General features: G+C 66.7%; 35 protein-coding genes and 1 pseudogene. 12 read left to right on the top strand and 24 right to left on the bottom strand.

The features are described from left to right. From H7F49_RS14800 to H7F49_RS14785, 4 genes are all read right to left on the bottom strand, one after another. A partial coding sequence (locus H7F49_RS14800) for a sugar-binding domain-containing protein (RefSeq protein WP_235982202.1) occupies window positions 1–901 on the bottom strand: 901 nt, incomplete at its 3' end. Window positions 902–1038: 137 nt separating this feature from the next. Continuing rightward, window positions 1039–2322: an ABC transporter permease gene (locus tag H7F49_RS14795; protein WP_185684348.1), complete on the bottom strand. Its 1284-nt coding sequence runs from the start codon at window positions 2320–2322 to the stop codon at window positions 1039–1041. Further along, window positions 2322–3767: an ABC transporter permease gene (locus tag H7F49_RS14790; protein WP_185684347.1), complete on the bottom strand. Its 1446-nt coding sequence runs from the start codon at window positions 3765–3767 to the stop codon at window positions 2322–2324. The genes H7F49_RS14795 and H7F49_RS14790 overlap by 1 nt, the downstream gene beginning before the upstream one ends. Continuing rightward, complete coding sequence (locus tag H7F49_RS14785) at window positions 3764–4507, bottom strand: ABC transporter ATP-binding protein (RefSeq protein ID WP_235982201.1); 744 nt, start codon at window positions 4505–4507, stop codon at window positions 3764–3766. The genes H7F49_RS14790 and H7F49_RS14785 overlap by 4 nt, the downstream gene beginning before the upstream one ends. A gap of 139 nt (window positions 4508–4646) precedes the next feature. On the opposite strand from H7F49_RS14785, the gene H7F49_RS14780 reads away from it, so the two are divergent. Together H7F49_RS14780 and H7F49_RS14775 are read left to right on the top strand one after the other, a co-directional pair. Continuing rightward, a complete protein-coding gene (locus H7F49_RS14780) occupies window positions 4647–6797 on the top strand; it encodes a TonB-dependent siderophore receptor (protein ID WP_185684346.1) in 2151 nt (716 codons plus the stop codon). Between the two features lie 283 nt (window positions 6798–7080). Beyond that, window positions 7081–8022 (top strand): DUF808 domain-containing protein, encoded by a 942-nt coding sequence (locus H7F49_RS14775; protein WP_185684345.1) that lies wholly within the window; start codon window positions 7081–7083, stop codon window positions 8020–8022. Window positions 8023–8086: 64 nt separating this feature from the next. Here H7F49_RS14775 and H7F49_RS14770 read toward each other — a convergent pair whose 3' ends face one another. The 15 genes from H7F49_RS14770 to H7F49_RS14700 all read right to left on the bottom strand — a co-directional run bounded on the left by H7F49_RS14770 (window position 8087) and on the right by H7F49_RS14700 (window position 25190). Further along, entirely contained in the window at window positions 8087–9244 is a 1158-nt protein-coding gene (locus tag H7F49_RS14770) for a sterol desaturase family protein (protein WP_235982200.1), read from the bottom strand. A gap of 142 nt (window positions 9245–9386) precedes the next feature. Then, a complete protein-coding gene (locus H7F49_RS14765; RefSeq protein ID WP_185684343.1) occupies window positions 9387–10232 on the bottom strand; it encodes a 23S rRNA (adenine(2030)-N(6))-methyltransferase RlmJ in 846 nt (281 codons plus the stop codon). 248 nt (window positions 10233–10480) lie between these two features. Beyond that, window positions 10481–11311: an alpha/beta hydrolase gene (locus H7F49_RS14760; protein WP_185684342.1), complete on the bottom strand. Its 831-nt coding sequence runs from the start codon at window positions 11309–11311 to the stop codon at window positions 10481–10483. A 218-nt stretch (window positions 11312–11529) separates the two neighbouring features. Further along, a complete protein-coding gene (locus tag H7F49_RS14755) occupies window positions 11530–12399 on the bottom strand; it encodes an MBL fold metallo-hydrolase (RefSeq protein ID WP_185684341.1) in 870 nt (289 codons plus the stop codon). Window positions 12400–12522: 123 nt separating this feature from the next. Then, window positions 12523–13356 (bottom strand): fumarylacetoacetate hydrolase family protein, encoded by an 834-nt coding sequence (locus H7F49_RS14750; RefSeq protein WP_185684340.1) that lies wholly within the window; start codon window positions 13354–13356, stop codon window positions 12523–12525. 85 nt (window positions 13357–13441) lie between these two features. Beyond that, window positions 13442–14347, bottom strand: coding sequence for a VOC family protein (locus tag H7F49_RS14745; RefSeq protein WP_185684339.1), 906 nt, complete (start codon window positions 14345–14347; stop codon window positions 13442–13444). Continuing rightward, on the bottom strand, window positions 14344–14787 hold the full coding sequence (locus tag H7F49_RS14740; protein WP_185684338.1) for a GlcG/HbpS family heme-binding protein: 444 nt from the start codon (window positions 14785–14787) through the stop codon (window positions 14344–14346). Before H7F49_RS14740 ends, H7F49_RS14745 begins: the two co-directional genes overlap by 4 nt. Further along, the gene (locus H7F49_RS14735) at window positions 14784–16304 is read right to left on the bottom strand and encodes a bifunctional 3-(3-hydroxy-phenyl)propionate/3-hydroxycinnamic acid hydroxylase (RefSeq protein WP_185684337.1); all 1521 of its coding nucleotides are present in this window, start codon (window positions 16302–16304) and stop codon (window positions 14784–14786) included. Before H7F49_RS14735 ends, H7F49_RS14740 begins: the two co-directional genes overlap by 4 nt. A 2-nt stretch (window positions 16305–16306) precedes the next feature. Next, on the bottom strand, window positions 16307–17536 hold the full coding sequence (locus H7F49_RS14730; RefSeq protein ID WP_185684336.1) for an amidohydrolase family protein: 1230 nt from the start codon (window positions 17534–17536) through the stop codon (window positions 16307–16309). A 91-nt stretch (window positions 17537–17627) separates the two neighbouring features. Then, window positions 17628–18551: a LysR family transcriptional regulator gene (locus tag H7F49_RS14725; RefSeq protein ID WP_185684335.1), complete on the bottom strand. Its 924-nt coding sequence runs from the start codon at window positions 18549–18551 to the stop codon at window positions 17628–17630. 184 nt (window positions 18552–18735) lie between these two features. Next, entirely contained in the window at window positions 18736–19464 is a 729-nt protein-coding gene (locus H7F49_RS14720) for a FadR/GntR family transcriptional regulator (protein WP_235982197.1), read from the bottom strand. Between the two features lie 200 nt (window positions 19465–19664). Continuing rightward, window positions 19665–20642 (bottom strand): AraD1 family protein, encoded by a 978-nt coding sequence (gene araD1, locus H7F49_RS14715; protein WP_185684334.1) that lies wholly within the window; start codon window positions 20640–20642, stop codon window positions 19665–19667. Further along, the gene (locus H7F49_RS14710; protein ID WP_185684333.1) at window positions 20639–22213 is read right to left on the bottom strand and encodes an aldehyde dehydrogenase (NADP(+)); all 1575 of its coding nucleotides are present in this window, start codon (window positions 22211–22213) and stop codon (window positions 20639–20641) included. The genes araD1 and H7F49_RS14710 overlap by 4 nt, the downstream gene beginning before the upstream one ends. Before the next feature lie 14 nt (window positions 22214–22227). Next, on the bottom strand, window positions 22228–24027 hold the full coding sequence (locus H7F49_RS14705; protein WP_185684332.1) for an IlvD/Edd family dehydratase: 1800 nt from the start codon (window positions 24025–24027) through the stop codon (window positions 22228–22230). A gap of 11 nt (window positions 24028–24038) precedes the next feature. Continuing rightward, the gene (locus tag H7F49_RS14700) at window positions 24039–25190 is read right to left on the bottom strand and encodes an aldose epimerase family protein (RefSeq protein WP_185684331.1); all 1152 of its coding nucleotides are present in this window, start codon (window positions 25188–25190) and stop codon (window positions 24039–24041) included. 83 nt (window positions 25191–25273) lie between these two features. Between H7F49_RS14700 and H7F49_RS14695 the strand changes: the two genes are divergently transcribed. The 3 genes and pseudogenes from H7F49_RS14695 to H7F49_RS14685 form a co-directional block, all read left to right on the top strand. Continuing rightward, on the top strand, window positions 25274–26578 hold the full coding sequence (locus H7F49_RS14695) for a sugar MFS transporter (RefSeq protein ID WP_328806779.1): 1305 nt from the start codon (window positions 25274–25276) through the stop codon (window positions 26576–26578). A 275-nt stretch (window positions 26579–26853) separates the two neighbouring features. Continuing rightward, window positions 26854–27318: a nuclear transport factor 2 family protein gene (locus H7F49_RS14690; protein ID WP_185684330.1), complete on the top strand. Its 465-nt coding sequence runs from the start codon at window positions 26854–26856 to the stop codon at window positions 27316–27318. Between the two features lie 480 nt (window positions 27319–27798). Beyond that, window positions 27799–28334: pseudogene (locus H7F49_RS14685) on the top strand (IS66 family transposase); the annotation flags it as partial. Here the strand turns inward: H7F49_RS14685 and H7F49_RS14680 are convergent. Next, a complete protein-coding gene (locus H7F49_RS14680; protein ID WP_185684329.1) occupies window positions 28331–29179 on the bottom strand; it encodes a 3-keto-disaccharide hydrolase in 849 nt (282 codons plus the stop codon). The pseudogene H7F49_RS14685 and the gene H7F49_RS14680 overlap by 4 nt on opposite strands. A 214-nt stretch (window positions 29180–29393) precedes the next feature. Between H7F49_RS14680 and H7F49_RS14675 the strand changes: the two genes are divergently transcribed. From H7F49_RS14675 to H7F49_RS14660, 4 genes are all read left to right on the top strand, one after another. Further along, complete coding sequence (locus H7F49_RS14675) at window positions 29394–29975, top strand: transketolase (protein ID WP_235982203.1); 582 nt, start codon at window positions 29394–29396, stop codon at window positions 29973–29975. Next, window positions 29972–30931: a transketolase family protein gene (locus H7F49_RS19930; RefSeq protein WP_185684328.1), complete on the top strand. Its 960-nt coding sequence runs from the start codon at window positions 29972–29974 to the stop codon at window positions 30929–30931. The genes H7F49_RS14675 and H7F49_RS19930 overlap by 4 nt, the downstream gene beginning before the upstream one ends. 4 nt (window positions 30932–30935) lie before the next feature. Continuing rightward, the gene (locus H7F49_RS14665; protein WP_185684327.1) at window positions 30936–32438 is read left to right on the top strand and encodes an FGGY family carbohydrate kinase; all 1503 of its coding nucleotides are present in this window, start codon (window positions 30936–30938) and stop codon (window positions 32436–32438) included. A 217-nt stretch (window positions 32439–32655) separates the two neighbouring features. Beyond that, complete coding sequence (locus tag H7F49_RS14660; RefSeq protein ID WP_185684326.1) at window positions 32656–33678, top strand: nucleoside hydrolase; 1023 nt, start codon at window positions 32656–32658, stop codon at window positions 33676–33678. A 25-nt stretch (window positions 33679–33703) separates the two neighbouring features. Here the strand turns inward: H7F49_RS14660 and H7F49_RS14655 are convergent, their stop codons facing one another. From H7F49_RS14655 to H7F49_RS14640, 4 genes are all read right to left on the bottom strand, one after another. Further along, on the bottom strand, window positions 33704–34630 hold the full coding sequence (locus tag H7F49_RS14655) for an alpha/beta hydrolase (RefSeq protein WP_235982195.1): 927 nt from the start codon (window positions 34628–34630) through the stop codon (window positions 33704–33706). Between the two features lie 91 nt (window positions 34631–34721). Beyond that, entirely contained in the window at window positions 34722–37109 is a 2388-nt protein-coding gene (locus tag H7F49_RS14650) for a TonB-dependent receptor (RefSeq protein WP_185684325.1), read from the bottom strand. Between the two features lie 77 nt (window positions 37110–37186). Beyond that, on the bottom strand, window positions 37187–37591 hold the full coding sequence (locus H7F49_RS14645) for a C-glycoside deglycosidase beta subunit domain-containing protein (protein WP_185684324.1): 405 nt from the start codon (window positions 37589–37591) through the stop codon (window positions 37187–37189). Then, window positions 37584–38501: a sugar phosphate isomerase/epimerase family protein gene (locus tag H7F49_RS14640; protein WP_185684323.1), complete on the bottom strand. Its 918-nt coding sequence runs from the start codon at window positions 38499–38501 to the stop codon at window positions 37584–37586. Before H7F49_RS14640 ends, H7F49_RS14645 begins: the two co-directional genes overlap by 8 nt. 150 nt (window positions 38502–38651) lie before the next feature. On the opposite strand from H7F49_RS14640, the gene H7F49_RS14635 reads away from it, so the two are divergent. The 3 genes from H7F49_RS14635 (at window position 38652) to H7F49_RS14625 (ending at window position 41546) form a co-directional block, all read left to right on the top strand. Continuing rightward, window positions 38652–39272 (top strand): TetR/AcrR family transcriptional regulator, encoded by a 621-nt coding sequence (locus tag H7F49_RS14635; RefSeq protein WP_185684322.1) that lies wholly within the window; start codon window positions 38652–38654, stop codon window positions 39270–39272. A gap of 107 nt (window positions 39273–39379) precedes the next feature. Next, complete coding sequence (locus H7F49_RS14630; protein WP_185684321.1) at window positions 39380–40102, top strand: IS6 family transposase; 723 nt, start codon at window positions 39380–39382, stop codon at window positions 40100–40102. A gap of 265 nt (window positions 40103–40367) precedes the next feature. Next, complete coding sequence (locus tag H7F49_RS14625; protein ID WP_185684320.1) at window positions 40368–41546, top strand: CapA family protein; 1179 nt, start codon at window positions 40368–40370, stop codon at window positions 41544–41546. Window positions 41547–41628 lie beyond the last annotated feature (82 nt).

The raw sequence follows: 41628 nt of genomic DNA, 5'->3' as shown, positions 1-41628 counted from the left end.
CGACTGTGCCAGCCCACAAGCGCGGGCGGGCGATGGTCAGGGTCTGCTCAGCCTGCCCGCTGCCGGCCGTGGCGAGGGGCACGGTCGTGGTCGCGGTGGCCGCAGTGCGGCCCAGATGATCGACCAGCCGGGTGGTGACCGTGACGGGGGTGGCCCCCGCCCCGTCATTGCGCAGGCGCGTGGTCACGCGCACCACGGCCCGGCCGGGGCCGATCGCCTCGGTGGTCGCAGCGATCCCGCTACCGCCATGGTCGAGCATGTCGACATGGACGGCATCGGTGGCGACCAGCCGGACCGGGCGATACAGCCCGCCATGGACGAAGAAATCGCCCGCCAGCGGCAGGGCGTCGGCCGTGGCGGCGCCGGGCGCGGGCTTGCTGTTGTCGACCCGCACGGCGAGCACATTGGGCTGCCCCGGCCGGAACGCCGCGGTCGCATCGAAGCGGAAGCGCGAGAAGCCGCCCATGTGCGAGCCCAGCCGGACGCCATTGAGCCAGACCTCGGCCAGCCGGCTTGCCGCGTCGAATTCCAGCCACAGGCGCTTGCCGGTGAAGGCACCGGTCGGAGTAAAGGTCAGGCGGTACCAGCCGACCCCCATGGTCTTGTCGATTGTCTCGGGCCGGTTGAGCCGCCCCGGCGTGTCGGCGCGGTAGAAACCCACCCGGTTCCAGCTATGCGGGACCGCGACGGGCGCCCAACCGCTGTCATCGAAGCCCGGCTGCTCGGGACCGGCGGTGGCCGGATCGAGCCGGAAGCGCCAGCCTTCGGCCAGGACCTGGACCGGGCGATCGGCGCGCGCTGCGGGATCGGGGGCCGACGTCTTGGCGAGCGTCGGGCTGATCCCCGTGACCGCGCCCAGGGTGGTGAACGCCAACATGATCAGCGCACGGTTGCTCGGCATCGCCCTTCTCCCTCTTTGGCCCGACCGATTATGCGGCAGACCACGACCATGGGCAAGCGTCTCGAAGCAAAAAGGCCAGACCAATTTGCCGACCAGTGGCCCCGGCGGGGGCCCATTGGCCGCCGGCATCAAGCACGTCAGGCGCCAGGCCGGGGCGGCCGGGGGGTGTCCGCGGAATCACGCCAGCGCGGTGCGCGGGCGAAGTCGGCCGGGCCAAAGGGCTGCTCCCGGAACAGGAAGGGATAGAAAAAGTGCCTCAACTCGCGGTGGTAGCGGCGGATGCGGTCCTGATAGGTCAGTTGAGCGACCAGGTCAGTCTCGGCCAGGCGATGCAGGACCATCTGCAGACCAACCGGGGGCAACAGCAGCCCGATCCGGCCGCTCAGCGCGTTGCGCCGCTCGAGCCCCGCCCGGTAGGCACGGACCTGCTCCGCCACGCTCAGATCGCCCAGATGCTGGAAGGCGTAGTACCACTTCCAGTGAAAGCCGCTCCGCATCGGCGCGGTATCGCGCCACGCCGGCTCCTCCCGGAAGAAGGCCGCCAGCGTGGCCTCCTTGGGCTTGTCCCACCCGGCGTGGACCGCCTCGCGCTGGGCCAGGGTCAGCTCCACGCCCTGACGCACGGGAACAGCCGCGTTGATCGCCAGCAGTGCGAGCCCGGGCAGCACCAGGGTCATGATCAGCCACACGGCCGCCAGAGTCGCCGCCGAGGTCACCGAAGCCAGGCGGAATCGTCCCACCGCCACACAGACCAGGGCCCAGAACACCGCATAGGCGGCGGCGAGCCCGGCCATGCCGAGGATGGGCTGTCCCGCCCCGGACAGCAGGCCGCCGACTGCCAGGGGCAGGACCAGGGTCAGGATCACCAGCCCCACCCGCAGCACCACCCTTCGGACCCACAGCGCCGTTTCCGACCGGGCCATCACGGTGAGCAGGAGCAGCCGCCCGCCCTCGCGCTCGCTCGAGACCAGATCGTGGAGCAGCACGATGATGAACAGCGGCGCGAGGTAGGTGAGGACAAAGGCCCAGTCGAACCGCCCCGGCAGCGCCAGTTCGGCATTGTAGGCCTCGCTCTCGTTGATCTGGCCTTCCAGCGCCAGGGCCCTGATCCGCAGCACGAAAGGCGCCACGTCACGCTGACCGAGCGCTGCGAAGGCCAGCGGCGAGGGCCGGTCCCAAGTGGCGTAATGGGTGTAGTAGGCCACGTTGCCGGCATCGCCCTCCCGGGTGGCCCAGGCCGCCACCGCGGCCTCGTCCGCCGCCTGCTGCGGCAGGATCCGGTCGATCGCCGCATGCTGCCGGGTGATCTCGGCCAGCCCGGCCCAGACGCTGGCCGAGGCGAGCAGCAGGAGCAGCGCGAGCAGCGGCGCGGCCAGCGGCTGGCGCAGGAACAGGCGCAGTTCGTGACTCCACAACGACATCACAGGTCCCTTCCGAGGCGGCGCGCCGCCAGACCCAGGGCACCGGCTGCCAGCACCAGCCAGACGGCGAGCACGGCAGCCCCGGGGGCGGCAGCCCGGATCCGTTCGCCCAGACCGGCCGAGCGATAGGTGAAGTCCGGCACATCGTGCCAATGGCGCGGATCGATGCGCACCCGGCGGGCGGCCTCGGGATCGCTGTTGCGGTTGCCATCATCGACATAGGTCACAGCTTCGGCCTGGAGCCGGTTCAGCCCCTGCACGATCGTGTAGCGATAGGCTTCGGCCTGGCGCAGGAAGCGGCGGTGCCCCTCCAGATCGGTGCCGGCCAGCGCCATCGACAGGCTGCGCACCGCGACGGCAGGGCTGAGCAGCGCCAGGCCATTCACCACCTCGGCCTGCCGCCGTTGCCGGGCAAACTGGGCTTCGGCATAGCGATCGAACAGGCCGGCGGTCAGGCGTTCGCCCTCCATCGCGACCAGGCCGCGATAGTTGAGCGGCAGGTCTTCGACCCTCGACACCTTGTAACGCGCCAGCAGGCCGGCCTTGAAGGCCGCGAAATGAGGATCGTCCGGGTTGTGGCTGTCCCCGATGCGATGCAGGTCCCGCTGGATGGCGATATCGGTTTCCAGGCGGGTCGGCAGTGGCGCCATCCGCAGCGCGACATCCGAGCCGATCCGCGGCACCAGGATCGTGGTGACGGCCCACAGCCCGAGCAGGGCCATGAGCGCCCCCCGCGCCGACCGGGTCAGCGCTGACACCGTCACCACCCCGGTGACCCAGAGCCCGAGATAGCCGGCATAACCGATGGTGAGCAGGACCGCCGCCACAGGCTCCGCCTGAGCGCTCACGGTCAGCCAGGCCAGGGCGAGGCAGGCCGGCAGCAGCAGGACCGCGGCAATGCCGGCCAGGGCGAGGAGTTTGCCGCGCAGGACCTCGCCCGCCGAACGGCCATGGACCCGCAGCAGCCGCAGCGTGCCCCGTTCCCGCTCCGCAGCAATCAGCCCGAAGCCGATGAAGATCAACACCAGCGGCGCCAGCACCTGCAGGACGAAGGCCGGGCTCAGCTGCCCGAACCGCGCCAGCAGCGACGACTGGCGCACGTCGCCGAAGTTGGCGCTGTTCTGGCGGTGGCCTTCCAGGAAGATGGTGCTGCCGGTGAAGGCGTCGACCCCCGGATCGAACCCGGCCAGCGCCGGCAGGGGACGGAACACGAAGTGCCCATAGTGGACCATCCGGTGGGGGTGCCGCGCCGGCTGTCCGTCGAAATCCTGGTCGGCCTGGGCCTGGAACCGGGCGCGCAGGTCATTGCTGTGGTCCCGATGGGCGATCGCCGTCAGTGCGGCCACGGCGGCCAGCGCCAACAGCATCAGCAAGGCAAGCTGCGCGACCCGACTGCGCGCCATCAGGCGCCAGTCATTGGCCGCCATCAGGCGGATGGGGCTCATGCGGCAGCGACCTCCCCATAGCGATGGTGAAGGGCCATGACATCGATCCCCTCCGCAGGGCGCACTTCTTCCACGATCCGTCCACCCGCGAGGAAGCCGATCCGGTCGGCGCAATCGGCCGCTCCCAGCAGATCGTGGGTCACCATCAGGATGGCCGTACCCCGCGCCTTGAGCCGGCCCAGCAGCGCGTTGAAATCGGCCGTGGCGCGCGGATCGAGACCGCTGGTCGGTTCATCCAGCAGCAGCACGGGAACTTCGCGCAGGACGGCCATGGCAATCGCCACCTTCTGGCGCATGCCTTTCGAATAGCCCCCCACCCGGCGGGTGCGCGCCTCGCTCTGCAGCCCGGCCGCGTCGAGCGCGGCATCGATGATGTCCGGGCCGGGCTCACTGCCGGCCAGGGCCATGAAGTAGGCGATGTTTTCATGCGCGGTGAGCTGATCGTACAGCGCCACGCTTTCGGGGAGGTAGGCGATCTGCCGCCGCGCCTGATCGGGCGCGACGGCCGGATCGACCCCCGCCACGCGCGCCACGCCCGAATCGGGCGCCAGAAAGCCCAGCAGAACGGCCAGAGTGGTGGACTTGCCCGCGCCGTTGCCGCCCAGCAGCGCATAGATTTCCCCGGGCCCAACCTGCAGACTGAGGTCGGCCAGAACAGTCCTGGGGCCGCGCCGCAGGGTCAGGCCGGACAAGTCGATCACAGGATCAAGCGGATGGTCAGGGTCGGATTCGATCATCATGCCGGTCTATTTCCCCGGCCATGCGCCCGTGTCAATGTAATGTTATAACGTCCTATTGACTTGGGCGCAGCTTTGGGTAAGTCGCCGCCCGAATGTTACATTGTAACGTTGCTGAAGCATGTCTGATCAGGGGCATTTGATGAACGCTTTCACTCGCACCTCGCTGGCGGCGCTGGCCGTGGCAGGCCTGTTCCCCCTCGCGACCGCACAAGCCGCCGAGCTGGAGGAAGAGGCCGCCGAGCGGCCCGGCGAGGCCATCACCGTGACCGGGCTGCGCCAAGCCTATCGCGGCGAGTTCGACACCCGCGAGATCCCCCAGTCGATCGCCGTGATCGAAACGCGGACCCTGCAGGACAACAACATCCTGCGCCTGACCGACGCGCTTGATCTCAATGCCGGTGTTGCCCGCCAGAACAATTTCGGCGGACTGTGGGACGCCTATGCCGTGCGCGGCTTTGTCGGCGACGAGAATTTGCCGAGCGGCTATCTGGTCAATGGCTTCAACGGCGGGCGCGGCTTCGGCGGGCCGCGCGACGTGGCCGGGATTCAGCGGATCGAGATCCTCAAGGGCCCCAACGCCGCCTTGTTCGGACGGGGTGAGCCGGGCGGGACGGTCAACCTGGTGACCAAGCGGGCCCAGTTCGGCACCACCAGCGGCACCGCGTCGGCCAGCTACGGCAGCTTCGCCACGGCGCGCGGCGACGCGGACCTGAACCTGGCCGTCACCGATGGCCTGGCGGCGCGGCTGATCGGCTACTACGAACAGGCGGACAGTTTCCGCGACACGGTCGAAACCCAGCGTTACGGCTTCCTGCCGTCGATCTCGGTTCGGCTGGGCGCGCACACGGTCCTGACCTATGATCTGGAGCTGACCCGCCAGGAAGTCCCGTTCGATCGCGGTGTGGTCGCGATCAACGGCCAGTTGGGCCGGGTGGCGCGCAACCGCTTCCTCGGCGAACCCGGCGACGGACCGATCAAGGCACGTGCGACCGGGCATCAACTGCAGTTGCAGCACAGCTTCAGCCCGGCGTGGAGTCTGCTGGTGGGCGGCAGCTATCGCGAGACCAGCCTGGCGGGTTTCTCGACCGAGGCGGAACTGGCGGCCAGCCGGCAGAAGCTGTTCATCGACGGGCAGTCACTCTCGCGCCAGCGCCGTTTCCGCGACTATGACGCCGATCATGCGGTGCTGCGCGCCGAACTGTCCGGTGACGCCACCCTGGCCGGGCTGCGTCACCGCGTGTTGATCGGGGCCGACTTCGACCGGTTCGCCAACGGCCAGCTTTTCCTGCGGGTGCGGCCGGCCGCCAACAGCGGCAATCCGACCGACCAGGCCGCCAACATCATCAACGTGTTCGCCCCGGTCTATGGCCGCTTCGCCCTGCCCGTGCCCGGGCCGCAGACCAACCGGCTCGACGTGCAGAGGGCGTTCGGGGCCTACCTGCAGGATCAGATCACCCTTGCCGACAGCCTGCAGCTGCGGGTGGGCGGGCGCTACGACCGGTTCTCGCTGCGCTCTCGCAACCGCACCGCGGGCACCGAGCAGTCGCGCACGGCCGAACGTTTCAGCCCGCAGGTCGGCCTGGTCTGGACGGTCGATCCCGCCCTGTCGCTGTATGCTTCCTACGGCGAGGGTTTCCGCTCCAACATCGGCGCCACCGCCACTGGGGCAATCTTCGATCCCGAGACGAGCCGCGCCTTCGAGGCGGGGGTCAAGTTCGGACTGCTCGACAACGCGCTGACCGGCACCCTCGCCTACTTCAACCTGCGCAAGACCAACGTGCTCGCCGCCGACCCGGCCAATCCCGGCTTCTCGCTGCCGATCGGCCGCGCCGCCAGCCAGGGTTTCGAGTTCGATCTGGCAGGGACCCTGCCCGGCGAGGTCGAGGTGCAGGTGTCCTATGCCTACGTCGACGCCGAGGCGCGGGCCGACGTGCTCGATCCCAACTTCGCGCTGCAGATCCGCACCGGTGACCGGCTGATCAACGTCCCGCGCCATACCTTCAACCTGCAGGCATCCCGCCCCTTCGCGATCGGGTCGACCCGGCTGCGTGTCGGCGCCGGGCTCCAGCACGTCGGCGCGCGGCTGGGCGAAGTGGGGACACGGTTCGAACTACCCGCCTATACCCTGGCCCGACTCTTCGCGAACTGGCAGCTCACCGACCGGATCGAGGTTTTCGCGCAGGTCCAGAACCTGTTCGACACGACCTATTACACCAACAGCTTCGCCCAGTTGTGGGTCCAGCCGGGGACGCCGCGCGCCGCTAGTGGCGGGGTTCGCGTAAGGTACTGAACGAGCACCGAAATCGGCCTTTGCCAGCCCTGCTCGGCCAGGGTTGGGAAGGTTGCGGCGCGTGGCCTAAGCGGCATTGAATGCCGACGACGGACGGCGCACTGGCGGCCGCAGGTGGCGCCGTGCTGTGGATTTCGGCCACTTGCCGGCACGCAGGGGGAACTTCCGGCTTGGCCCGGCACGGGCTAGGCCGCTATGTCGATGGCGAGTGCCTGTCGTCCCGTCCCCGGCCGGGTCGGCACACCCATCGGTTCCAATCCCCTTGTCACGGATACTCCACCCCATGCCCACCGGTCTGGTCGCCCTGCTCGACGATGTTGCCGTGATCGCCCGGACCGCCGCCGCCTCGCTCGACGATGTCAGCGCGGCCGCGACCAAGGCGGGCAGCAAGGCGGCGGGCGTGGTGATCGACGATGCGGCGGTCACGCCATCCTACGTGACTGACTTCACCCCGGACCGCGAACTGCCGGTGATCGCCCGCATCGCCCGGGGCAGCCTGTTCAACAAGCTGGTGATCCTGTTGCCCGTGGCCCTGCTGCTCAGTGCGGTGCTGCCCGGTGCGATCACGCCGCTGCTGATGGCCGGCGGGCTGTTCCTGTGCTTCGAAGGCGCCGAAAAGCTGCTGGAGAAGCTGACCGGCGAAAAGCACGGACAAACCCTCGAGGATCGCCCGACCGACGCGGTGACGTTCGAGAACGAGCGCGTCTCGGGCGCGGTGCGGACCGACCTGATCCTTTCGGCCGAGATCATGGCCATCGCGCTGGCCGAGGTCGCGGACGAGGGGATCGTGCTGCAAGCGGCGATCCTGGCCGTGGTCGGCATCGCCATCACGGTGATCGTCTATGGCACGGTGGGGCTGATCGTGAAGATGGACGACATCGGCCTGCGCCTCACGAAAGGGTCCTCCAGCGCCGCCAAGGGCATGGGCACCTTCCTGCTGCGCGCCATGCCGGTGCTGCTGACCTTCCTCTCGATCATCGGCACCGCCGCCATGCTGTGGGTGGGCGGCAGCATCATCCTGCATGGGCTGGAAGTGCTCGGCATGGCCGGCCCTGCCCATGTCGAACATGCGGCGCGGCACTGGGTGGAGCAGGCGACCGGCCCCTTGGGCGGGATCTTCGGCTGGCTGACCCATGCCGTCCTTTCGGCGCTGGTCGGCATCGTCCTCGGCGCCATCGTGGCCGGCATCGTGCACATGGTCGCGCGGACCAGGGGCGCGCACTGAGCGCCGCGATGGGGGACAGGACGCCGTCGTCAGGACCGCGGAGGCCGCTTTCGCGTAGTGGTCGTCAGCTCGCCCGACGGACGAATGGATACTTCATCTGGGCGAGATAGCCGCTGGGCACCTGTTCGGGCACGCCATAGCCCTCCGGCCACCGGCTGTCCGGCCAGTGACAGGTGCCGAAGATCCGGTCGATGATCGGAAAATGGATCGCGAAGTTCTTGTCCACGGCTTCCGGTTCGATCGCGTGGTGCCAGTGATGGAAGCGCGGCACGACGATCCACCGGCCCAGGCGGTTGAAGTCACCCCGCAGATTGCCATGAATGAGCGAGGCATAGACATAGACCACGCCCACGTAGGCCTGCATCACCGAGGGCAGGAAGCCCAGTGTCAGCAGGGGCAACGAGGTCAGTCCCCGCAGCAGCACGACTTCGACGAAATGCATGCGCGCGCCGGCGAGCCAGTCCATCGTCCCGGCGCTGTGGTGGACGGCATGGAAGCCCCAGAGGAAGGGGATGCGGTGGAACAGGCGATGGATCCAGTACTGGGCCAGGTCGGTCAGCACCATGGCGAGCGCGAATTGCACCAGCCAGGGCCAGGCGGAGATCGTCGCCCTCACCCCGTTGAGCCAGTCCCAATGGGTGTTGACATAGGTTGACGGGGCCAGCGCCAGGAAGGTGATCAACTGGACCAGCATCGAGCTGAGCAGGAAATAGAACAGGTCTTCCCGCCACTCCGGCCGGAACAGGCGCTGCGCGGCGATGCGCGGAAAGGCTCGCTCGATGGGAGCCATCATCAAGCCGGTCGCCACCATGTTGATGACGAAGAAGTCGACCCCGAAGAAGATGCCCCAGTCGCGCGTCTCCTGGGGCTGGACCGCGGCCCCGCCCAGGATCGTTGCGCCCAGCGCCAGCCCCAGCGCGGTGATCCCCAGCGCCTTGCGCGGCCGCAGCAGCAGGCTGAGCAGGGCCAGCGCATAGGCCGCGATCAGGACGACATGGATCAGCGGCCGGAAGGCGCTGCTGGACCGGATGACATCGAGCTCCGGCATGGCGAACCAGTTCGGCCAGCGCAGGGCGACAACCATGCTGAGGCCCGCGAAAGCCAGCAGGATGCCGAAAAACCCGGCGAACCAGCCGGTGCCGAAGCCGCGCGCCTCGATCGGCGCTTCCAGATCGCGCTTGAGCTGACCCCACCACGTTTGCAAGCTGGCATCCCCCGTCATCACCAGCCCCGGGTCTAGCCCGCAAATCGTGCCAACAGGTTAAGCGGACGGTGCGGGTGCGGCGGGAAAAGCTGCGGCGCGGCCGGGTGAGTCCGAGCCTTGCCGTCCGCTCACCCCTGAGCCGGCCGCACCGGCGTTTTCGTCAGTGCCCCAGCCAGTCGCCGGTCAGGTCACCGCGATGCCCCTCGGGCGCCAGGGCGGCCCGCAGGGCGACCAGCAGCGGCGGCAGGGTCTGGGTGAAGGCGTAGGGCGGATTGACGATGAACAGGCCCGCGCCGTTGTAAAGGCCGGGCTGGTCGACATCGTACAGCCAGTGCTCCACGCAGAGCAGTTTCGGGATCCCGATCCTGCGCAGTTGCGCCTTCCACCGCTGATGCGTAGCCCGGTCTTTCAGCGGATACCAGATGACCGTTACCCCATGGGCCCATTTGCGCTGGGCGGCGGCGAGCGTGGCCGTGATCCGGTCGCGCTCGTCGGTTTGCTCATAGGGCGGATCGACCACCACCACGCCGCGGGCGGTGCGGGGCGGCACCATCGCCAGCCACAGCTCATAGGCGTCGCGGTTATGCACGGCCGCGGAGGTGTCGCGCATCACGGCCCGCAGGGCCTGGACATCCTCGGGATGCTTCTCGTTCAGGATCAGGGCATCCTGGGGGCGCAGGAGCTGCGCCATAATGCGCGGAGACCCCGGATAGAGGTTCGGCTCCGCCCCGCCATTCACCGCCGCGCCATTCACCGCCGCGACGGCGGCGCGGTAATCGTCCAGCAAGGGGTTCGGGTCGGCAAAGGCGCGACGCACACCCTGCATGGACTCGCCGGTGCGCTGGGCCTCGTCACCGCCCAGATCGTAAAGCCCGCAGCCGGCATGGGTATCGATCAGGGTCAGAGCGCCCGGCTTGTGCTGCAAGGCCCGGACCAGGGCGATCAGCAGGCTGTGCTTCACGACATCGGCGCTGTTGCCGGCATGGAAGGAATGACGATAATTCAAGGCTGTTCACATTCCTGACGATCGGCCGCCACCGCCCGGCCGGGCCCGGCACCCCGGCGCGAGGCGACTGGCGCCACCCTTCCGGCGCCTCCTATAGAATTCGGCGGGAACGGTTCAACGCCCTTCTGCGCAAGGCATCAGGCCCGCGCGGGCGATCCTCACCGCCCCGCCGCATGGCTTGCGCTGATCCGAATGCCCCCGCCCTGCCATGTCCGCGTTGCATCGCCGGGCAGTCTGCGGGCCGCCGGTCAGCGGCAGCAGTTGCGCACGAAGTCGGCAAGCTCATCGGCCAGTCGCCGGTCCGAGGTGCCGAGATGCAGGGCCATCGAGTAATGGTTGTGGCCGCTGGCGTAATGGCAACGGGGCAAGTGCCCGTGTTGGGCCAGCCGGTCCCGGATCAACCCCGCCCATTCGGCCTGGAACCGCGGCGGATCGTATTCGGCGCAGGCGAGCAGGATCGGCAGGGTGGTCGCCACCACCGCGTCGCGCGGCATCCGCGCAGGGTAGAGCGCTTCGTCGCCGTAGTAGAACGTGTCGCGCGCATCGAGGGGCGTGTAGCCGTAGAGCCCGGACATCAGCGCCAGCCCGCGCACCGCCAGATCCGGCCGCAGCCTGACAGCGGTGGCCCCGTGCACGGCTCCGGCAGAGGTCCCCACCAGGACAATGCGCTGCGGATCGCCACCGAAGCGCCCGGCATTGGCGGCCAGCCAGTCGATCGCGGCAAGCACGTCCTCGCCCCCGGCCGGCCAGGCATGATCCGGCGCCAGCCGATAGTTCATGACCGCTCCCAGAAAGCCCTGCTCGGCCGCCCACCGGCCGACTGCCGCATTGGGCCAGCCATCGGCGGCCTTATCGCCCTTGAGGAAGCCCCCGCCATGGACGAACAGGATCACGGGAGCGGCGCTTGCCGGCGTCCCGTAGAGATCGAGCCGGTGCCGCTCGTCCGGGCCATAGGCCAGGTCAGCCGCCACGGCCGGGACCCGCCCCGCCAGGGCATGCTGTTCCTGGTCGAACAGCCGGCGGGTGGCCTCCAGCACATCCGGGCCCAGGGTCGTTCCGATCCGGTCTATCGTGGTCATCGTGGTCCTGCGGTTTGGCCTGCGATCGGATGCCGCGGCGTGTGCCGCGCGAGGACTTCTCCGTTCCTCCCGCGCCATACGGCGATGGCTTCGCCCATTTCCATAGCCTGGCCCAGCCCCTTGCGCACCATCGGCGCGGCTCCCGCCACTGCGGCCAGCCAGAACCCGGTTGAAGGCATGGGGCAGAAGGTATGGGGCATCGGGCGGTGCTCCGATCGTCAGAATGGCATTCGCAGCATGTCGCTGCCCACAATGATGCGGCCGGCGAACGCGCGGCGGACATCCCTGATATCGGACGGGCCCGTCACCCCGATATGGGTCAGGATCAGGGTCTTCACACCCGCGGCCGCAGCAAGCTTGCCGACCTCGAGCGGAGAGAGGTGTTCGCGGTCCATGTGCGGGCGGAGATTGGGGGGGACGGACGCGCGGTCGGCGTGCGAGGCCATCTCGGAGACCAGCACATCGGCGCCCTTCGCGAATTGGGCCAGGGCGGCGGAAGGGCCGGTATCGCCGGTGAAGACGATCGAGCGCCCCGGTGCATCAAACCGCAGGGAATAGGACTGGTTCGCGGCGGCGGGGCTGCCCTGGGGAAACTCGTAATGGCTGTTGGCCAGAGCCGAGACCCGGACATGCGCATCCTGGAAGATGGGACCGGCAGCATATTCATGCGCCAGGACAAAGTCGCCGGGGGTTCGCTGGAAACCCTGCTCAGCCCCGCGGATGCGGGCACTGGGGCCCATGGTCAGGATCACACCCTGGACCAGATCGGAGGTGCCCGCCGGGCCGTAAACGTCAAGCCTGGGCGAGCGCAGCGTGTAGCTGAACGAGGCGAGCCCGGTCAGGCCGACGGTGTGGTCGTCATGTAGATGAGTCAGGAAGACGAGCGGCGCCGCGGGAGCCTGCATCCCGGCCCGACCGAGTTGATGCACCACCCCCTCGCCGGCATCGACCAGATAGGTCTGCCCGCCGATCGTCAGCAGGGTCGCAATGCCGGCGCGATCCGCCCGTGCGAGTGGGCCTCCGGACGTTCCGAGCAGGAGCACGCTGCCCGGGCTTGGCACGGGTAACTGGCCCGGACCGGTCGTCACTCCAACGTCCCGGCGGGCGGCAGTGGCAGAAGAACGCTCCCCCCCGCCGGCAAGCGGAGCCATCAACGCGGTCGCGGCCAGCGCGATGGGCAGCAGCCTGGTGATAGGTGTCCCTCCCCCGGATCAGGTTTCGTCGACAATCGGGTTGGCCAGCGTGCCGATCACGCCGATCGACACCTCCACGCGGTCGCCCGCCTTCATGTCGAGCGGGGGATTGCGCTTATCGCCGACCCCGCCCGGGGTGCCGGTGGCGATCACGTCGCCCGGGGCCAGTGGGGTGAAGGTGCTGCAATATGCGATCAGCGCGGGGATATCCCAGATCATGTCCGACACCGGCTGATCCTGGACCAGCTCGCCGTTGAGCCGCGTCTGGACGCGCTGGCCGGCCAGGTTGGGGACGCCATCGGGTGTCACCATCTCCGGACCGAAGGCGCCGGTGGCGGGGAAGTTCTTGCCCGGGGTGAACTGGATATTGTGACGCTGCCAGTCGCGCACCGACACATCGTTGAACACGGCGTAGCCGGCGACGTGGGCCAGGGCGTCTGCCTCGCGGATCCGGCGGCCGCCCTTGCCGATGATGACGGCCAGTTCGCCTTCGTAGTCAAAGCGGGTGCTCTCCCGGGGGCGCACCACCGGCTCCCCCGCCGCCACCAGCGTGTCGGCCCAGCGGGTGAACACGGCCGGATGCTCCTTCTGCTCGCGCCCGGTCTCGGCCACGTGAGTCGCATAGTTGAGACCGATGCAGAGGATCTTGCCCGGGTTCGGCACCACCGGCAGCAGGCGCACGTCGCTGCGCGCATAGGTTGCGGTCGGGGCCAGCGCGCCGAGATCGCGGCCCAGCGCGTCCTTCAGCCAGGACCCGGTCCCGGGCGTGCCAAGGTCAAGCACGGTGTCATGCTCGATCCGGCCGAAGCTGGCCGTTCCGTCAGGCCGCCGGAAGCTGATGTAGCGCGTCATTCCTGTCTTCTCCCTGCCATTCGCACCCCGGCCCCCGCCCGCTGTCCCCGCCAGCGCGGCCGCTCCTGGGACGAAGGTCCGTCTGTCAGTTTTCGAGCGGGGCCGGCTCCCACTCGCGCCGGAAGCAGAACCGCTCCTCGGCCAGGCGCAGGCCGGCAAAGTCCTTGTCCGAAATGCCCCATTGGTCGATCCGCTGCTCGGGCCAGGTCCAGTCGTCGGGTTCGCCGGTCCGGTAATCGGCCGGAACCTTCTCGACCGCGGTCGAATACTCGATCACCGGACCGAACGGCGCGATGTAGTAGGCATAGACATTGGCGCCGGGACCATGCCGCCCCGGCCCCCAGGCCGGCTGGAACCCGTTGTCGCGCATCCAGCCGATCCCGCGCATCACCGCGTCCAGATCGTCCATCTCGAAGGCGATGTGGTTCAGGCTGGCGAATCCCGCCCGGGCGAAGGCGGTCGAATGGTGGCTGTCGTTGCAGCGCACGAAGACCATGCCCCGGGTGCGGTCCGAAACGCGGAAGCCCAGCACCTGCTCGACGGCATGGCCGCTCGCCTCGGCATCGACCGCGTTGAACACCACGTGGGTCAGCTTGACCGGCATGACCCGCTTGCTGGCCTTGCTGTAACCTTCGATCGGCGCGGTCTCGGCGGCGTCCGCGAGAAAGCGCAGCAGCTCGCCCTCGGGCAGCTCGACCGCGATCCCGTGGCCACCGCCCGGATCGCCGGACACCGCCGGGCGGGCCGGCCAGCCGGCCGCCGCGACCCGCGCCTTGAGCGCGGCAAGTTCGTCGCCCGTGCAGACGAAGGTCGTCGAGCGGACGAACTCGTCGCCTGGCGCAAAGGCAACCAGATAAGGGTCAGGACCCGAGCCGCGCAGGTAATGCGTGGTCCCGCGGACCTCGGCGCCGACCAGGCCCCAGACATCGACCATGAAGGCCGCCGCCGCCGCCGGATCGGGCAGCGACAGTTCGATGCTGCGCAGCTTCATGCCGCCTGCTCCGGCGTTCCCTGCTCCAGTCCGGCCGCGCGGATGCCGGCGCGGGCGCAGTCCTCATCGCAATCGCCGGTGTCGCCGCTGACCCCGACCGCGCCGATCACCTGCCCCGCCGCATCGCGCATCAGCACCCCGCCCGGCGAATAGGCGATCTGGCCTTCGACCGTGGCCGCGACCGCCTGGAAAAAGGCGGGATTGGTCGCGGCGCGCTGAGCCAGCACGCGGGTGTCCGCCCCCATGCCGAGCGCGCCAATGGCCTTGGCCATCGCGATCCGGTGGCGGAAGAACGTGGCGCCATCCTCGCGCGCCAGAGCGACCGGATGGCCCCCGGCATCGAGCACGACCACCGCCAGCGGCTGGGCGCCCCGGCTCCGCGCTTCGGCAAGGGTTGTAGTGATGATGGCCTGGGCCTGGGCGAGGGAAAGGATCGTCATGCTGCCAACTCCGTAGCCTGGCCCAGCGCGGCCGCGCGCGCCGCCAGCAGTTCGCCGGGCTTGCCGGTGCCGAACACGTAGTGATCGGGACGGACCAGCACCGCCTCCACGCCCCGCGTGCCGAGCCAGGTCTGAACCGCCCCGCCATCGGGAAGAGCCGCAGCGCCGAATGTCACCACACCGGTTGTGGAAGGGACAGTGACCGAGAGACCGGTGCCGAACAGCCGCCAGCCCTGCCCGGTGAAATCGTCGAGACGCCGCCCGTCCTCCAGGATCGGCTGGATGAAGCGCTCGCCCGCGCTGGCGCTGCCGGGCAGGATCACCCCGCATCCGATCGCGGGGATGAGGTCGGCTGCGGTCTCTCCGGCGCGTTCGGCAGCCCGGGCGCGAATCTCGGCATCGCGGGCCGCGGCCCTGACCGGATCGAGCTCGCAGATGTAGCGACCAGCCGCGACCGCCGCGCCGATCACGGCACGGACATGGGGGTCGCGCTCGGCCTGGTACGTGGCGAGCAGTACCTGCGGACCGCCATTCCGCACCACCGCGGCGATCTTCCAGGCGAGGTTGGCGACATCGCGCAGGCCATGACACATGCCCTGCCCGAAGAACGGCGGAGTCTGGTGCGCGGCATCGCCGGCCAGGAACACCCGGCCAACCTGCCACCGTTCGGCCAGCAGCCCATGGAACCGGTACGTCGCGGCCCGGACGATGCGGTGCGGCACGTCCTTCATCCAGGGGCCGACCAGCGCGGCAACACGCTCCGGCCGCATCATCCCGGCATCATCCTCGCCGGGCAGCAGCATGAACTCCCAGCGGCGGTGATTGCCGCGCCCGGGCACCACGGTCGCCGGACGAACCGGATCGCACATCATCACCGACAGGCGCTGCAGGTCTGCGCCGTCGGGCACCCCGGTCAACGGCGGGAAGCTCACCGGCCCCTCGACCTCGGCATCCACAACCAGCCACGGCTCCTCGAAGTCGAGATCGTCGAGGGCCACACCCAGCGCCTTGCGCACCGGGCTGCGGGCGCCGTCCGCTGCGATGATCCAGCGGCCGCGCACGGCACGCACGCCGCCCGCGCCGGCGTAATGGACGGTCACCCCGGTCTCGTCCTGCTCAAGCCCGACGAACTCGGCACCCAGCTCCAGCTCGACGCTCTGCAGCCGGTCCATTCCGGCCCTCAGGTGCGCCTCCAGCTCCGGCTGATAAAAGAACCAGTCGTTGGCCCAACCGAACGGCTGGGGCTTGCCCACCGTGCCCATGTAGCGGATCACGCCGTGGTCGGCGCCGATGTGGAGGTGGCCGTCGGCAGCAATCATGTCGGGCAGGACCCGGTCGATCATCCCCGCACTCTGGAACAGGCGCATCATCTCATGATCGAGATGGACCGCCCGGGGCAGCGGATAGTGCTCCAGCTCCTTTTCGAGCACCAGCACCGACAGACCCTGCCGTCCCAGCAGGTTGGCTCCCAGCGCCCCGACGGGACCGCACCCGATGATGACGACATCGTAAGTCATGGTCAGGCCGCCATCGCCTCCGGTGCCTTGTGGAGCATGCCGTCCTGCATGATCATCACCAGCCGGTTCTTGTCCTGCAGGATCGCGACATCGGCGGTCGGATCGCCATCGACCAGCAGCAGGTCGGCCAGAAAGCCTTCGCGCACCTGGCCCACCTCAAGGTCCATCAGCTCGCCGCCCAACCGGGTTGCGGCAACCAGCGCCTCGGCCGGGGTATAGCCGAAGTGTTCGACGAAAATCGCCAGGTCGCGGGCGTTGCGGCCGATCGGGTTGAATGGAAATCCATAGTCGCCGCCAATCAGGATCCTGACGCCGCGCGCCTTGAGCGCGGGAACGAGGCGGGCTTCCAGCGCCATCCGCTCGGCCGCGCTGGCTTTCATCGCACTCATGTCGATATGGGGCGGAGGGGTGGCTTCGAGCGCCGCGATCGAGACGCCCGGCGACGGCGCGTAGAAGGTCCGGTCCCTCGCCGCGACCATCGCATCGGCCGCTTCGCTGTCGGCATAGGACGCGTGGTAGATGATCCGCGCGCCGGCCCCCAGCGCCAGCGCGATCGCCTTGGGGTAATAGGCATGGCAGGCGATCCACAGCCCCAGCTCGCGCGCCGCCCGGCCCGCCTCGGCCATTTCCTCGTCGGTGTAGAGCACGTGCTGCGCCGTTCCGGGCTTCAGCGCATCCTCGCCCGAGACCACCAGCTTGACCGATCCGATCCCCTGGGCCCGGCAATAGTCCATGAAGGCGCGCATCGCCGCCGGGCCGCGGCCGTTGAACACGTCGCCGGTCTCGACGCCCTCGGCCCCTTCGGGGCTGCGCTCCAGCGTCGATGGGACCAGCCGCGGCCCCGGGGTCTCCCCCGCAGCGATCGCCTTGGCCAGTTCGACCTCGATCCCGTCACCAAGCGCGCCCGCCGAATAGGCGCTGGTGAAGCCGTGATCGAGCAGCACCCGGGCATTGCGCCAGGCAGCAACCTTGAGCTCCTCGGGCGGCAGGATGAACTGGTGGTAGATCTTCTCGACCGAGGATCCCCAGGTGAGATGGGCATGGGCCTCGATCATGCCGGGCATCAGCGTCCGGCCTGCGGCATCGATCACCCGGTCGGCAACGGCATCGGCCAGCGCCCCGTCGCCATAGGCGACCGCGGCGATCCGCTGGCCGTCGACCAGCACCGCACCCACCCGCGCCGCCTCGCCGCTGCCATCGAAAATTCGCGCGTGGCGGATCAGGGTCCGCATATCGACTCTCCCAGCCTCTATCGTGGCAGGGCTGTCTCACATCCTGGCATTAGCCGGAAATACGATTTTCTTGGAGGATCATAAGCCTTGCCTATGGGAGGGACAATGCGCTGATGAACCGCTGAGCGAGGGGCGAAAGATCGGCACTGGCCAGGGCACGGACGCCGATCTGCCGCTGGAAGGTGACGTTCTCGATCTCGATCGCGCGCAGCACGCCCACCGACAATTCGGCTTCCACCACTTGCCGGGGCAGTATCGTCACGCGATCGGTGGTGCGCACGATACCCTTGGTGGTGAGCAGGGAATCGCAGCGCACCACGTTCTTGGGTTGGCTGCACTGCGCGTTGATGAAAAGGCTCTGGATCTGGCGCTGGAAGCCGCCCCCGGCACGGGGCAGGACCCAGGGCAGCGCGCTGATGCTGTCAAGCCTGAGCGAATCCGGCAGCCCGGCATGCGCCGCGCCGACGATCAGGGCGAACGGGTCCTGCATGACGGTCCATTCGGCGAATTCATCCTGGGGCGAGGCCAGGCCGGTGGTGACCAGCGCCAGCTCGATCTCGCGCCGGCGCAGCATCTCGGACAGGGCCTCGTCGGAGGCTTCGATCACCGACATGTCGAAGCTGGCCTGGGCCTCGTCCAGATGCCGGATGGCCCGGGGCACCAGGCTGACCAGCGCGCCGGGCGTCCCGCCGATGCGGATCGGGCCGGCAATCCCTGCCGATGCCCGTTCGACCGCCTCACGCGCCTCGTGCAGCACGGCCGACAGGGCCGCCGCCTTGGCCCACAGCGCCTCGCCCTCGCGCGTCAAGGCAATCCCCGTGGCCGTGCGCTTCAGCAGCGCCACGCCCAGCCTGCTCTCAAGCTGCGCAATGGTCTGCGAAACCGATGGCTGGGAGACACCCAGCGCCCTGGCCGCTCCGCTGATCGAACCGGACTGGCACACCTGATTGAACACCACGAGTGCGCGGGGATCGAGGCCTGCCGACAAGTCGCTCGAAAGGCTGGCGGTGGTCATGGCGGGTCCCTTGTCCGACGTCCGGCCTGTCAGTCTCCGCAGCCTCGGCACGGCACAGGTCGGCTGCCGCCGTTGTGTAGGGCCACTTTACCGCGAGACAAGCCCGTCGCGGCGGATGGCCCAGCCGCAGCTTCATGCCGCACGGGAATGTCCACCTGCGGGCCCCGAGGAAATCCAGGCGATGTCAGCGCTGGGCGGGGACCGCTGCTGCCGCCAGGTTCATGTCGTCCAGCGCCAGCGTCAGCAGGTGCTGCATGGCCTTGATGGCATCGGTGCTCGAACCCCGCGCGATGGCTTCGAACACGGCTTCGTGTTCCGGCAGGGGGTCCCGGGGGCTGGCCTGCGCCTTCTGCTTGAAATGCGTGGTCCAGCGCACGGCGGCGCCGATCGAGCTGCCCAGCGAGACGATCGCCTCATTGCAGCACGCCGCCAGGATCAGGCGGTGGAACTGCCGGTCGGCCTCCTGCCCTTCGGCCCCCGCCAGTCCGGCGGACGCCATCACGCGAAGGCAATCGGCCATCTCGGCAAGCTGTTCCGGCGTCCTCCGCTCGGCCGCCAGGCCAGCCGCCACCGGTTCCAGCACATGGCGCAACTCGAACAGGTCCTTGACGAACTTCTCGTCGGGCTGGTCGGCGAACATCCAGGCGAGGATGTCGGGGTCCAGCAGGTTCCACTGCGTCCTGGCCGTGATCCGGCTGCCCGCCTTGGGGCGACTTTCGATCAGCCCCTTGGCGACCAGGATCTTGAGCGCTTCGCGATAGGCCGTGCGAGACACGCCCATGCGGTCGGAGCTCTCGATCTCGCCCCCCAGCGTCGCCCCGCTCGCCAGGCTCCCGTTGAGGATCGCCGTCCCGATCTTGCGCGCCACCTCCTCGTGAAGGCGTTCGACCTTTCTGGCCTTTGGTTTGGTCAACCCCGATCTCCCCGCACCGGGGGCTCCATTCGCCGAACGGAGCTGCGATTGCAATGCGTGCGCCGATGGACGGGTCGGCGACGGGCTCCAGCGGGCGGCCATCGACATCGATCCGCCGCCCGCGGATCAGGTCGCGGAAACGGCAGGCTCATGCTCGTCCCCCGCGATCTTGCCGAAGCCCACGATGCCGAACCGCAAGGTCACAGGCAGCGCACCGCGCTGAGCCCGGTGTCGCTCGCGGCTTCCAGCGGATTCCGCGCCGGCAGGAGGAAGCCCTCGGCTTCGATATCGAAGACGTCCCCGGGTTCGGTCGCGATCCCGTCGCTGAACGACAGGGTTGCCGTGCCGAAGAAATGGACATGGACATCGCCGGGCCTGCGGAACTGCGCATATTTGAAATGATGATGTTCAAGGTTGGCCAGGCTGTGGCTCATGTTGGCCTCGCCCGAGAGGAATTCGCGCGACCAGACCACGGTGTCGCCGCGCCGGATGGTGGCCCTGCCCCGGACCGAAGCGGGCAGCTCGCCCAGCCTCAGCTCCGGGCCGAGAGCCGCCTGTCGCAGCTTGGAGTGGGCCAGCCAGAGGTAGTTGACCCGCTCGGTCACGTGGTCGGAGAACTCGTTGCCCAGCGCGAAGCCCAGCCGCACGGGGTCCCCGGCCCCGCCCACCAGGTAGATCCCGGCGATCTCCGGCTCCTCGCCGCCATCGCCGGCGAAGGCGGGTCGCTGCAGCGGCGCGCCCGGGGCGACCAGGATCGACCCGTCGCCCTTGTAGAACCATTCAGGCTGCGCCCCGACCGCGCCTGCGGCGGGCTTGCCGCCTTCCAGCCCCATCAGGAACATCCTCATGGAATCGGTCGCCTGCCCCGCGGCGGCGGCCTTGTGCATCTTGTCCCGACCCTCGGCGCTGCCCAGGTGAGTCAGGCCCGTGCCCGACACCAGCAGGTGAGCGGGGTCGGGATGATCGATCGGGCAGAGCAGGCGCACGGCGGCCAGGTCGACCGTTTCGCCAAGCGCCGCCGCCGCGGTCTCGCCCAGGGTCGATCCCCGTTCCAGCGCCTGCCGCGCGAGGCCCAGCGTGGTGGTCGCGCCCCCGACCAGGCGGGCGGTCCCCTGCGCGTCGAGCGCGACCACACCCCTGGCACCGCCGCGCTCGATCTGGATCAGCGAACGGATCATGCCGGCCGCTCCCGCACGCCGTTGACCGTGCGGGGCAGGCTCCAGGGATTGTCGTCCTGCAGAGCCGCCGGCAGCAGCCCCGCGGCGATATCCTGATAGCAGACCGGGCGCAGGAACCGGGCCATGGCCAGGGTTCCGACCGAACTCGTGCGCGGATCGGTGGTGGCCGGGAACGGCCCGCCATGCACCATGGCGTGGCAGACTTCGACCCCGGTCGGCCAGCCGTTCGCGAGAACCCTGCCCGCCTTCCGCGCCAGGCCGGGCAAGAGCTGCGCCGCCGCCGCGGCATCCGCCTCGTCGTGGTGGATGGTCGCGGTGAGCTGGCCTTCGAGACCGGCGATGACCTGGGCCAGCTCGCCCAGGTCGGCACAGATCACCAGCAGCGAGGAGGCGCCGAACACCTCCTCCCCCAGCGCCGGGTTGGCGAGAAACCGCGCCGCCGAGGTTTCGAACAGCGCGCCGCAGCCCTGGTTGGGCGTGGCGGGCGTCGGACCGCTGGCGATGCGCGTCACGTCGGGGCTGGCGTCGAGCGCCGCCACGCCCGCACTGAAGGCGCCATGGATCGCCGGGGTGAGCATGGCGTGCGGTTGCGTGGCGGCCAGCGCCTGGGCCGCAGCGGTCTTGAACCGGGTGCAGCCCTCGCCCTCGATCAGCAGGACCAGCCCCGGGTTGGTGCAGAACTGCCCGGCCCCCAGCGTCAGCGATCCGACGAATTCGGCGCCGAGCCGTTCCGCCCGCGCCGCCAGCGCCTGCGGCAGGATGACCACGGGATTGACCGCGCTCATCTCGGCGTAGACCGGGATCGGCTCGGGCCGCTCGGCCGCGATCCTGGCGAGAGCCAGTCCACCCGCGCGCGATCCGGTAAAGCCCACCGCCTTGATCCGGGGATCGGCGACCAGCGCCGCCCCCAATGCCGGGGCCGGGCCAGGCAGATAGCTGAACACGCCGGCCGGCAGTCCGCGGGCGGCGACAGCCGCCGTGATCGCGCGGGCCACCAGCTCGCCGGTACCGGGATGAGCGGGGTGTCCCTTGACGATGACCGGGCAACCCGCCGCCAGTGCGGAAGCCGTGTCTCCCCCCGCCACCGAAAAGGCGAGCGGGAAGTTCGAGGCGCCAAAGACCGCGACCGGGCCGAGCGGCTGGTTCATCCGGCGCAGGTCGGCCCGGGGGGGCGCCCTGTCCGGCAGGGCCGGGTCGATCGTGACGTCGAGCCATTCGCCGCGCCGCAGCTCGCCGGCGAAAAGACGCAACTGCCCCACGGTGCGGCCGCGCTCGCCCTCCAGCCGTGCCCGGGGCAGACCGCTTTCGACCATGGCCATGGCGACCAGCTCGTCTCCGAGCGCCAGGATTTCCTCGGCCATGGCCTCGAGGAACCCGGCCCGGGCTTCCGGGTCGAGTGCGGCAAAGGCCGGAGCCGCGCGTTCGGCCAAGGCGCAGGCGTCGCGCACGTCCTCCGCCCCGGCCTGCGAATAGGTCTGGTCGATCGGCTCGCCGGTCGCGGCATCGGTTGCCCGGAAGCGCTCGGCGGTCTGGCGGGTTTCGCCAGCGATGATGATGGAACCGTCTGGCACGGAAAAGCCCCTTATCAATGGTTGTCGCGCGGCAGACCGCGGGTCTGCGCGATGCGCTGGAACTGCTCGGCGCCCTCAAGGATCGCGCCGTGCTCAAGCTGCCCGATGTGGGTGCGGTGGATGGCCTGCCAGGGCGTCTGCGACGAGGGATAGGCATAGCCCCCCGCGGCCTCCAGCGCGGTCCGCCTTTGGGCCAGCTCGGCGTCGGAGACGAGCACGTCGACCGTCCCCCGGCCGAGGTCGATGCGCACCCGGTCGCCGGTCCGCAGCAGGGCCAGCCCGCCCCCCACCGCGGCTTCGGGAGAGGCGTTGAGGATCGAGGGACTGCCCGAGGTGCCGGACTGGCGTCCGTCGCCCAGGCACGGCAGGTTGGCCACGCCTTCGCGCAGCAGATAGGCCGGGGCGCGCATGTTGACCACTTCGGCCGCGCCAGGATAGCCCACAGGCCCGGCCCCGCGCATCACCAGCAGGGTGTTGGCGTCGATCGCCAGGGCCGGATCGTCGATCCGGGCGTGATAGTCCTCGGGCCCGTCGAACACCACGACCGGCCCCTCGAAGGCGTCGGGATCGTCGGGGTTGGACAGGTAGCGGGCCCGGAACTCGGCACTGATCACGCTGGTCTTCATGATCGCGCTGGTGAACAGGTTTCCGCTCAGCACGATGAAGCCGGCGTCGGGCTTGAGCGGTTCATCGAACGGCCGGATCACCGCCTTGTCCTCGATCGGCGTGCCGCGGCAGTTCTCCCCGATCGTCCGGCCGTTGGCGGTGCGCGCATCTTCGCGGATCAGGCCCTGCTCGATCAGTTGCGCCACCACGGCGGGCACCCCCCCGGCGCGGTAGAAATCCTCGCCCAGGTACTCGCCGGCGGGCTGCAGGTTGACCAGCAGCGGCACACGCAGGCCGAACTCCTGCCAGTCACGGATCGACAGCTCGACCCCGAGGTGGCGGGCTATCGCCTGGAGGTGGATCGGCGCATTGGTCGATCCCCCGATGGCGCTGTTGACGACGATCGCGTTGAGGAAGGCATCGCGGGTCATCAGATCGGAGGGCTTCAGATCCTCGCGCACCATGTCGACGATCCGCTTGCCGGTGCGCCAGGCGTTTTCCTGCCGGTCGCGATAGGGTGCGGGGATCGCGGCCGAGCCCGGCAGCGACATGCCCAACACTTCGGTCAGCGAATTCATCGTCGTCGCCGTGCCCATGGTGTTGCAATAGCCGGTCGAGGGCGCCGAGCTGGCGACCAGCTTCACGAAGCCGGCCTGGTCGATCTCGCCCCGGCTCAGCATCTCGCGCGCTTTCCACACGATCGTTCCCGATCCGGTCCGCTCGCCCTGGTGCCACCCGTTGAGCATCGGCCCGACCGACAGCGCGATCGCCGGCAGGTTGACCGTCGCCGCAGCCATCAGCGCGGCCGGGGTGGTCTTGTCGCAACCGATGGTCAGCACCACGCCGTCGAGCGGGTAGCCGTAAAGGACCTCGACCAGACCGAGATAGGCCAGGTTGCGGTCCAGCCCGGCGGTGGGGCGCTTGCCGGTTTCCTGGATCGGATGGACCGGAAACTCGATCGCCACCCCGCCGGCCTCGCGGATGCCCTCGCGCACCCGTTCGGCCAGGACCAGATGGTGCCGGTTGCAGGGTGACAGGTCGCTGCCGGTCTGGGCGATGCCGATGATGGGCCGTCCGGAGCGCAGTTCCTCCAGGCTCAGGCCGAAGTTGAGGTACCGCTCAAGATAGAGCGCGGTCATGTCGATGTTGGCCGGATTGTCGAACCAGGCCTGCGAGCGCAGCTTGCCGGTCCCGGCACGGCCCTCCATGTCCCGGCCGCTCACTTGGCCACCGCCGGACGCAGGAGCATCACATGCCGGTAGGTCTGCCCCGGATCGAGCCGGGCCGAGCCGAAGGCCGGCTGGTTGGGCGTGTCGGGGAACCTCTGCGGCTCGAGCGCGAAGCCGTCGCCCATGCGGTAAAGGCACCCCCCCTTGCCCGCGTTGGTCCCGTCGAGGAAATTGCCTGTGTACATCTGCAGCCCCGGCTCAGTGGAAAGGACTTCGAGGGCGCGCCCGGACACGGGGTCCTCGGCGCGGGCGACCAGCTCCGGCTGGGCGGTCACGCCCTTGTCGAGCACCCAGTTGTGATCGAACCCGCGGCCGACCAAAATCTGCGGATCGGTCCCGGCGCGCAGGCCGTCCGCCAGGCTCTTGCCCGCACGGAAATCGAATGGCGTGCCCTGGACCGCGGCCAGCGCGCCGGTCGGGATCAGCGTGGCATTCACCGGCGTGTAGCGACCGGCCGGAATGGTCAGGCGGTTGCCCGTGGCGCCCTGGGCGGAACACTGCCCCGCCAGGTTGAACAGGGCGTGGTTGGTCATGTTGATGATCGTCGGGGCGGACGACGAGGCCGTCATCGTGATGGTCAGCGCGCCCTTGTCGTCGAGCGCATAAGTGACCCGGGCTTTCACCTCGCCCGGATAGCCCTGGTCCCCGGAGGGGCTCGTCAGTGCCAGGGTGACGGCGGCCTGCGGAGTACTGACCACCGACTCGATGGTCCAGGTCCGGCGATCGAACCCCTGCCCGCCGCCATGCAGCGAGTTCTCGCCGTTGTTGAGCGGCAAGTGGTAGGTCCTGCCATCGATGGTGAAGGTACCGCGGGCAATGCGGTTGGCATAGCGCCCCACGGTCGCGCCGAAGAAGTCCTGCCGCGCCTCGTACTGGGCCGGATGGTCATGGCCCAGGATCACGTCCGCCATCTGCCCCTGGCGGTCAGGCAGGGCGTAGGATTGCAGCGTTGCGCCATAGGCCAGGACCCGGGCCGTGACACCGTTGGCGGCGGCCAGCAGCACGGTTTCGGCAGGCGTGCCATCGGCCAGTTGGCCGTCCACCGAACGGTCCGCCGTGGCGGCCGCAGCCGGACCGCATGCTGATGCAAGCGCCAGCCCGAGCGTCAGCACAGCCGCCCCTCCGAAACCCTTCCGCTTCATGGCCATTCTCCCGATCGCAGGGTGCGATTGACTCGTTTTCCTTATACTCCTACAAATGGGCTATACAAGGTGGGAGAGACAATGTGGCCGGTCCTGCACCGAAGGGCGCGACAGCGAGCGCGGACGGCAGCGCGGTCGGCGGGCACGGCAAGTCGCTCGCCCTGCTGGCCAGCCTCTTTTTCATGTGGGGGTTCATCACCGTCATCAACAACACGCTGCTGCCGCACCTGCGGAGCGTGTTCGATCTGAACTACACCCAGACCACCCTGATCGAGAGCGTCTGGTTCATTGCCTATGCCGTCGCGTCGATGCCCTCGGCATTCCTGATCGAGCGGGTCGGCTACAAGCGCGCGATCATCATCGGGCTGTCGGTGATGGCGCTGGGTGCGCTGGGCATGGTTCCGGCCGCGCGGCTCCCCTCGTTCGAGATCACGCTGATCGCACTGTTCGTGATCGCCTGCGGGATTGCCCTGCTCCAGGTGGCCGCCAATCCCTATGTCGCGGTGATCGGCCCGCCGGAAAGCTCGGAAAGCCGGCTGACGCTGGTCCAGGCGTTCAATTCGATGGGCACCTTCTTTGCCCCCTACTTCGGCGGTTACCTGATCCTCAGCCGGACGGTTTCGGGCACCACGCTGGAGGGGACCGCGGTCAGCGCCCAGCAACGGCTGGCCGACGCCCAGGCCACCCAGTTGCCTTACGTCCTGGTTGCCGTGGTTCTGGCGGTCATCGCCCTGGTCTTCTCGCGGGCAAAGCTGCCGGCCCTGGGCAGCGCGACGGGCCGTGCCAACGCCGAGCAGCGCCAGGCGCTCTCGCTTTGGCAGCATCGCAACCTGGTGTTCGGGGTGCCCGCGATCTTCATCTACCTGATCGCGGAAATCGGGGTGGCCAACCTGTTCATCAGCTTCGTCTCCCAGCCCCACATCGGCAACATGACCCACGCCGCCGCAGCCAACTATCTGGTGCTGCTCTGGGGCGGCATGATGGTCGGCCGGTTCGCCGGGGCCGTCCTGATGAAGCGGTTCGCGGCCGAGCGGGTGCTGGCCGCTTATGCCGGCGCCGCCCTGCTGGTGATGATCGGCGCGGCCACCCTGCAGGGTCCCGCGGCGATGTGGGCCCTGATCCTGGTCGGTCTGTGCCACTCGATCATGTTCCCGACGATCTTCGCTCTCGGCATCAAGGGTCTGGGCCCGCTGACCGAAGAGGGTTCGGGGCTGCTGATCACGGCCATCGCGGGCGGGGCGCTGGTCGTTGTGCAGGGCTGGCTGGCCGATCGGGTCGGGCTGCAGAACAGCTTTTGGCTGACGGTCGCCTGCGAGGTCTATGTGCTCTGGTACGCCCTCTCGGGCGCCCGGCCGACCCATGCCTTGCCCCCGGAAACCGCGCCGTGATCCGGCCGCACCGGTCCGCCGCCAACCGTGCCTGAGGCCGCGGCAGGATCGACGGACGCCGCCATCACAATGCCGCTCCCGTCTCGTCCGGTCTCGGCTCGTCGCGACGGGAAAGGATCAGGGGGCAGACCATCGCGCATCGGCGCTTGCAACACCGCAAGCTCACCGCCAGAAACCAGACTCCAGCGGAGGCCCGCACTGCGCTGATCTGCGCCGCGATCTGTGCCGCACGGTCTGACGTCGGACGATTTCCTGCTGCGATCGGTGCAACGCCCATGGATGACCCAAACAATCTTGCCGCCCGGCTACGTGCCCTCGAAGACCGCGAAGCCGTGCGGGATCTCATCGCGAGCTATGGCCCGCTGGCTGACAGCGGCGACGGCGAAGCCGCGGCCGCATTGTGGACCGAGGACGGGACTTACGAGGTGCTCGGCTTCGCCAAGGCGGTGGGACGAGCGGAAATCGCCGCGCTGATCGATGGGCCGGTGCACCGCGCGCTGATGGCGGACGGCTGCGCCCACATGCTGGGCCCGATCACGATAACGATCAGCGGTGACTCGGCGCAGGCTCGCGGCCACTCGCTGGTGCTGCGGCATACGGGCAGCGGCTTTGAAGCGCACCGGGTCGCGGCGAACCGCTGGACCCTGGCGCGGACCGCAGCCGGATGGCGCGTTACGCACCGGATCAACGCCCTGCTCGACGGCACGGAAGAGGCCCGCCTGCTGCTGGCCCCGAACTGAGCTCGTCGAGCGGCAGGTCGTCCTTCATCCGACGATTTGCCCACCATCGACCATGGCGAAGCAACCAGTGAGGCCTCGGCAACTGCCGGGTAGCTGCGTGGTGTCTGGCGGAGAGGGTGTCATCCCGATGACTAGCTTATAATTATGAAATAAAATAGAAATTAAAGGATGGAAAATCTTCAGCCCCACACTTTGCCCCACAGTGAAAGCTGCCCAGCAGTGTCAGCCGGGCAGATTGGCCGCATTGAATGTCCCGCAGTGTCAAAGGCGGTCGATTGCAGCGAAAGAAAGGGGCTCCGCCAAACGTGCAAGTTCCGATCCCTGGAACAACACACCACCAGTCCCAAATTGTGCAAAGGAGTCTCGGAGGATCGTATCGGGGGATGCATCTGAACTGATGCGGTGGATGCCCCCTTCCCCCGGCATCGTATGATGCTGAACGCGCCGAGCTGGCGCGCGAAGGAGGAGCAGATGACAGACGCATACCCGATCGCGCTGGAGGCCGTGCAGCGGATCGAAGCGCTGTTCGATGTTGAGCGCGGCATCAACGGCAAGCCCGCTGCCGACCGCCTGGCCATCTGCCAGGAGCTGAGTGCGCCGTTGATGGCCGATCTTCACGCCTGGCTCACCACCCAGCTCGCCCGGCTGTCGCGCAAAAATGACCTCACCAAGGCCATCAACTACCTGCTGCGGCGTTGACCCGTTTCCTCGACGATGGACGCATCTGCCTCTCCAAAAACGCCGCAGAACGGGCTCTGCGCTGTCTGCCGCTGGGCCGTAAGGCGTGGTTGTTCTGCGGGTCGGACTACGGCGGTCAGCGGGCGGCGGTGCTCTATACACTGATCCAGACGGCGCGGCTCAACGATGTCGATCCCCACGCGTGGCTCGCCCATGTGCTGGGACGGATTGCTGAGTGCCAGGTAACCAGGCTCAGTTCGCCCTTGCCGTGGAACTGGCAGCCTCGCCCCTGCGGGGCCACCCCGTCAACATCATGCGGCGCTGGAGATGGCTGCTAGCCCTGCTTCAAGCGCGCGATCAGCGCGTCGTCCAGTTGCCTGATCCGGACGTTCCGGAACATCACCTCGGCCGCCTCGAACTCGAGAGCGATCCGGCCGCCGGTCACGGGCTTGGCCTTGTCCGCGGTGCTATGACTGTCGATCATCGAGAACACGGTCAGGACAATCCGGCCGTTGACGAGGTGTGCCGCCTGGTCGCCGATCGCATAGAGATCCAGCGTATTCCAACCGGTCAGGTTTTCGTAGTTTCCGGCATGACGGAACCATTGCCGGGCTATGCCGCCCGCAGCCTGTGGCTCGTCATAGATCTTGGGCAAGGCCTGTATCCAGTTGGGCCACAGCGGCGTCCCGCCGAGCAGCGGTCCCTGAAGTCCCTTGGTGTTGACCATGATGGCGTCGCCAACGTCACCCTCCTCAACCTGGAACTCGACACAGTCAGGGAAGAGTCGGTCGCGCTCAGGGCCCATGTGATACAGAATGCCGCTGTTGCGCCGTTGCAGACTGCGCGGCGAGTAGCGCTCCTCGCCCCACTTGAAGTCCAGCCTCAGGTGATAGTTGCTCCACTCCTTCGTGGTCGCGATATGCCCCATCGTGGATTTCTGCGCCCGGTCGAACTTAGGGCCGAGAAAGTGCAGAATGCCTTGATCAATTGATATGACGCGATGCACGTCGCGGTCACCGACCTTGTCATGGAAGAAGGTCCACCCTTCAAGGTCCCTGCCGTTGAACAGCGACTGCCACTCCCCAGCCACGGAGCTGGGCGACTGTGCAAGAAGACGACGCGGCAGCATCCCTGACGCGCCTGCCAATCCGAACGCCTTGATAGCGAAGCGCCTGTCGAACATGCCACCTCCCTTATTGGAACGGGTATTCTATAGAGACCGTCCGGCTGTGTCGAGCGCCGGCCCGCGGGGCTCACCGAACGGTTACGCTCCAACACCGATACATGCAGATCGAAGGCATTGCCGAACTCAACGGATCAATGATCGAGGAGGAAAATCAGCCGCTACACATAACCGCCAGAGCAAGGGGCACTGCACCGGCGCGCTCTATGCCACGCTGGCGCGGGCCGGATTCTTTCCCGAGGCCGAGCTGGCGACCTACATGCAGCCGCTGACCCGCCTTGGCGGACACCCGGACCGCACCAAGACCCCAGGCGTCGAAACCAACACCGGTCCGCTCGGGCACGGGCTGCCGGTCGGGGTGGGCATCGCGATTGCGGGGCAGATCGACCAGGCCCCGTACCGGGTGTTCGTGATCACCGGCGATGGCGAACTGCAGGAAGGCAGCAACTGGGAAGCGGCGATGACGGCAGGCCACCGCAAGCTGTCCAACCTCACGCTCATCGTCGACCGCAACCGCCTGCAGCAGGGCGCGCGGACCGAAGACACCGTTAGCCTTGAACCGCTGGCGGACAAATGGCGCGCGTTCGGCTGGAACGTTGCCGAGGTTGACGGGCACGACATCGCCGCCATGATCCCCCTGCTCGATGGGTCCATCCCGCGCGAGCGACCTCTTTGCGTGATCGCCAGCACGATCAAGGGCAAGGGCATTTCGTTCATGGAAGACCAGGCCAGCTGGCACCACGGCGTGCCCAGCGCCGACCAGTTCGCCATCGCCATGAAGGAACTTGAAGCGTGAGTGCTGCCGCCCCTGCCGCAATCGGTGCGAAGCTATTCGACTGCCGCGATGCCTATGTCGCCGCTCTGGAAGACCTTGCCGCCACCGATCCCCGGATTGTCGCCGTGGTCAACGATTCGGTCGGCTCCAGCAAGCTAGGCGGGTTCCGCACCAGGTTCCCCGAACGGCTGATCAATGTCGGCATTGCCGAACAGAACATGGTCGGTGTCGGCGCAGGACTGGCCAATGGCGGCAAGATCGCGTTTGTTTCCGGTGCAGCCTGCTTTCTCACTGCGCGCTCGCTCGAACAGGTGAAGGCCGATCTTGCCTACTCGAACGCGAACGTCAAACTCTGCGGCATTTCCAGCGGCGTGGCCTATGGCGAGCTTGGCCCGACGCACCATTCGATCGAGGATGTTGCCTGGCTACGCACCATGGGCAACATCACCGTGCTGGTGCCGGCGGACCCGTGGGAAACCGATCAGGCCATCCGCGCGGCGGCAGCCCTGGCCGGCCCGGTCTTCATCCGCCTCAGCCGCATGGGCGTGCCCGCGCTTGAACGCCCGGCCGACGCAAGCTTCACCATCGGCAAGGCGGAAACCTTGCGCAAAGGCAGCGATGTGGCGATCATTGCCAATGGCACGATGGTATGGCGGGCGCTGGATGCCGCGGCCGCGCTGGCCGGCCAAGGCATCGCCGCGCGCGTGATCAACATGTCCACGATCACACCGCTCGACGAAGCCGCCATTCTTGCGGCCGCGCAGACCGGCGGGATCGTGACCGTGGAGGAAGGCTCGGTGCGCGGCGGGCTCGGCGGGGCCGTGGCTGAAATCGTCACTACCCGCTTCCCCTGCCCCATGCGCATTCTGGGCTTTCCCGGCTTTCTGCCGACCGGATCGGCCGAGTTCCTGATGGAGCACTTCGGCCTCACCGCCGCGGGCATCGCCGCCGCCGCACGCGCCGTGCTGGGGCGCTAGGTCGATGCGCGACGCCGTCCTCGCGATCGACCAGGGGACGACCAACACCAAGGCCCTGTTGGTTGCAGCAGACGGCAGCGTGATCGCCTCTGCCAGCGCACCGACTGCCACGCACCATCCCCGGCCCGGCTGGGCCGAACAATCGGCGCAAGCGATCTGGGACAGCGCGGCGCAGGTCATTGCCGCTTTGGCCACCACGCCAGATGTCCGGATTTCCGCCATCGCCATCTCCAACCAGCGCGAATCCGCCTTGCTGTGGGATGCGCAGACGGGTGCGCCGGTTGGCCCCTGCGTGATCTGGCAGTGCCGCCGCTCCGCACCGCAATGCGCAGCGCTGCGCGCCGATGGGCAGGCCGAAGCGATCCGGGCGATGACCGGTCTCGCGCTCGATCCGCTGTTCTCGGCCGGGAAATGGCGCTGGCTGCTGGACAACGTGCCCGAAGCCGGCAGGTTGCTCGACCAGGACCGCCTGCGCGCCGGGACTGTCGACACGTGGCTGCTGTGGAAGCTGACCGGCGGCGCGAGCCATGCCACCGATACCAGCAACGCCGCGCGCACGCAGTTGCTCGATCTGGCCACCGGGCAATGGGACGCCGGGCTTGCCGATTGCTTCGGCATACCGCTCGCAATCCTGCCGCAGGTCCGCCCCTCGGACAGCTGCTTCGGCACCACGGCTGCAGGCGCCGTTTCGGGCCTGCCCCCCGGCATCGCCATCCACGCCATGATGGGCGATAGCCACGCAGCACTCCATGGCCATGGCTTTGCTGCACCGGGCCACGTGAAGGTCACGCTCGGCACCGGTTCCTCGCTGATGTGTGCAGCAGATCGGCGGGTGCGCTCGCGGCACGGGCTGTCCGAAACGGTGGCCTGGCAGCGCGGCGACATCATCACCCATGCGCTGGAGGGCAACATCGCCGTATCCGGCCAGACCGCTGCGTACATTGGCAGCCTGCTGGGCGTTGGGGATGCGGAAGGCCTGACGCGGCTCGCCGCCTCGGTGCCGGACAGCGGCGGCGTCACCGTGCTGCCGGCTCTGTCCGGGCTCGGCGCGCCGCATTGGGACGATGCCGCGCGCGGGCTGATCGCCGGCCTGTCCCACGCCACCGGCCCGGCCCACATCGCTCGCGCGGCGCTGGAAGGCATCGCACACCAGATCTGCGACGTGGTCGAGGCGATCGAGGCCGATCTCGGTGCGCCTATCGCCATGCTGCACGCCGATGGCGGGGCGACGCGCAACGCCTTGCTGATCCAGTTGCTGGCCGATCTCGCGGATCGCCCGGTCCAGATCGCGGCCATTGCCGAACTGAGCGCCATGGGTGCCGCGCGAATGGCAGCATCGGCAGCAGGTCTGGGCGCGTTCAAGGATTCTGCCGCCAATGCGCCCGTGCACCCGTCGAAGCCCGCACCCCGGCGCATGGCCCTGCGCGCCGAGTGGAGCGCTGCCATCGCACAGAGCAGGCTGCGCGCCCGGTCTCTCGACTTCGAACGAAAAGCTGGGATTGAATGAATGAGCTTATTCCGGTGCCCACTAAACCGGCAGCTGGCCAGCGTCCCCGGCGCGGATGTCGGCATTGTCTGTAGCCCAGGCCCCGTCTCCCGGATCACTTCTCAGTGGCAATCAACAGGCATGGGTTCAAGGTGGCCTAATCATCAGGCGCATTTTGCCCTGTCGAGCAGCCATGATTACTTTGCCCATTTGGTTGGCCGAAATTGATAGGATTGCCATGCTTGATCGTCGCTGCTTTCTGTCCTCGACCGCTATGAGCCTGCTCCTTACTGTACCAGCTACGACTTGGGCTGGCCTGGCGAGGTTCAAATCAGCGCGCGTTATCATCGACAATGATTTTGCCGGCGATCCCGATGGTCTCTTCCAGCTCGCCCATCACCTTTTGAGCCCGTCAGTTGACGTTCCGCTGATCGTCAGTTCGCATTTGCCGACCAATTTCGGTGGCCCGGTTTCGGCTAGTGATGGCGTGAAGAAGGCGCAACAAGTGCTCGACATCATCAAGCGGGGACCTTTGCCCCATTTGGTCGGTGGGGCGGAATTGCCGATTTTGTCACGCAACCAATGGAAAGCGACCCCCGCGACCACAGCCATCATCCGCGAGGCGATGCGCGAAGACGCCAGGGAGCCATTGTTCTACGCTGCGGGCGCGAGCTTGACCGAACTGGCGATCGCATGGCTGAGCGAACCCAAGATCGGGAAGAGGATCAAGCTGGTGTGGATCGGCGGCAATGAACACCCTGGCCTTGCCTATCCTCCACCGGGTCCGGCCGAGCCGGAATTCAATTTCTCGGTCGATCCTGTTGCGGCACAGGTGATCTTCAATGAATCGGACATCGAGATATGGCAGGTTCCGCGCGATGTTTATCGCCAGTTTCTGATGTCGACCGCCGAAATTTCAGACCTGGCGAAAAGATGCCCAATCGGCCGATTCCTTGGCAAGCAGTTGGACGAGATGGAAGCCGCTCTTGCCAAAATCCCCGATTTTCCAGCGATGCCGATCAGCGACGTTTATGTTCTGGGCGACAGCCCTCTGGTCACGCTCACCGCCCTGATGACGCCAATCCAGCCAGACCCTTCCTCCAGCCGGTATATGCTCAAACCAACGCCGGAATTGCTGGCTGACGGCACCTATCGCGATAGAGCCGACACTCGCTCAATGCGGGTCTACACGATGGTGGACGCAGGCCTGACCTTTCGAGACATGATCAGCCGCTTCAAAGCGAGCGGACAATCCCGCTGAGAAACTGTTATTCGCGCGGCTGCACTCATTTGCCTGTCATATTCGTATCAAGCAGCCCCTGCGTGCGCATCCAGTGGTACAGCAGATCCATCCAGCCCTCTTCGGGTGAACCGGCAGGCCCTGTGCCAAAGCCATGCCCGCCCGCCGAAAACAGATGAAATTCGATTGACTTGCCAGCGGCGCGATAACTTTCGAGCAGCGGCAACCCCTTTTCGCGCGTCAGCAGGAAATCGTCAGCGGCAACTGCGACAAACATCGGCGGCGCATCGGAAGGCACGGACATCGGGGCCATGTTCGGATAGATCGGCGCAACGAAGTCCGGCTTGTCCGCGCCGCCCTTTTCCACAAGGCTGCGCGCGAGGAAACCTCCGGCTGAAAAGCCCATGAAGCCGACCCGTTTGGGGTTGATACCATATTCTGCAGCATTGGCGCGAACGTAGCGTAGCGCTGCGATACCATCTTCCAGTGCTTCGGCGGGTGTATCCTCAGGCGGCGCGAACGCAGCTTTTTGCCCCGAGATCATCTTGTCGAGTTCAGCCACAAAGACCTTCTGGTCGGGCGGCGTGGGCAAGGTGCGGTATTTCAGAACGAATGCGGTGATGCCGTGATTGGCAAACCAACGGGCTGCTTGCCAGCCTTCCTTGTCCATTTCCAGGCCCAGAAACGCACCCCCCGGAGCGATGATCACCGCGGCGAGAGACGGTTTGCCGACACGACGGAATGCGGTCAGCGTCGGCCGGGTGACATTGCGTACTGCATAGCCTCCCGCGTCGTTGGGATGCCAGATTTCACTGTCTACTTTTGAGGCGGCGGGAAGTTGTATGGTGTTGGGCTGAGCAGGCGCGGCAACAGTTGTCATCGGAATGCCAGACTGCGCCAACGCAGGCACAACAGTCGCACAAAACACCAGACAGAATCCGGTCAAGAAATGGCACCGATTGGCCGACATCATCAAAGCATCCTTTGGGTGTGAACATTTCGCTCCGGTCTTCGCCCGATATGGAAAAATGGGCCGCCGCCACATGGCAGCGGCCCGATATGCGTCAGAAGTTGATGCCCGCCCGCACGCCGATGGTGCGGACCGATTCAAAGCTGAAGCGCTGGTTCAGCGTCAGCACTGGCGGGGCAACACCCACCGGGTTGGCATCGCCACCGTCAGACCCGACCGAGATCGGGCGGATCTCGTTCGTGCAGTTCTTGCAGAACAGGCTGATGTTCCAGTGGTCAGCCTTGATGCCAAGGCGCAGGTCAATCGTGTCCCAGGTGGGGATCGTGAACGGTGCGCCGATACCGGCGGATTGGGGCGAGCGGTGGTAATAGCCCACCCCGAACTGCGCTTCGAGGCCATCCGTGATCGGCGCGGCGTATTCAGCGCCGAGCGTCGCGGTGAACTTCGAGGATAGCGGCAACTGGTAGCCCTTGGCGTTGAACGTGCCGACGAAGCCGGGCAGCGACGAGTTGATGTCGGCCTTGCAACCGCCGGTCGTCTGCGTCGGGAAGCACTGCGCGCCCGGATAGTCGTCGAACGTCGCGTCAGCATAGGACGCCGAGCCCGACAGGGTCAGACCTTTTGCGGGACGGGCCTGCAACGAGAAGTCGATGCCCTTGGTCGTCGCCGTGGCCGCATTGCCCAGCACGAAGGTGCGCAGCGCCTGTACAAATGCCTGGACCTGCAGATCATAGAACTTCGTGTAGAAGCCCGAGAGACTGAACGTCAGCGCGCCATCGAGCGCCTTGCCCTTGATGCCCAATTCCCCGCCGCGCGAGATTTCCGGGCGGACCGCCAGATCTGCATTGGGAGCAGGCGCGGTGTTCGAGAAGCCCGGTCCCTTGAAGCCTTCGCCGTAGAAGCCGTAAACCATCAGGTCAGGCGTTGCCTGCCAGTCGAAGCCGACCTTATAGCTGAGATCGGTAGCGTCGGTGGTCTGGTTGGTGACGTTGTTCTTCACGCCGAGCGTGACGAAGTACTTACCAAAGTTCTCGCGCAGGTTTATCTGCGCCTTTTCGTAGGTCATGCGCGCGCCGGCTGTGAGCTTGAAGGTATCGGCCAACTGATAGCTGAGCTGGCCGAAGCCGGCATAGCTGTCGTTCTGCAGGCGGTACTGGAAGTCTTGGCCGAGGAACGAGGTGTTGCTGACGCCACAAGCGGGCGGCGGACCAGCCGTAACCGTTGCGCCAATGCAGAACGGGAAACCGACCAGCACGAAATCGGGAATGCCTGTGTTGCCGCCCCGGAAGCCCGAGTTGTTGCCGACCGAGCGGTAGTAGTAGAGGCCGAACTGGCCCGACAGCGCATTGCCGGTCGGCAGGGCGAGGCGCAGCTCCTGCGAGTACTGGTCGTACTTCTGGTTGGCGCCATTGTAGCTGAAGAAGTTGAACGGCGTCTGGTCGGAATCGAACTGGAAGTTGGTCTTGGCCTGCTTCCAGGCTGTGATGCTGGTCAGCTCCATGCCGTTGCCGAGCTTCAGGCTGACGTTCGCCTGAAGGCCGCCGGTGTCGCTGTCGCGGTAGTTAGGGGCTTCGGCCGCGAAGTTGAAGTTTGCCGCGCCCGCGACAAGCCCGCGTGCCGGATACTGGCTGCCCGGGCCGAATTCGCGGAAGGTGATGTCATAGCGGCCGGTGATGCCACGCTGGCGGTTGTAGTCGCCGATGATGTAGACAGAGAGATTGTCGGTCGGTTCGAACAGAAGCTTGGCACGCAGGCCAAGGTTCGTGAGACCAAGATCGTTGCGAACCGCCGGATTGACCTTCGAAACCGTGATCGGGTCCTGATCGCTGTAGATGGCGTTCAGGCGCAGCGCGGCCTTGTCGCCCAGCGGAGCATTGACGGTCGAACGGATTTGGTAGCCCGTGCCGTCGTCTCCCGGACGGGCGCGCTGAACGAGTTCACCATCGGCGCTGAACGAGAACTCGCCGAGTTTGGGCTTGTTGGTGGTGATGTTGACCAGACCGGCCGAAGCATTCTTGCCGAACAGCAGGCCTTGCGGCCCGTTCAGCACCTCGACGCGCGCCACGTCGTAAAATGCGTTGGCCGCATACTCCCGGTTGCCGAGAACGACGTCGTCGACGACCTGAGAAACGCTGGCTTCGACGGTGTTGGCAAAGGTTGCCGTACCGACGCCGCGCACCGAAAAGGTATTGTCCTGCGCCACCTGCAGGCTCGGCGCGAGCCTCGTCACGGCCGTGAGATCGTTGGCGCCGCGCTGGATAAGCTGCTCTGCGCCCACCACGGTCACGCTGACCGGAACCTTGAGCACGTTTTCACTGCGGCGCTGCGCGGTAACAATGATCTCGCCGATCTCGCCGGGCGTTGATGCTTCCTCGGCTGCCGACTGGCCGGCTGCCTGAGCGAAAGCGGGAAAGGACGAGAACAGCGCAATGACTGCGATTGATGCCGACTGCACGAGCCGGGTCTTCCTGCTGAAGTTCATGGATTATCCTCCCATTTGCACGATAATGCGGACTATGCTTGCGCCCCGCCGGTCCGCATGGCCGACGTCCCCCCTCTTCAGGGTATGATGATCGTTGCGTGGCGTTCGTTGCGCACGATGGCTGGCTGGAATTCGGGCGGGAAATAAGGATGGCGATAGCGGATTGCGCTGCCGATCAGATGAACCCCGCGCGTCAGTCCGCCTTCCTTGGGCACTACGACAGTGAAATGGTCGCCCACGTAAAGTCGGGTCTGCGTCGCCTGGTTCAGTTCCTCGCGGGTGTATTCCCTGTCGCCGAGACGGAACAGGTTGCCGTCAGCCGGATAGAGGACGCCATCCACGGTGATGTCGACGCCCTCGATCAGGCTCAGCCGCGAGGAGCGGTAGTTGGCCTGCCGGATTCGGACTTCAAAGCCGGTGCGGGCACCTTCGGGACCGACATTGCGGAAGCCGGTGCTCTGGATATGGCTGCGCTCAAGCATTGGCCGTCTCCAAGATCGCGGCGTCGAATTCTTCTTCAAGCTTGCGGATCAGCGCGTGCTGGCGGCGCACCTGCTCGATCGCCACCCACGGGTCGCGCTTGCCCTCGTACTCGCTCGAGAGATAGCCGGCGTAGCCAAGCGTCTTGAACATCGGCACGATCCGCTCCCACGGGATCTGGTGGTCGTGCAGGTTCTCGTCGATGTTGTGGAATTTGGCCTGGATGAAGGGCACGTACTGGATCACGTCGGCCAGGTGCTCGACCGGAACCTTGGTCCCGTAAACCATTTCCGGCGCGCCCTTCTTGATCGATTCAAAATCCCCGCCACCCCAGGCGTCAAGCGGACGATCCTGAAAAATGCCGGTATCGATCATCAGGCCGAAGTTCTTGGTCCCGGTGCGCTCGATGAATTTCACGTAAGCATCCGTCACCGGGTGCCGGATCGGGGTTGGTGCGTGAATTTCGGGCAGGATCACCAGGTCAAGCTGGTGCGCCAGATCAAGACTGCGCTCTACGGCACCCTCCCAGATCGGGTCTGGGGTAAGTTCGCGGTCGCTCACACCGAACTTGGGGCGAATGAACTTGAAGCCAAGCTTGTGCGCCAGACGCAGGTCCTGCGCGATTTGCGCCGCGCCTTCCTCCACGGTCATGTTGCGGTCAATCTGGATACGTGTGTCGACCCAGCAGGCGAAGTTGGTCGGCTCCAGCTTGTAGCGGTCAAGTTGCGCGAACCAATGATCAAGCCAGGCTGCGGGCGGCTCGGGATAGAGCGGCACGCTGGTCTCACCCAGAATCTCGATGCCCGTGGACCCCGTATCGGCGACGTGATCGAACGCATCGTCCAGCGTCATCACAGTGCCGAAGTCATCGGTATAGCTGTACAGCGAAACGCCGTATCGGAAGCCTGTCACAGCAAATCCTCGCCCTCCGCGCGATCTTAATGATCGTCGCTCATTATCGCTTTATAAGCGGCGCTAATTATCCCTGCAAGTGAAAATAAGCAGCGCTCTTTAAGGGGCCGGAGGGTTGCAGAACGGGCACTTTCGCAGCACATGTGGCACATGGCGACATTGCAATTGACCAAGGACCGGCGCGGACGGCCCTCGCACAGAGAAGATCTGCGGCAGGAACTGCTGGATGCTGCGCGGGCGTTCATCGTGCGCGAAGGATACGAAAACCTGTCGATACGGCGGCTGGCCGAGGAAATCGGCGTTAGTTCGGCCGCTCCCTACAACCATTTTCCCGATCGCCGCGCCTTGCTGATCGCGGTGGCGACCGATGGCTACCGGCTGATGTTCGAAGAATCGCTGCAGGCCATGACCAGCAACGATCCGCGACACAGCTTGCGAGCGCTGCTTCTGGATTTCCTCCGCTTCGCGAAACAGAACCGCCGCCTGTTTTCGTTAATGTACGAAAGTGAACTGGTTCGCGAAGGGATGGCCCCGGAGATTCAGGAAGCGCAGGACATTGGCTTCCGGCGGTTGCACGAGATCATTCTGGCGGTCGTGCCGCATCTGTCAGACCGCGAACGCGGCATTCGCACGGCAACCTTGTGGTGCGCGGTCTTCGGTTTCGCGCTCCAGACCAATCGCTCCATGATCCGCACGCCCCAGCCAGAGCCTGAACACGATGAATTGGGTGCAGCGCTGGTCGAAAGATCACTCCGTCTGCTCGACGATTAAGTCGTAACGTGCCTGCCCTGGCAACTGGTTGTCTGTCGTCAGAACATTCGGCACGGCTCTGTCAGACCTGTGTGGCAGGCGCATCGTTAGGCTGCTAGATCGCTCTGATGCCACGCAAATCCCGCGCGAAGCCGCCCAGTCCGTTCAAGGGGTTCAGCTCGTCGCCTGAGGTGATCCTGCTCGTTGTCCTCATGTACGTGCGGTTTCCGCTCAGCCTGCGGAACGTGGAAAACCTTTTGTTCGAGCGCGGGGTCGACATCTGCCACGAGACCGTGCGGCACTGGTGGAACAGGTTCGGTCCGCTGTTTGCCGCCGAGATCCGCCGCCAGCGAGTCAGCCGGATGCGCGGCTTCCGCCACTGGAAGTGGCACCTGGATGAAATGTACGTCCGGGTGAATGGCGAGATGGTGTACCTGTGGCGTGCCTTCGACCACGAAGGGGAAGTGCTGGAAAGCTACGTTACCAGGACCCGCGACAAAGCGGCTGCGCTCCGTTTCATGAAGAAGGTGCTGAAGCGGCACGCATCCCCCGTAACCATCGTCACTGACGGCCTCCGCTCGTATCGCGCCGCGATGACCGAACTGGGCAATGCGGAGAAACAGGTGACCGGCCGCCACGCCAACAATCGGGCGGAGAACAGCCACCTGCCGCTCCGACGACGCGAGCGAGCAATGCTGCGCTTCAGCCAAATGAAATCACTGCAGAAGTTCGCTTCGGTTCACGCTTCGTTTGACAACCATTTTGCTCAGGAACGTCACCTCGTCGATCGCATCACTTTCAAGAAACGTCGCTCCGCCGCACTTGAGGAGTTGCAGATGCTCGCAAGCTGAAGGCATCAATTCCTGAGCCGGATCCTGCCAAGTGGAGACTGGTTCGCACAAGACTGACAGCACCTGCGTGCGGCATGAGTCTGTCATCACAAATGGCTGATTCCATGAGGCCTTGCCAGAAAGTTGCGCCTGTGCCCCTGTCTGAAAGGTTGGCGTAAGTCACACGGACTACCGTCAACGCACAAAACAACAGAGTGGGATGCCCAGTGCCATGACACCTGCCCTTCGGCTTGCCGCGCTGCTTATGGCCAGCACAGTGGCGGTCTTGACCAACCCCGCCTTGGCCCAGCCTGCCAGGACGCTTCCCGACCCAGCGACGTTCGATTACCGCGACTTGCAGAACGAACTTCGCAACAAGATGGATGGCTCCTACACCGTCGCTATCACGGGTGACCTGCTGTTCCAGGAACCCGCGGGCAAACGCATAGGCCCGGCAATCCGGTCCGTGTTGAAGGCCGCGGATACGACGATCGGCAACCTAGAAGTCTATCTTGTCGATCGCCAGTCTTGGGCCGGCAGCCATGGCTACCGCAATAACTGGGCGCCTAAGGAAGTCGCGGCAGACCTTGCCGACCTCGGCTTCGACCTCGTGGCGCCGGGCGAGGCTGATGGTGGCCCAGACGAGCAGATCGAAACCATGAAGTACCTTGATGCGGTCGGCATCAAGCGTCCGGGCTATGGACCCAACCTGTCGATCGCGCGTCAACCGGCCTTCCAGGAGTTGCCGCAGGGCCGAGTGGCCATGGTAGCGGCTTTTCCGTTCGGACCGGTCGGCACGGATCCGATCGCCCGCAACAAGGTGGGTAACGACTTCGGGGAGGAGGCCGGGCTCAACCCGCTCCGTTTGACACAGTGGCTAACCGTCACCCAGGCGCAGTTCGATCAACTCAAGGCTATCCGGGATTCTATCCTCGCCCGCCGCGAGGAGTCCGATGTTGCCCGTCCCGCACCTCTGCCCAGGGACCGGCCTGGTCGGCTCAACCTGTTCGGCAAGAACTACATGGTGGCGGAGAAGCCTGGCGAATTCCGCTACGAAATGAACGAGACCGATCGCCAATCGCAGGTACTCGCGGTCCGCAACGCCAAGGAATATGCTGATTTCGTTGTCTTTACCACGCACATCCACGAGAACCGATATGCCTTCCAGGCCTACTCGCAGGACCACTACCCGCCAGACTATGTCCGCACTCTGGCGCGTGAATTGATCGACAATGGCGCCGACATGTTCCTTGGCAGCGGCAACCACACGATGCAGGGTATCGAGATCTACAAGGGCCGCCCGATCTTCTACAATCCCGGCAACTTCGCAGTGCAGCGGTTCGGCTCGGACGACAGTCCGCCCAATCCTGAAGGCCTGACCAACATCGAGGCGAACGAGCTGCGCGAGGACTGGCTGCAGCTGTCCGTCGTCAGAACATTCGGCACAACTCGCGGCGTAGATTAGCGGAGTGCGGGCCTCGTCTGGGGGTTGATATTAGGCGGCGAGCTTGCGGTGCTGCAAGCGCCGATGTTCGATGGTCTGTTGC

The organism is Novosphingobium aerophilum, assembly GCF_014230305.1.
GTDB lineage: Bacteria > Pseudomonadota > Alphaproteobacteria > Sphingomonadales > Sphingomonadaceae > Novosphingobium > Novosphingobium aerophilum.
This window is presented reverse-complemented; position numbering and strand designations above follow the sequence as displayed.

Bases quoted from the DNA above. Each gene is read 5' to 3' on its own strand.
- H7F49_RS14795 (WP_185684348.1), bottom strand. From the start codon at position 2,322: ATGTCGTTGTGGAGTCACGAACTGCGCCTGTTCCTGCGCCAGCCGCTG.
- H7F49_RS14790 (WP_185684347.1), bottom strand. From the start codon at position 3,767: ATGAGCCCCATCCGCCTGATGGCGGCCAATGACTGGCGCCTGATGGCG.
- H7F49_RS14785 (WP_235982201.1), bottom strand. From the start codon at position 4,507: ATGATGATCGAATCCGACCCTGACCATCCGCTTGATCCTGTGATCGAC.
- H7F49_RS14780 (WP_185684346.1), top strand. From the start codon at position 4,647: ATGAACGCTTTCACTCGCACCTCGCTGGCGGCGCTGGCCGTGGCAGGC.
- H7F49_RS14775 (WP_185684345.1), top strand. From the start codon at position 7,081: ATGCCCACCGGTCTGGTCGCCCTGCTCGACGATGTTGCCGTGATCGCC.
- H7F49_RS14770 (WP_235982200.1), bottom strand. From the start codon at position 9,244: ATGACGGGGGATGCCAGCTTGCAAACGTGGTGGGGTCAGCTCAAGCGC.
- H7F49_RS14760 (WP_185684342.1), bottom strand. From the start codon at position 11,311: ATGACCACGATAGACCGGATCGGAACGACCCTGGGCCCGGATGTGCTG.
- H7F49_RS14750 (WP_185684340.1), bottom strand. From the start codon at position 13,356: ATGACGCGCTACATCAGCTTCCGGCGGCCTGACGGAACGGCCAGCTTC.
- H7F49_RS14745 (WP_185684339.1), bottom strand. From the start codon at position 14,347: ATGAAGCTGCGCAGCATCGAACTGTCGCTGCCCGATCCGGCGGCGGCG.
- H7F49_RS14740 (WP_185684338.1), bottom strand. From the start codon at position 14,787: ATGACGATCCTTTCCCTCGCCCAGGCCCAGGCCATCATCACTACAACC.
- H7F49_RS14735 (WP_185684337.1), bottom strand. From the start codon at position 16,304: ATGACTTACGATGTCGTCATCATCGGGTGCGGTCCCGTCGGGGCGCTG.
- H7F49_RS14730 (WP_185684336.1), bottom strand. From the start codon at position 17,536: ATGCGGACCCTGATCCGCCACGCGCGAATTTTCGATGGCAGCGGCGAG.
- H7F49_RS14725 (WP_185684335.1), bottom strand. From the start codon at position 18,551: ATGACCACCGCCAGCCTTTCGAGCGACTTGTCGGCAGGCCTCGATCCC.
- araD1 (WP_185684334.1), bottom strand. From the start codon at position 20,642: ATGATCCGTTCGCTGATCCAGATCGAGCGCGGCGGTGCCAGGGGTGTG.
- H7F49_RS14705 (WP_185684332.1), bottom strand. From the start codon at position 24,027: ATGGAGGGCCGTGCCGGGACCGGCAAGCTGCGCTCGCAGGCCTGGTTC.
- H7F49_RS14700 (WP_185684331.1), bottom strand. From the start codon at position 25,190: ATGAAGCGGAAGGGTTTCGGAGGGGCGGCTGTGCTGACGCTCGGGCTG.
- H7F49_RS14690 (WP_185684330.1), top strand. From the start codon at position 26,854: ATGGATGACCCAAACAATCTTGCCGCCCGGCTACGTGCCCTCGAAGAC.
- H7F49_RS14680 (WP_185684329.1), bottom strand. From the start codon at position 29,179: ATGTTCGACAGGCGCTTCGCTATCAAGGCGTTCGGATTGGCAGGCGCG.
- H7F49_RS14665 (WP_185684327.1), top strand. From the start codon at position 30,936: ATGCGCGACGCCGTCCTCGCGATCGACCAGGGGACGACCAACACCAAG.
- H7F49_RS14660 (WP_185684326.1), top strand. From the start codon at position 32,656: ATGCTTGATCGTCGCTGCTTTCTGTCCTCGACCGCTATGAGCCTGCTC.
- H7F49_RS14655 (WP_235982195.1), bottom strand. From the start codon at position 34,630: ATGATGTCGGCCAATCGGTGCCATTTCTTGACCGGATTCTGTCTGGTG.
- H7F49_RS14650 (WP_185684325.1), bottom strand. From the start codon at position 37,109: ATGAACTTCAGCAGGAAGACCCGGCTCGTGCAGTCGGCATCAATCGCA.
- H7F49_RS14645 (WP_185684324.1), bottom strand. From the start codon at position 37,591: ATGCTTGAGCGCAGCCATATCCAGAGCACCGGCTTCCGCAATGTCGGT.
- H7F49_RS14635 (WP_185684322.1), top strand. From the start codon at position 38,652: ATGGCGACATTGCAATTGACCAAGGACCGGCGCGGACGGCCCTCGCAC.
- H7F49_RS14630 (WP_185684321.1), top strand. From the start codon at position 39,380: ATGCCACGCAAATCCCGCGCGAAGCCGCCCAGTCCGTTCAAGGGGTTC.